This is a genomic window from Flavobacterium sp. LC2016-12, assembly GCF_015351595.1.
Lineage (GTDB): Bacteria > Bacteroidota > Bacteroidia > Flavobacteriales > Flavobacteriaceae > Flavobacterium.
Window position 1 is genome coordinate 57,672 of sequence record NZ_JADKPT010000008.1, and the last position, 57,671, is coordinate 115,342.

Here is a 57,671-nt window from a genome sequence, read left to right on the forward strand (position 1 = left end):
CAGGAGTAGTATTTTTTAACGACTCATCTAATGAGTTGTATAAGCTTTCAATTTTCTTAGTATCTGCTGTAGGATCTTCAGACATTCCCTTAACGATCAATACAGAGATAAAAGATTTTGGGTGACTTTCAGCGTAAGCAACATATTTCTTTTTAGAATCTGCCTGAACTTCAGTTTGAATAGTCATGTATTGTTTCATCAAACCATTGATAGTTGCTGTATCTTGAGCTTGTTGAGCTTGTTGCATTTTCTGAGTGTTATTTTTCTGAAAATCGATTAATCTCTTTTGAGTTTTTTGTAGCTCATCATTAAATTTTACATACTCATCATTGCTGTAAGTACCTGCAATTTTAGTTTTGTGAATACTGTCTTTATCAATTGCAACTGTAATTTCACCAGTTTCTAAGATGAAAGGAATTGGTCCATTTGCATCCTGAAGAATTAAAGTATGAAAAGCTGGTTCAGTTACTTTTCCTTTTATTTCAAATTTTTCGTTTTCAACTTTTACTGTATCAAGAGCAACATTCATTTTTGTTGTTGGATCCTGTCCTTGAAGAATGATTGTTTTTCCGTTTGCGATTCCTTTTGCAGTTCCTGTAATAAGGTATTCTCCGTCTTTAACTTTGCTGCATGACATTATCGCAACTGAAGCGGTAAGTAAAAAAAATATTTTTTTCATTATAAAATTAATTAGTTAATTGATTTGTGCAACAAAAGTATCTAAAAATATAAAACATAAAGAATTTTGTAACCTAAAATTTTGTTATAGTTTTTTTAGCTTCAACTGTCATGTTTTCAGGATGTTTACTGGATTTAATTGATTTAAAACTCTTAATTTTATGCTTATTTAAACTCAAACTAAGCAATTTTCTGATTTTTAAGCATAAAAAAAGCACTCTGTAGACAGAGTGCTTTTAGGTGTATTTTAGCGTAAAACTATTCTTGATTTGTTTTCTTTCTCCATGTGAAAGAGTTCAAAATGTGTCTTTTTGCGAATCTTCCAGGAGAATCAGCGTTAACCATTTTCACGTAAGTTGCTTTAGGAACACTAATGTATTCGTAAACACTTCCATTAGAGAAATCGATAATTAAACGACCTTCAACAAATTTATAATCTGTAATTGAACAAGTTGAAATCGTTTCAGTATATTCTGGTAAATTTGCTTTAATCGTTTCAGGATTAATACTTACCAAAAAGTGATAAGCCTCAATAATCGCTTTACTTTTTTCTTCGGCTGCTTTTAAACCAGCATCATCACCTTGAAATTTATCAGGATGAGCTTCTTTCATCGCATTACGATAAATGGTTTTCAAATCTTTTAACTCAGCAGTTTTGTCTACGTTTAGTAACTTGCGGTATTCAACTATTTTTTTCATAAATAAAAGGTAACTTATTGTCTATTAGTTTGAAATGAGTGTTTTTTACTTCAAAACGACAAATTTTTTGCAAAGGTACACTTTTTTTTAACTTTTTAGTTTTAAGGCAAAAAATATTATGAAAATATGTAAAATGTTAGAAGTTAGATGTTAAACGTTAGAATGTTATGGTGAATTGATAAAGGATAATTCCGCAAGTGCGCAAAGTTTTTTTAATCATACAGTCTTTAGTAAACCGCAAAGTTCGCAAAGCTATGGCTATAAGCTTTGCGAACTTTGTGTAAACCTTCGGGAACTTTGCGGTAAAATGTCAAAGCTGCTCTATTCTTATTTCAAACCTGAAACCTGAAACCTGAAACAATTTTTATTTATTCTCCGATTTATGATTTGCCTTATCAAAGTTTTTAGATTTCTTTGGATATTTATCATAACTAATATCGCTTGGGTTCTCGATTACAGATTTAATGGTAACCCAGTCTCCAAGATTAAAATTTGAATGTGCTATTTTGTAATCTAAAAGATATTCCCCACAAAAATAATTGTTGTTTTCATCTTTTTCGATGATACCGGTATAAACTCCTTTTTGGGGCATTTTTTCTTGTGAATCCTTAGACATAACTTTTAAATTTAAAATTGATGCAGCAAAGTTAAGCATTTAATGTTTGTTTTAGGGAGTTCGCGACAATCTGAGTATATTTGCATATGCAAAAAAACTTTAAGCCACATCCAAATTCATTTAAAAATACTTTTTGTGTTTTTCATGAAGTGCTTCCAGATGCAATTGAAGGCTTAAAAAAACAATTCGAAAGTAAAGCTGGAAGTACCTATTATTATAGTGAAGCGGGAATGTACAGAGTTTCGAATCATTGGGGAAGATTAGCCAATAGTAAATGGCGTTTGATTGCAAGGGAACCGGAAACGCCTTCGAAAACAAAAATTGGTTTTGCCGCCTGGAGCGAATTCCATCCGGATAATGCCGAAGAAAAACTATATTATATTGAAGCTGATTTTGAAAAGAACACAGTACTCTATCAGCATAAAAATAATTTGGACTATGATAAAAAAGCGATTCTGAGAACGAGTTTTGAAACAACAAAGCGGATCAAACAAATCAGAAACCTGCAGCAGCTGACTTCCTGGGCAAAACATTTTGATGAAGATATTGATATTTTGAGAGAAAGGATTATAACAGAATTGATTTATACCGAGAAAACTTTAGAAGAAATTAAAAGAGAAATATAATGGGACGCAACAACGAAAAGAACATCAAAGCACACAATGACAAATTGCACAAAGCCCAGAATAAAAAGAAACAGGCTGAAGTTGCACGCAAGGAAAAGCTGAAAGAAATTGTAAAAAAGTTTAACGAAGATAATAAGAGTAAAGAGTTTAAGTTGTAAACAAACTAAAAAAAAACTTAAAACTTTAAACCTGAAACAAACAAAATATGAATAGTAAATTCGACGATTTAAAAGTAAGTGTGCAGGAAATAATTGATTTGATCGCTGCAAAACAAGACAGAGAAGCCAACAACAAATTACTTGATGTAAGTGATGTTTTAGATGAAATGCTGGATCATGCTGAAGAAGATGAAGAATTAAGAGAAATCAGCAGATATCAGGTTTTATTGAATCAGTTGCATGTGAAGATAAATGGAGAAGAAGCAGTTGATGGAGAATAAAAAGTGTTTTTGCGATACTGGTTTATGGTTTGATGATTGTTGTGGATTATATCTTCAAAAAAATCAGAAAGCATCAACTGCATTGGCTTTAATGCGTTCAAGATATTCGGCTTATGCAACTCATAATGCCGATTATCTTATGCAAACAACTCATATTTCAGAAAGAGCTTATTATTCAAAAGCTGAAATTTTAAAATGGGCGACTTCAAATAAATGGCAAAAATTAGAGATTTTAAGTTCTTCAGATGAAACAGTGGAGTTTAAAGCCTATTTTATGGATTTAAATAGTAAACCTCAAATTCATTATGAATTTTCTACATTCAAATTTGAAAAGGGTTCCTGGTATTATGTTGACGGAAAGTTTGAATAATTGACAGAATTTGTCTCGATTTCAACTGCTTTCACCTCGATATTTTAACTAAAAATTAATAAACGTTTCTTTTTTCGTAATTCTAAAAAGCTGTAATTTTAGAACTATGAAAAACGAATTTAAAAAAGGTTTTTATTTTAAGTCGTACGAAGCCCCATTTCAGTCTCCGTTTGAAAAACTTTTTGGTATTTTCAAAGAGCTTATCACCCATACTTCGGGCGATTTTGATGAAGCTGTAGACTGGCTTCGGGAACTAGATAAGGAATATAAACTGACGGACGAGAACTACACGATCGATGATTTTATTGAAGATTTAAAAAAGAAAGGTTACATAAAAGACGAAGCTAAACCTGATGGCACAGCTGGTTTTGGAATTACTGCTAAAACAGAACGCGCCATCAGACAACAAGCCTTAGATCAGATTTTTGGTAACTTAAAGCGCTCCGGAAACGGAAATCATAAAACGAAACATGCCGGAAACGGAGATGAACATACTGGCGAATTCCGTGAATTTAATTTTGGAGATGGTTTAGAGCGAATCGCTTTAACTGAAAGTTTGCGTAACGCACAAATCAATAATGGTGTAGAAAGTTTCATGCTGACCGAAAATGATTTGGTTGTCGAAGAAACGCAATACAAAGCTCAAATGAGTACGGTTTTGATGATTGACATCAGTCACAGTATGATTTTGTACGGTGAAGACCGAATTACGCCTGCGAAAAAAGTGGCAATGGCGTTGGCGGAATTAATCACAACACGTTATCCTAAAGACACGCTTGATATTTTAGTTTTCGGAAATGATGCCTGGACGATTCCTATTAAGGATTTGCCTTATTTGCAAGTTGGGCCATATCACACCAATACGGTTGCTGGGCTTCAATTGGCAATGGATATTTTGCGAAGAAAACGAAATACCAACAAACAGATTTTTATGATTACCGATGGAAAACCAAGCTGCGTTCGTGAACGCGACGGGTCCTATTATATGAACAGTAACGGACTTGACGAATACATCGTGGACAAATGTTATACCCAGGCACAGCAAGCCAGAAAATTACACATTCCGATTACGACTTTTATGATTGCAAATGATCCGTATTTACAGCGTTTTGTGAATCATTTTACAGAAGCCAATCAGGGAAAAGCATTTTATACCGGATTGAAAGGTTTGGGCGAAATGATTTTTGAAGATTATGAAACGAATAGGAAAAAACGCGTTCGCTAATTTTAGGTTCTAAGATACTAAGATTTTAAGGTGCTAAGATTTACATACAACGAATATCGTAGAGACGCACAGCTATGCATTTTTACAAAATACTAAAAAACAATAACTGATATTTCATAAAATGGAAATAAATACTATAAAAACACTCGGTCAATTAAAGGCTGCAGGATATAAGAGCATTAGCATTAAAGATGAATTGCGAAATAATCTTCGTGAGAAAATCAAATCGGGAACACCTGTTTTTGAAGGTGTTCATGGTTTTGAAAATACGGTGATTCCGGAATTGGAACGCGCTATTTTATCGCGTCACAACATCAATTTATTAGGACTTCGAGGTCAGGCTAAAACCAGATTGGCTCGTAAAATGATCGAATTACTAGATGAATATATTCCGTTTGTTACAGGGTCTGAAATTAATGACGATCCGTTAAACCCAATTTCGCGTTTTGCAAAAGATTTAATTACTGAAAAAGGAGATGAAACTCCAGTTTCATGGTTACACAGAAGCGAACGTTTCTTCGAAAAATTGGCTACACCAGATGTAACAGTTGCCGATTTAATTGGAGACGTTGATCCGATAAAAGCAGCAAATTTGAAATTATCTTATGCAGATGATCGCGTAATTCACTTTGGAATGATTCCGAGAGCGAATCGTTCTATTTTTGTAATCAACGAATTACCCGATTTACAAGCTAGAATTCAGGTAGCATTATTTAATATTTTGCAGGAAGGCGATATTCAAATTAGAGGTTTTAAATTGAGAATGCCGTTGGATATGCAGTTTGTGTTTACAGCAAATCCGGAAGATTATACCAATAGAGGAAGTATTGTAACGCCTCTTAAAGACAGAATCGGTTCTCAAATCTTGACACATTATCCGGAGAGCGTTGCCATCGCCAGAACAATCACAGAACAAGAAGCTAAATTAGACGACACACAAAGTGAAATCGTTTATGTACCAAGTTTGGCGAAAGATATTTTAGAGCAAATTAGTTTTGAAGCGCGTGATAGCGAATACATTGATAATAAGAGCGGTGTAAGTGCGAGGATGAGTATTACGGCTTACGAGAATTTAATCAGTACAGCAGAACGCCGTGCCTTAAAAGCCGGAGTTGATCACACCATTTTACGTCTGTCTGATTTCATCGGAATTATCCCGGCAATTACTGGAAAAGTAGAATTAGTTTATGAAGGAGAGCAGGAGGGAGCAGCTGCGGTGGCCCAGAATTTAATAGGATCTGCTATCCGAACTTTGTTTTCTGATTTTTTTCCGAAAATTGAAAAATTAGAAAAACCAGGCGAAAAAACACCATACTCAGATTTAATAGAATGGTTTTTTGCAGAAAGTGGTTTTGAATTATTAGACGATGCTTCAGATGCTGAATATAAAAGTATCTTGGATGAAGTAACACCGTTAGAGACTTTATTGAAGAAATATCAGCCTCAGTTAGATAAAAAAGACCAATATTTCATGAAAGAATTTATATTATGGGCTTTGGTTGAATATAAAAAACTAAGCAAAGATCGTTTTGCGCAAGGACATCAGTTTAAAGATATGTACGGAAGTTATATAAGTAAATTATAAGTTGTGAATTGTTAATTATGAATTATAACTTTGCGTAGAAATAAACCCGATAGCTTTTGAAAAGCTGTCGGGTTTTTTATTTATTGAAAATAAACCCGTTACCAGTTTTATTTCTTCTACCTTGCTCCGTTGACTGTATTTGCAGTCTTTCCCAAAAACAAAATGGAAGAAGGTTTTGAAGATTTGATTGCAAGTTATATCGAAAATAAAGTAGGTATTTCGGAGCATTTTTTAAGCAGGGAATTAGCAGATAATCTTAAACAAAATCTACTCGATTTAAACCAGAGAAGTTTGTTGTCTGAAGCTGGGATAGGTAATTCTGAGAAGCTGTCATACGACGGCGCCATTAGAAGTGATTCGATTTATTGGTTAGATAAAAAACATAATAATGTTTTCGAAAATGAATTCTTTGCACAAATTGATGCTTTCATTATTTATTTGAATGAAAGCTGTTACGCCGGAATCACGGGTTATGAATTTCATTATTCATTATATGAAAAAGGTGATTTTTACCTAAAACATTTAGATCAATTCAAAAATAATCCTAGTCGGAAATATTCTATGATCAGTTATCTCAATAGTAATTGGCTGGAAAGCGATGGCGGAGAATTGATGATTCATCAGGAAAATAATAATCAAAAAATTTCGCCTACTCAGGGCAAAACCGTTTTCTTTAAAAGTAATGAATTGGTTCATGAAGTTTTGGTTACTCAAAATACCCGAATGAGTATTACAGGTTGGCTGAAAAGTGATTAATTTGGAAATTATAAGCTAGAGAAGTGCTATTTTTGCATTCAAAATTTAGTCTATGTTATTCCTTATTCTTAGTATTCTTTGCAGTGTAATTGTTGGGGTTATTTTTAAAATGAGCCGAAAGTTTGATACTAATCCAGTTCAGATTGTAGCATTCAATTACGTGACAGCATTGGCACTTTGCTATTTTACTTTCAGTCCCAAATTAAACGAAGTTGATGTAACAGCACCATGGAACATTTACATAGCCATTGGAATATTATTACCAGTCGTTTTTCTGTTTTTAATAGCTTCTATAAAACATATGGGAATCGTAAAAACAGATGCAGCACAGCGTTTATCTCTTTTTATTCCAATACTTGCAGCTTGGTTTATTTTTAAAGAAGAATTTAATTCCTATAAAGTAATCGGACTTGTGATTGGCTTTTTGGCACTTTTGTTTATCCTAAGAAAACAATCTGAAAATGCAGAAAATAAGTGGATTTATCCAGCCGCAGTTTTAATAGGTTTTGGAATAATAGACATTCTTTTCAAACAAATTGCACTATACACGACATTACCTTATCCGACATCCTTATTTGTTGTTTTTGCGATCTCCTTAATAATCGCTATTGGAATTGTACTTTTTGGAGTGATCGTCAAAAAAGAAAAACTCACCCTAAGAAACATTCTTTTCGGAGGTTTTGTAGGACTGTTTAATTTCGGAAATATATTATTTTACCTAAAAGCACATAAAGCATTTTCAGAAAATCCGTCAACTGTTTTTGCCGGAATGAATATGGGTGTTATTATTTTAGGGAGCCTAGTTGGTCTGTTTTTTTTCAGGGAAAAATTATCTAAAATTAACTTCATTGGTATCTTTTTAGCCTTAATTGCGATAATTTTTATCGTTATTTCGCAATTTTAGTAAATTTTTTCTGTAGCCTAATTCCTTTATTTACAGCTCTTTTAAAATTAAGTTTCAATTTATTCAAAATAAACTCTACTAATTCTATAGAATTTAAGAAATATATTTATAAATTTGTCCCAACAATGAAATACTCTAGTCAAAATATCATTCAGGTCATGTGTAGCATCACGTTGTGTTGCATGAAAACCTATGCAATGAAATGGCGTTAATAGAAAATCACTTGTTAGTTATTTTTTTTTTTAGCCTTTCATGCACCAATGAAAGGCTTTTTTTAGAACTATTAAAAAATAAAGAAATGAGACCAAATAGAAATACGAATATTATGATGCAGTGTTGTCTGATAAAAATTCCATGTTGTCGAATGCGATGTTGGAGATAAAATTGACGTTTTTCTTGCTGTAAGTAAGAGCGTCTTGAAAAACAGAAAAATACAAATCAAATATTCAAATTTAAAAGATATACACTATGAGCACAGAAATAATTAAACAGAACCCCTTTCAATCGATGATTGATCGTTTTAATATCGCAGCCGATATTCTTAAGCTGGACGAATCAATCAGGCAAAAACTGCAACGTCCGGAAAAACAAATCGTGGTTAATTTCTCGATTGTGTTAGATAACGGAAACGTTCAAAATTTTGAAGGATATCGTGTTATTCACAATACAGCTTTAGGGCCATCAAAAGGCGGAATTCGTTATGATACTGGTGTAAATCTGGATGAAGTAAAAGCATTGGCAGCCTGGATGACCTGGAAATCGGCTGTTACCGGAATTCCTTTTGGCGGAGCAAAAGGCGGAATTATCTGTGATCCCAGAAAACATTCTAAAGCAGAATTAGAGAAAATTACAAGAGGATATACGAAAGCATTAGCTGATATTTTTGGCCCTGAAAAAGATGTTCCTGCGCCAGATATGGGAACTGGTCCAGACGAAATGGGCTGGTTAATGGATGAATTTTCATTAGTTCATGGCAAACCAATTCATGCTGTAGTAACTGGTAAACATTTACATTCCGGAGGATCATTAGGAAGGGTAGAAGCAACAGGTAGAGGTGTGAGTATTATTACATTATTAGCCCTTCAAAAATTAAAATTAAGACCGGCAAGATCTACTGTCGCTATTCAGGGCTTTGGAAACGTAGGATTGCATTCGGCTTTGTTTTTATACGAAAAAGGATTGAAAATTGTTGCGGTTAGTGATGTTTCAGAAGCTTTTTATAATCCAGAAGGACTTAATATTCCAGAGTTAATTTTGTATTACAATCTAAACAATAAGAATATTAAAGGTTATCCGAATTCGGTTGCCATTAAACATGAAGATTTGTTATTATTAGATGTTGATGTATTAATTCCGGCAGCGAAAGAAGATGTTATTACACAGAAAAACGCCGCTGATATTAAAGCTAAAATCATTGTTGAAGGAGCGAACGGACCTGTTTCCTCTGATGCAGATAAAATATTGCATGATAATAACGTTTTGGTTGTTCCTGATATTTTAGCGAATGCCGGTGGAGTTACGGTTTCTTACTTTGAATGGCTTCAGAATTCACTTTTAGAATCGTGGAGAATTCATCAGATTAATACCCGCTTAGAAGATATTTTGGAAAAAGGTTTTGAAACAGTTTTTAGAATCGCTTTAAAACATAATGTGACGCCAAGAATTGCAGCATACATTATTGCTTTGCAAAAAGTGGCAGATACACAATCCGTGAAAGAGGTAGCATTAGATGCTCCGAAATTCAAGCAGAATTAAATATTGGTTTGGGAGAAAGATTTTTTATGTATTGAGATCGTTTTTGGTTAGTAAACGAAATTAATTAAGTAAAAATATCTTTTTCTCTTGGTTTATAAATGACTTTCTTCTTTATTAAAAAGTACTTTTTAAAAATGAAACATATTAATTTTCTTGCCTTTGCAATGCCTGCTTTTTTCCTTTTTTTGTTTTTGGAATATAAGCTGGCACAACGAAAAAAGAGACCTGAGATTTTCAATTATGAAAGTTCTGTTTCAAATATTAGTATTGGTATAGCCGAGAGGTTAATTAATCTTTTTATCTCCGCCAGTTTTTATCAGTTGTATTATCTGATTTATGATAATTACAGACTTTTAGATATTCCGGCTAACATTTTTGTTTGGTTTGCCTTAATTCTCGCTACCGATTTTGTTTGGTATTGGTACCATAGATTAGGTCATGAAGTCAATTTTTTCTGGGCCGCACATATTGTGCATCATCATAGCGAAGAATTTAATTTTACGGCTGCAGCCAGAATTACCACTTTTCAGGCTGTTATCCGAACGGGATTTTGGTGTGTTTTGCCTTTTGTTGGTTTTCATCCAACAATGGTAATTACGATGTTGATTGTTCACGGAGCGTATTCTTTTTTTACGCACACGCAGCTTATTGGCAGCATAAAATGGCTGGAGTATGTTTTTGTAACTCCTTCTGTCCATGGTATTCATCATGCTTCTGACGAAAAATATCTGGATAAAAATTACGGAGATATGTTTACTTTTTGGGATCGTCTTTTTGGAACTTTCCAGGAAGAAGAAGAAAAGCCAAAATACGGATTGACGCATCCGTTAAAGAGTTATAGCTTTTTATGGCAGCACTTTCATTATTATTTCGAAATTTATGAATTATGGAAACGTTCCAAAGGTTTTAAAGCCAGATGGAAAGCCGTTTTTGGAAGTCCCGCACATATGGATCAGGATATTCGGCCAGCGTTGGAAAAGCGTTTTTTACAAGACAAAGAGAATCCGCACCAACGATTGAAATTTCGAAATTATCTCTATATTCAATTAGGAGTTTGTACTTTGTTTTTAACTGTTTTTACTTATTATTTCGAGTATTTAAATGGCTTCGATAAAGCTTTTGTATTGTTATTTATTCTTATTACACTGGTTAATTGCGGTGCTTTATTAGAACAACGAAAATGGATATATTATCTGGAATATGCACGTCTTTTTATGATTTCAACTTACTTTTTATATGAGGAAAATTTAACGGCATTTTTCTTTGTTCCGTTAGCAATTATGATTTTTGCTGAGCAGTTGTTTTCGTTAAGTAAACGCTATCAAAATATAATTTTGCAGTTAGAAACTTCGGAATAAATTATTAGCCACGAATTCACGAATTAAAATATATTGAATTAGGTTTTGGCTACTAAGAATTGCACAAATTTTTACTAATTGTTTATTAGTGAAATAAAAAAATAGCCACGAATTCATGAATTTATATTTAAATAATTAGTGAATTCGTGGCTATTTTTTTTCGGATTTTAAATCGTCTTAATCGCCATAATCTTCTCCTCAAAAGTATCTTTAAAATCTGATTTACTTTTGATTCTTGTTTTATAGGTGTAAATGGTAGCTACAGAAAGTTCCAGGAATTCTGCCATTTGATTGCTGTCCTGAATTCCCAATCGATACAAGGCAAAAATTCTGAGCTCTGTATTTAAAAGTTCTCCTTTTTTAACGATGCATTTGTGATCATTTGGAAATAAATTATTAAAATCGGTCACGAAAGTAGGGAACAATTTCAGGAAGATTTCATCAAATTGATGAAACAGATTTTCGCGTTCTTCCTTTACATTGTAGCGTTTCAAACTCGCAATAACTTCATCTGTTTTTTTGGTAATGATTTTATGAAGCGTACTTTTCTGAATATGATCTATTTTATTAATGAACGCCGATGTTGCCTTAATAAAATAGGTAATATATTCTTCTTTGATAGCATTGGCTTCACTCAGGCTAATATTCATTTCCTGAAGTTGTGCATACGACGAAGCCATTATTTTTCGGGCTTTATTTCTTTCCTTTAATTGTTTAAAAATGATAATCAGAAACAAAACAATAATTAAGGTAAGAATCGTCAATAAAATAATGATTCTCTCGAGTTTATCATTTTTATCTTTTACGTTATTCAATTGTGCTTTCTCAATAATCGGTAAAATCGTGGAAATCTCAATTTTTCGATGTCTGGCATTATAGAAAGTAGCATCATCCATCGCGATATTGATGTATTCGTTGGCTTTATCCAGATAACCCATTTTAAAGAGTTCATTGGCTAAATTCCGAAGTGCAACCGTTTCTTTGGTCGCATTTTTAACATCAGCAATAGCGGCAAGTGCCAGATAATAAATGGCTTTTTTAGTATAACCTCTTTCCGAATAAATATAGCCGAGGCTTGAAGTTGCAATTCCGTAATAATCAGATGGTAATTTGTAATTGTTGATCCAGTAGCTAAAGGCAAATTCTGCACCACGCCAATCCTGTTGTTTTAATCTTTTTAAACTTTCGGCAGCCCAATATTCATTGGTATTGGTTCCTATAAGTTCTAAAGCCTTTTTCAGGAAATGATTTCCTTGTTGTACATAATGAATATTAAAACGCTGATCTTTATTATAATCGGCTAGATCATAATAGGCGCGGGCTTTTATAGAATAATATTCGAATTTATTTTTTTGATCAAGTTTCTGGTCATCAATTACGTTCAGAGTATCAATGGCTTCTTTAAAAAGTCCAGAAGAGAGTAATACGAAACCTTCCTTAATTCGGCTTTTAGCCAAATATTTAGGATCTTTTAAAACAATAGCCTTGACTTTTGCTTCTTCTAAATAATAATAAGCTGAGTCATATTTGAATGATTTATACTCGTCAAACAATGACATATAGGTATTATAAAGCTGCTCATTGTTTTGACTTACAATAAATTTTGAGACGTCTTTTTTTAGAGCTTCAATTTTACGGTACTTCTGTTTTAAGTAAATATCTTTTTTAAGAAGCACTTTATCTAATTCTTCCAGAACGGGATTTGTCTCTTTCGCAGTTAGAGAAAAACCGGCAATGAAAAAAAATAGAATGAATATTCTTTGCATAGTTAGTTTTGGTTAAGGGTAAAATTCTTTTTGGTTTGTTGAGTTAATTCGTTTTTTAATTCAGGATAAATAATTGACAGTTGATGATCTAATAGCTTTTAGAAGATGGTAATTCTCTTAATAACAAAGCTATAAAATTTAGATCATTGAACAAAAATAAGATCTAAATGTTAAAAGTAGTCTAATAATTTGCAATTATACAATAAAAAGCAATAATATATATGTATAGTGAAAAAAATATAGACTTTAATTTGCATATTGTCATAAATACCATTATTTATATGCTATTTTTTATCTCAACAGCATCTTGATTTTTGTAAATACAAAAATATTTTAAAATATTGATTTATAATGAATTAGGTTGAAATTTATTTCAATTCCATCTTGATTTTTATCAGATATTTTTTTTTAGGTTTTTTTAACATCTAGCTTCGTTGTGTCCTTTTAAGGGATAAAAAAACTAACAAACAAACCACAAATTTATGAGATGTAAAAGTATTTATTGGTTAGCTGTTATAATGTGTCTATTTGCCATTGGCTGTGACAGTATTGATGACGGAAGCTATGTTGATCCGATTACCATTTATGAGAAAGTAAACGGAGATTGGGGATTAACAAATTTGAAAATGGTTGATGAATCTGCGAAAGCAAATGCCATCGAGCCAAGTGAAGAAAACTTGAGTACGTACTTTAACTACGAGGATTTTAAAATCAGATTCAGCGTAGACGAAAAGAACCACCCAACAAGTTACGAGGTTATGGGCAATGTACCTTCTTTATTTGCACCAAAAGGATATTGGAGATTAAGCTCTGATTTTCAACAGACAAATGCCAGTGCAGTAAGAATTTACCTGTACAGCGATGCTCAAAAAACACAAAAAACAGATGAACTTAGATTAACATCAGTTCCGGGAAGCAACGACGAAATGGAATTTCAGTTGGTGCATTCTTCTAGCGGAACTCCTTTTGTGTCTTATGTATTTAAATTAAATGCTATTAATTAAAAGTAATATGAAAAAGTTTATATATACAATTTTACTTGCCCTTTTGATGGCGCCTAATTTTATTCAGGCACAAGAAGCCGCCGGAGCTGTAGGGCCTATATCATCATTTCCGGTAGTTTATAAATACGATGAACAGGTGACGTGGTATTTTGATATGTCAGGATCCACTTTTGCAGAAAACGAAGATCTATATCTATGGATGTGGTCTCCATCAGAACCGGATGCAGGAAACTGGGAAAATTCATCAGATTTTGCAAAACTGAAATATGAAGGAGATAAAATATGGAGTTTTACATTAACGCCAACTGTTTATTTTTCTCAAACCCCAGATCAAATTGCGGCAAGCGCGGGATTTTGGTTTCGTTTAAAAAACAAAAACGGATCAAAGCAAAGTGATGTTGCTAATGTAGCTTATACTGATTTTTCGTCATTTTATACGGCTAATGAGTTAATTAGATCTTATCCAACAAAACCAACCATTGACAAACCAGTTAGTATTTTATTTAATTCAAACTTAAAAGACGGTTTTAGCGGAGTACCCAGTGTGCATTTTCATAGTGGTTTAAATAATTGGGCCGTTTTGCAGGAATATCAGGCATGGATTCCGGAAGTATCTGAAAAAACAAAATTGAAAGATCTTGGAAATGGTTTTTACAGAATGGATTTGATTCCACAGGAATATTATAATACTGAACCAGGTTTTGTTATGGAAAACATTACTTTTCTGTTCGTGGCAAAAGACTGGACTACTAATTCTGGCGATCAGATAATTTACGCTGGAGAATATACTCCGCCACCGCCACCAGTATTTAGATTCTTTCCTTTACAAATCAGTCAAAAAGATTTCCTTGGAATGTCACGTAAAAATAACGAGTCGGGCGTAAACAAATTAATTTACACGATTAACGCAGGCAGTAAAGTAATTTCAGGTGAATTTTCCGGAGGAACTGCCGAGATAAAAGGATTTGTCAATTTGGTTTCTGAGCTTAACGGAATTCCTGGCCTAACTGAAATTCATGTTTTGGTAAAAGACAATAAGGACAAAACAATTTCGGATACCACGATTCCTCTTAAAACTTTAGACAAATAATTCACTATCAAATTAAAACATCATTATAATGAATAGTAAAAATAAAAAAATAGTCCTGCAGCATCTGTGGACTACTAAAACTGTGGTATTCATGATTTTCATGCTTTTTCTTTCGGCAGGAATGTTTGCTCAGGAAAAAAAGCAGGTTTCAGGTACCGTTTATGACAATACAGGAACTGTATTGCCGGGCGCTTCTATAATCGAGGTGGGCACTAAAAATGCCACCACAACAGATTTTGACGGAAGATTTACTTTGTCTGTAGCCGTAGGAGGTTCGATTGAAGTTTCGTTTATAGGAACAACAACTCAGAAAGTACAAATTACATCGGCAACAAAGGCTAATATTGATGTTCGTTTACCAAACGATGGTTATCAGTTGGCAGAAGTACAGGTTGTTTCTGTTGGATATGGAACACAAAAGAAATCAGATTTAACGGGAGCTATTTCAACCGTTAAAGCAGACGATTTAGTAAAAGGAACAATTTCTTCTACAGAGCAGGTTTTGCAAGGAAAAGTAGCAGGTTTAAATGTTATTCGTCCTTCGGGAGATCCTGCAGCTGGTTCTACTTTACGTTTACGTGGAGGAACTTCCTTAACAGCTAGTAACAGTCCGTTAATCGTTGTTGATGGAATTGCAGGCGTTGATATCAATGTGGTACAGCCTTCTGATATTAAATCGGTAGACGTTTTAAAAGATGCTTCGGCGACAGCCATATATGGATCAAGAGGAGCAAATGGAGTTATCATTATTACAACAAAATCGGGTACAAAAGGAGTTTCGGTTACCTACAGCGGATTATCAAGTTTTGGTTATGTGAATGATAACTTAGATCTTTTATCAGCAAACCAATGGAGAGGTTATGTACGTCAAACCGGAAATCAGGATGCAATTGATTACGGAGGAAATACAGATTGGCAAAAAGCAATCGAACAAACGGCTATTTCACAATCGCACACTTTAAGTATAAATTCTGGTAAAGCAGACAGTGGTTTCAGAATGTCACTTTCATACTTAAATAATGAAGGTGTTATTAAAACGACAGGTTTAGAAAGATTAAGCGGAAACGTTAGTGGATACCAATATCTTGGAGATAATAAAGATGTAAAGTTTGATATGGGCTTATTTGCCAATATCGACAAATGGCATCCATTAGATTACAGAATTTTTGAGCGTGCTTATAATTTAAATCCAACGATTCCGGTTTATGATGCCAATGGCGAATTTACATCGGTGGGAGGAACAATTTATGAAAATCCGGTTGAAATTTTAACCAACAGAACTGTTGATAATGAAAGACACAGGCTTTTAGGATATTTTAAAACTGAAGTTAAGTTTTTAAATGATTTCACGGCTGTTGCTAATATTTCATTAGAACATAATGCAGTTCAGGGAAGCCAATACAAGCCAACTTATGCTGTTATGGAAGGAAGAACTGAAGATGGTTACGCTCAAAAAACGTATGCAGAATATACTAACGCACAAGGAGAATTGTATGTGAATTACAATAAAACTTTTGGAAAACATACCGTTAGTGCTTTAGGCGGATATTCTTATTTGGAGAATATTTATGAAGGTTTTGGAGCGCAAAGAAGTGGTTTTGTTTCAGATGCTTTTAGTTATAACAATTTAGGAGCAGGATATAATTATCGTTTGGGCGATGTGTATTCTTATAAAGGAAAATCGAATCTGGTATCTTTTTATGCTCGTGCTAATTATAGTTTTGACAGCAAATATTTGTTTACTGCAACAGTAAGAAGAGATGGTTCCAGCCGTTTTGGAGAAAACAATAAATGGGGAACTTTTCCATCAGCTTCTGCAGCATGGAGAATTTCTAACGAAGAATTTATGAGTTCTACAAAAGAGTGGTTGGGCAATTTAAAATTAAGAGTAGGTTACGGAGTTACAGGAAATCAGGATGGAATTGGTGAATATAAATCGCTTTCAATCTTAGGAGTTGGAAATGATAGTTATTACGATCCGGTTACGCAAACCTGGAGTTTAGCTTATTCTCCAAAACAAAACCCGAATCCTGACTTAAAATGGGAATCTACTAAACAATTAAATATTGGTGTTGATTTTACCTTATTTGACCGAGTAACAGGATCATTCGAGTATTATTCAAAAACAACAGACGATTTGTTATACACTTATGAAGTGCCTCAGCCTCCTTATTTAGTAGGAACAATGTTGGCAAACGTTGGTGAAATGTCAAATAAAGGAGTTGAGCTTACACTGAATGCAGACATCATTAAAGGAGATAAATTTTCATGGAACGCCAATCTAACTTTAGGGCATAACGTTCAGAAAATTGAAAAACTATCGAATACAACTTATGAAACTGATGTTATTTACAGCGGATCTTTACACGGATTATCTGGTATGTCAGGACAATATTCTCAAATTATTGCTGAAGGATATCCAGTTGGAACTTTCTGGGGATTCAAAAATGCAGGACTTGATGCTGATGGTAAAATTCAGTACTACAATGCAGCCGGAGCTGTAGTGGCAGAAAGTGCTTTAACAGATGATGATAAAACAGATTTAGGAAATATTCAGCCAGATTTGAGTTTAGGAATTGGAATGAATTTTACTTATGGAAATTTTGATTTGGGTGTTTCGGGTTATGGAATGTTTGGCCAAAAAGCATTAAATGCAACCAATATGATGTTGAATGATCCTAACAGATTACCAGCGTACAATGTTCCGGATGATTTCTTAAACAGCGGTCTTACTTCATCTCCAAAATATTCAGATTATTGGATAGAAGATGCGTCTTTCTTCAGACTTCAAACACTTTCAGTGGGTTATACTTTGCCTTTGAAATCGAAATCATCAAAGTTCAGAGTTTATGCTATGGGAGAGAATCTGTTTGTAATTACAGGTTATAAAGGTGTAGATCCGGAGATTGGTTTAAATGCACAAGATGGTCAAGATCAAACAGGATTGGCAGCACCTGGAATCGATAAGTACAATAATTACCCGCGACCAACTACGATTTCTGTTGGTTTAAATTTTACGTTTAATAATTAAGCGATTAACTCAAAAATAGAACAAATGAAAATCAAAATAACAGCAGCATTATTAATAAGCATGCTCTTTACGATATCATCATGTACCGATTTAGATGAACAACTATATGATAGAGTAGAAGATGGGAATTTTGGAAATACTCCCAAAGAAATTGATGCATTAGTTGGAGGTGCGTATTCTTCATTAAGAGGATTTGCAGATGGGATATCAAATAATTATCCAACGTGCGAGTATGTATTCTTTTTAAATGAAACGGTTTCTGATGAAGCTACTATTCCTACCAGAGGAACAAACTGGTACGATGGCGGACAATATCAGGATGCACAAAGACACACCTGGAAAGCAGACAATCGTATGATTCTTTCAGCTTGGCGTTATAATTATACGGGAATTGCAAAAATCAATTCAATCATTTATCAAATAGATAAATCATCATTGACAGATGCAGCAAAAGCTCCCATTTATGCTGAATTAAAAGCCTTAAGAGCATATTACTATTATAATCTTTTAGATTTATTCGGAAATGTGCCAATTGTAACCAATTTTGAAGATACAGCTTTACCATCAAATTCTACCCGTAAACAAGTGTATGATTTTGTGGAAAAAGAATTGTTGGATGCTATTCCGCATTTAACGGCAAACGTGGTCTATTCTAAATTTACAAAAAATGTTGCCTATTCTCTTTTGGCGAGATTGTATTTAAATTCAGAAGCTTTTATTGGAACGGCTCGTTGGCAGGATTGTATCGATATGTGTCAGAAAGTTACAGGATATACTTTGGCACCTGATTTCTTTGCGAATTTTGCAACTGAAAATCAAAAGTCACCTGAAATTATTTTTGCTATTCCTTATGATTCAAAAGCAGGAACAGTTGGAAACTATATGTCATCAATGTCTTGTCATTACTTGCATAAACTGACACTTTCTCCAATTGGAGATTATCCTTGGAGCGCGAACGGAATGTGTGCACAGCCAGGAGTGTATTCTGCTTTTGCTGACACAGACAAAAGAAAAAAATGTATGGTTGCCGGAGATCAGATCAATTTAGCAAACGGGCAGGTTATCGTTATGGATAACGGAGAACCTTTAACGTATACAGAAGAAGTAACAAGTGTTGCTGATGCTAAAGAAAATGAAGGTGTTCGTTTGGGTAAATACGAAATGAAAGCGGGAGAACAATGGGAACGTGATCATGATTTAGTTGTAATTCGTTATGCCGAAATCTTGATGATGCAGGCAGAATGTTACGTTCGTTTAGGATCTGCTGATTTGGCAAAACCATTTCTACAACAAGTTACAGCGCGTGCCGGAGAAGAAATGCCAGCAACAATAGATCTTCATTTTATTGATCAGGAATTGCTTAAGGAATTTACTTTTGAAGGAAGAAGAAGAACGGATAATATTCGTTTTGGAACATTCTTTCTGGAATGGTGGGAAAAAGGGACAACAGAAAAATACAGAGCAATTTTCCCTATTCCAAGCACTGTTTTAACTACAAATAAAAACCTGAAACAGAATCCTGGTTATCCTCTGAATTAGGTTATTAAATGTCAGTCTTCCATGTTGGTTAGTCGTGGAAGGCTGACATATTTTTAATGTTTTTTTAAACACATAGAAAACATAGATTTTGTATTTAAAAATTAATAAAAAAGAGAATAGAAAGAAACTAGTTTCTAACACATAGCTATGTGTTTTGATGCAAGTGAAACGCCTTCTTTAAGCTATGAAAACTATGTTTCTATGTGTTTAAATAATTGCACAAAGTGAATTGGTAAGCATTCCATATTCTATAAAAAAATAAATAAATCTATATGAAAAGATATATCACATTATTGTTTTTTGGTGTCATGAACATTTTAGTCGCCGCCGGATGCAGCAGCGATGACAAAGGTTCGGATAAACCGACAGAACCAGAAACAATTCAGCCTGTTGCGATTGAAAAAACAAATAGTACCAAAATTTATGTGCATTACATGCCCTGGTTTGAAACCAATGAAAGTAGTGCCGATAAAAAATGGGGATATCACTGGACAATGGCAAACAAAAATCCGAATACGATAGGAGCAAACAATCGTCGGGAAATTGCATCTTATTATTATCCTTTAATTGGCCCGTATCATTCAGGTGATAAAAATGTGATTGAAAATCATTTATTATTGATGAAATATTCAGGAATTGATGGTGTTTTGATCGATTGGTATGGCACTTATGATGTTAATGATTACAGAATGGTAAAAGAAAATACAGAACAGCTAATTGCCATTTTAGACAAAGTAGGGCTGGAATATGCAATTGTTTACGAAGACAGAGTAACTACAAATGTTGTTAATGCCGGAAAAGCAATTTCTGTTACGAGCGCAGCCAAAACCGATTTAGCTTATATGGAGAAAAATTATTTTTCTGATGCCAATTACATCAAAGTAAACGGGAAGCCATTGTTATTGAACTTTGGACCAATTGTATTGCAAACGCCTGCAGAATGGACCAATATTTTTGGTACACTGACTACAAAACCTACTTTTTTAACGCTGTGGGATCAATCTGTTGAAGCTGGTGCGAATGCATCCGGTGAATATGCCTGGGTATATAAAAATAGTACCTATTTGACTAATTTTTATACCAACACAAAACCAAAACTTTCTGTGGCGATGGGAGGAGCTTATCCTGGTTTTAAAGATTTTTACGCCGAAGGTGGGGGGGGTGCTGCTATCGGTTGGACAATTGAACACAATAATGGAGCTACTTTGGACGAGACGCTTGCATTAGCTAAAAATGCCAATTTAAATTACCTGCAACTGATCACATGGAATGACTTTGGAGAAGGAACGATGTTCGAACCGACAGTAGAATTTGGATATACTTACATTGAAAAAGTGAAAACCTTCGCAGGTGTCAAAAATACCGAATCTGTTTTTCCGGATATTAGCAAAATGTACAATCTGCGAGTAGAAAAGAAAGGCAATACCGATGTCCAGAAAAAACTAGATCGGGCCTTTAATTATTTTGTTTCGATGCAGCCTGCAAAAGCGAAACAATTAATTAGTGAAATAAAATAAGAGTTGTAATTAATACAATTAAATAATGAAAAACATAAAATATAGCTACTGTCTGATCCTTTTTGCGTCAATATTGATTTACGCCTGCAGTGCCAGTACTAAAAAAACATACAAAATCAGCTCTCCGGGGAAAAATACCGATTTAGTTTTTGAATTAACTGCTTCAGGTCAGCCTCAATACAGTTTTACGGCTAATGGTAAATCGATTATTGAGCCTTCTTTAATGGGATTTGAATTTCAGGGAATCCAAAAAATGACAGAAGGTTTTGAAGTAGTTTCCACCGAAGAAAAAACTTCAGATGAAACTTGGGAACAGCCTTGGGGAGAATTCAAAAAAGTGAGAGATCATCACAATGAATTGATTGTTCATTTAAAAGAATCAAAAGGGGAAGAGCGTTTGGTTGATATCATTTTCAGGGTTTTTGATGATGGAGTAGGTTTCAGATATTTTTTTCCGAAACAGCCTCATTTAGGAAAAGTGAAAATTTCGAATGAAGTTACTGAGTTCACTTTTAAGTCTGATAATGATGTTTGGTGGATTCCGGTGCATCGCGAAAATAGCTATTACGAAAGCACGTATCGCAAAACGCCAATAAGTAAAACGGATACAATTAATACTCCGGCTACTTTTGAAACCAAAGAGAAATTGTATGTAGCGATTCATGAAGCCAATTTGACTGATTTTGCATCAATGACACTTTTAAAAACAAGCGACAAACAATACAAAAGTGATTTGGTGCCGTGGGCAGATGGCGTAAAAGTATATGCTGAAACGCCTTTTCAAACGCCTTGGAGAACTATTGTAGTTGGAAACACACCAGGTGATGTTGCAACATCAACCATTATGCTGAATCTGAATGAACCTTCAAAAATTGAAGATCTTTCCTGGATTACGCCTTCAAAATACATTGGAATTTGGTGGGGAATGCATTTGGAAAAATTCACTTGGGGACAAGGGCCAAAACACGGAGCCACAACTAAGAATACAAAAGAATATATTGATTTTGCTGCGAAAAACGATTTTGACGGCGTTCTGGTAGAAGGCTGGAACGAGGGCTGGGATGGCGACTGGACAGCCGATGGTTCTGCCTTTAGTTTTGTAAAAGCGTATCCTGATTTTAATTTGGAAGAAATAACTAAATATGCTGCTATCAAAAATGTTCGTTTAATCGGGCATCACGAAACGGCAGGAGCTACCAAAAACTATGAAAGTCAATTGGAAGATGCTTTTAAATTGTATCAGAAAATGGGTGTGAATTCGGTTAAAACAGGTTATGTCAACAAATATTTAGATAAAAAAGAATGGCACGATAGCCAATACGGAGCGCGCCATTACAGAAAAGTAATCGAAACGGCGGCGAAGTATCATATTATGATTGACAACCACGAGCCAATGAAAGGAACCGGAATTCAACGTACGTATCCAAATTTTATGTCTCAGGAGGGCGGAAGAGGTCAGGAATACAACGCATGGTCTGTAGATGGCGGAAATACGCCGGAACATTTAACGACTTTACCTTTTACAAGAATGTTATCAGGACCGTTTGATTATACACCTGGGAATTTCAATTTTGATTATAAAACGCCATCTGGAGCAAGAGTACAAACGACTTTGGCAAATCAATTGGCATTGTATGTTATTATTTTCAGTCCGTTACAAATGGCTTCAGATTTACCTGAAAATTATGTTGGAAAACCGGAATTTCAATTCATAAAAGACGTTCCGTGTACCTGGTCGTATACTAAAGTTTTAGATTCTAAAATTGGAGAATACACAACCATTGCTCGTAAAGACTGGGATGAGAAAAACTGGTATTTAGGATCGATTACAAACAAAGATGCAAGAGAGCTTAAAGTGCAATTGTCATTTTTAGATGCAGGTAAAGAATACGAAGCTGAAATTTATGCCGATGGAGCGGGAGCGAATTACAAAACCAATCCGTATCCGGTGACGATTTCTAAGCAAAAAGTAAATAGTAAAACAGTATTAGATATTAAACTCGCAGCTGGCGGAGGAACAGCTATAAAATTCTCTCCAATACAGAAATAATTGAGTTAGTTTAAGTTAAGTTTAAGTTTGGCAATGAACCCGATATCTTTTTAGAAGATGTCGGGTTTGTTATTTGTTTCAAGTTTCAAGTTTCAAGTTTCAAGTTTCAAGTTTCAGGTTTCAGGTTTCAGGTTTCAGGTTTCAGGTTGCAGGCTAGACGGGTGATTATACCGCAAAGTTCGCTAAGTTTTTTATCAACAGTATGCTCAGAAAACAAAAAGTTCGCAAAGCTAGATCAACTCAACGCTTTGCGAACTTTTCGCTTTTATAAAATCACACAGTAAAAAAAACTTAGCGAACTTTGCGGTAAAATTTATGCTCAAAGTCAAGCAACCTGAAACTTGAAACCTGAAACTTGAAACAAAAAAATTAGTGTTTATAAAGTTTAACATGATTTCCAAAAGAGTAGGTAGCGGTTAAAGTTGGACCGTTGTATCCCCATTTAAAGTATCCGTTAAGTCTTTCTTTTTCGACATCAACTCTAATATTTAAACCAGTATAACCGGCAGTCAAACTAAAATTTTTGTAGACATTATATAAAACAGATATGTTATAACTTAATATTCTACCGTCGATATCGTTAATTTTTAGGGCGAAATAATTTGTATTTACATAAAGTCCCCATTTTTTTGCTAAAACAACTTCTGCCCAAAGTCCAAGGTCAGGCAGTGGTGCTGTAAAGTCAAAATTATCTTTATATTCAGCTTGTAAATTTTCTCCTTCAACTTTTAAACCAACATCGCCAAATAAAACATGCGCTCCAATAAGGGCTCCAATTTCATATTTTGGCTTTGATATAAAGGCATATCCATAATATATACGAGCGATTTGACTGTCCTGAAATGCAGAAATAGTTGTGTTTACATTGTATGTATTATCACCAAATTGGATATCTCTTTCCAGTTTCTTAGTTGAGGTTCTTTTTAGATAGAAAAACTCACTTCCAAGTCGTGATCTTCTGGAGATTCTCCACTCAAAACTACCAGCAAATGATGTAGTAGTTTTATTAAATCCCAAATCTTTTTCAAAATCAATAAGGCTTCCAGAGTTACCATTGTTTGTACCTACTTGTACCTCTGCACTATTTGTGGGAAAAAAAACACCAGCGTTAAATTTAAAACGTCTTGCATGCCATGGCAGATCTTCAGGATCGTAATCCTGAGGTTTGTCAGAATCATTTTGTACGGCAGATAAAGTATTCTCGGTAGCGATTTCAGCAGTAGTTTGAGCATTTGCTGAAAACCAAAAAAGGGAAATAATCAATAAAGAAAATAATTTTTTCATGAGATTTATTTTTAAGTTTTGGTGGATAGTTTTAACAATTAAAGTTAACAAAAAAAATCATGCAATTCGTTTTTTTGCTTTTATTATTTGATTAATTCCTTTGATAGTCAGTTAACTATAGGTTTTGTTAAAATTAGTTGACATGTCACTCTTTTTTGTAATTTTGCATCATGATAGACAAAAATTCAAATTCAGAACCATTTGGTAAAGCTTTTAGTGCTGAAATTGCGGACAGTTTTTTATTTCAGATTCACCGAATAAAAAAGGCTCTTTTTCGTCGTACAAATGCTTTAATGAGCGAAGCCGGAATTACGTTGCAGTTAGAACAATTGCCGCTAATCATGATTTTACAGCATAAAGATTTGTCTCAAAGAGAACTTTCAGATAAGACTATGCGTGATAAATCCTCGATTTTAAGAAGTATTAATGCTTTAGAAAAAAAGAGTTTGCTGGAGGTGCGAAAAGATAAAACTGACAAACGAAAAAATGTAGTAAGCCTTACAGAAGAAGGAATTGTACTGGCTAAAACTATTCGAACATTAATGAAAAAATCAGAAGATGAGGTACTTTCTGTCTTTACAGCAAAAGAAAGAGTTGAAGCTTTGGAAACCATTAGAAATTATGCGGATAGATTAGATCAGACTTAATTTTTTTTGAAGAATAAAGGTTGATATGTCAACTTTTGGTGAGTATAGAATAAAGAGTAAAGAAGAAAGAAAAGGATGTCGTTTATTCTATAGATTTTTAGAGATTTCTTAAATAAAAAATCTTTTTGATCTGTGTAATCAGTGGCAGAGAAAACAAATTATAAAATAGAAAATGAATAAAAAAGAATTATTAGAAGGACCGATATTGTCTTCATTATTAAAATTAGCGGTGCCTATTATGATTGCCAATCTTTTACAGGCTGCTTATCAATTGGTTGATGCTTTTTGGGTGGGGCGTTTGGGTGGAGATGCTGTTGCGGCGGTGTCGGTAAGTACGCCGGTTATATTTTTAACGATTGCTTTAGGAACAGGTCTTGCCATTGCAGGTTCGATTTTGATTGCGCAATATTTTGGAGCTGGACAACAGGAAATGGTCAATCATGTGGCCGCGCAAACCTTGCTGATGGTTATTACAGTTTCGGTTGTTTTATCGATTGTTGGCTATTGGCTGAGTCCTTACTTTTTGAAGGTACTGAATGTTACACCGCAAGTTTATAGTGACGCATTAGGTTTTATGCGTGTCGCTTTTATTGGCTTGGTTTTTAGTTTTAGTTTTATGATTTTTCAATCGGTGATGCGTGGGGTTGGTCGTGTAACTTTACCGGTTTATATTGTTTTGGGAACTGTTATTCTGAATTTTGCACTGGATCCGTTGTTTATTTTTGGATGGAATTTTATTCCGGCAATGGGTGTAAAAGGTGCTGCTTTAGCAACTTTATCAACTCAAAGTTTAGCAATTGTCATTGGTTTTTTCATTTTATTTAGAGGAAAACATGGAATTCACTTGCAACTAAAAGACTTTAAACCGGATTATAAACACATCAAAAAAGCTTTTAAAATAGGTTTTCCATCTTCAATAGAGCAATCTATGCGTGCTATTGGTATGATGGCAATTACTTTTTTGATTGTACATTTTGGTACAACAACGGTTGCTTCGTACGGAGCAGGTTCTAATTTAATTCAGCTGATTTTGATTCCGGCGTTAGGACTTTCTATGGCTATCGCAACCTTGGTAGGTCAAAATATTGGTGCTGGAAATATTGCCCGCGCTGCTCAAATTGGAAAATTAGGTGGTTATCTAGGTTTTGGTTTGCTTAGCGGACTTGGGGTTATAGCCTACGCTTTTGCTCCCTATTTAATTGCCTTTTTTGTTCCAAATGATTCCGCAGTGATCGAAGGAGGAACTCAATTATTAAGAATTACGTGTCTTTCATGGGGATTTCTTGGTTTGCAGCTTTGTTTAATGGGCGTTTTCAGAGCGGTTGGAAATACAACGCTGCCAATGATTTTGACTCTGGTTTCGCAGTGGGTGATTCAGTTTCCGTTAGCTTATATTTTATCGCATAATACTTCACTTGGTAAAGTCGGAATTTGGTGGGCTTTTCCTATTTCATCTGTTGTTACGGGATTAATCACGTTAGTTATTTATGCTAAAGGAGATTGGAAAAAAGAACGCTTAACCGGAAAAACGAATAAGTTGATTGATAAGGTGGAGAAAGAGATTGTGAAGGAAGGATTTGAGAGTGTGAAGTGAAAAAGGTTCTAAGATGCTAAGATTCTGAGGTTTTTTTTGAGAGGTTCAAAGGAACAAAGGGGCATAGGTTCAGAGGTTTTTTTGTGAAGGTTCTGAGGTTCTGAGCTGCTGAGGTTCTAAGTTTTTTGAATAGGCTCCAGCTTTAGCTGGAGTTTGTAATAGATGGTAGTGAAGGGCTTTAGCCAAATTAATTATAAGATATTAACGTAGAGGCGCACAGCAGTGCGTCTCTTATTTATTATTTAAAAATGCCTCGAAATTTATAAATCTATAATTGTTCTTATTAAAACCGGATTGCGTGAGGGATAGGAGGAAGCTACCGAAGTAGCGTGGATAGCCCGACAGCTTTTAAGAAAAGGCCCAATGAACGCAAAGTTGATTGGGCCTTTTCTTAAAAGGTGGCACGTCAAAAATATCAATATCAATATCAATGTCAATATCAATGTCAATATCAAATTTCAATATCAAATTTCAATTAGGAAAATTAATAATGACAATAGCTAATATTCAAATTACTCCTGAGTTACTTTTTATTGAAATTGATTTTTGCAATTGTCATTGATTTTTGCAATTGTTTAAACTCTATTATAATCGGCTTTCCAGTGTACTATGGCTTTTTTTATGGAGTCTCCTGGAAGGCTGTTTTTTATGGCATCTTCCAGAAGGGGAAGGAATTCATCATCGGGTGCGAATCTTAGGGCGAATAATTGATCGTCGGTTAATTTGTATTCGAATTCTTCTAGTCTTTTTCCGGTTAAGGTGAAATAACGATAGCGAAGCTCTAGTCTTACGATTCGGTTTTGCAAAATTAAGGCGTAATGTTGTCGCAACATAAAGGCAAGACAAAACAGGAATATAAAACCGACGCTTATAAAGGACCAAATTAACGCCTGATCTGTCGTGCATGCAAAGTAAATGCTAGCAATGAGAAAGATTGTTAAAATGGGATAATAAACAAAATGATGGGGAGTGTAAAAACGTATGTGGTTGTAATAGGTTTGAATCTTCATAGTTTTTTGGATTTAGGTTTAAAGTTAAAAAAAGAAAAGCTATCCTATGAATAGAATAGCTTTTTTTTCAAAATAAACTAACATAACCAATGTTTCTTATATTTAAACCCGAAAGATTTGCTTTGGGGTTTTCTTAGTGTTATCTGTATTTCTCAAAAAGCCGCAATTTCATGTAAATCAGTTTCAATGGCTTTATTTCGTTGAGGTAAAATTAGGTTAATTGTAAACGTTTCTTGTTATATTTTAAGAGGATATTGTTATATGATTTCAACTTAATGGTTAATTGTGAATTTTTAAAAAGAAGCAAGAAGCAAGAAGGAAGATGCAAGACTTTGTGGTTACTGCTTAAAGCTTAAAGCTTATTGCTTAATGCTTAATGCTTTTTCCCATTCTTCTAGTTTTGAATTGAATGATTTTCCTGCGTTGGCGGGGCTTGTTGAGGGTAATGTAATTAAGTGATAGTCTTTTTTTAGGTGGACGTATTTTTTGAAAAATGCTGCAGCTTTTTGGCCGTTGAAGAGGATCGTTTTGATGTTTGGATGTTCTGCCAGGAATGTTTCGAAATCATTGGCTATTTCATTTTTTATGGCGCTGTCGAGACTCCCTATGCGATCACAGAATTGCAGTACATCCCATAAGGCAATGTTGTTTTTTTGTAAAAGTGCTTTTCTGGTTTGATAGTCGTTTGAGAAATCTTCTTTTAGAATATTAAACATAAACTTCCAGAAATTATTCTGATTATGTCCGTAATACTGATTCAGTTCTAACGATTTTGTTCCGGGCATTGTGCCTAAAATCAAAATGTTAGCGTCTTGCGAAGTGATGGGGGCGAATGAAAAACTTTTCATGTTCTTATTTAGATGTTATCGGAAATTATAAATGTTAAAATAATCATTTATAAGTAATTATAAAACAATTTAGAAAAATTATATAACAAGTTTAGGGGTTTGGTAAACGAACTTTGGCGTTATAGATTTCCTGGTATTCAGCCACTTTATGAATTCCTTCTTTATTGAAAGCTATAATGTTGAATCTCAATTTTAATTACACGCAAAATGAAAACAGTTACTATTAATACAGAAAAAATTGACGCTATTTTTGAACAGTTACACTCTAATTTTGGAGGAAAGGTAACGTCTGATTTAGATGAATTTACTTTAGAAGTTAATAATAGTACTGCAAGAGGATCTATTATTGGGGCTTCTTTCAATGACAATATTTCATATGTACAATTTGACATGAATTTTGCTGTTGATGTTCGAATCGATATTACGAATGTACAAACATCACCAATATATTTTGCCTATTGCTCGCAAGGAAGTTTATCGCATAGTTTTGGCGTTTCGGGAGAGGAGAGAAGATTTAAAACTTTTCAAACCGCCATTGCTACCTCAAAAGTAAGCCAGGATAATGTTTTGTTTTTTGAGAAAGAAAAGAACACGAAGTTTACCTTGATTATTGTAGGAACTGAAGCTGATAATCAACTTTATGCTTTGGACAATTCTTTGAGTGATAAAGTAAAAGAAACGTTTTTCGAAAGTAGTAACGATGAAGATTTCTTTTATCTGGGTTCTTACAACCTTCAGATTGCTGAAAAAATTGAACAGCTAAATGCCGTAACTCAAACCGGAATTGTTAGAAAATTACTGAAAGAAGGTATCTTGAGAATTATTTTGGCAATGGAAATTCAACAACATACAGACGATTTGAATGCTTTCTCTAAAGATACAAATTGCTTGACTTTAAGAGAAATGGAAGAAATAAAAGAACTTTCAGAATTCATAAAAAATTCTCCTGAAGAGCCTTTTACCATTAAATCATTGAGCAAGAAATCAGGTTTGTCTCCAAATAAATTACAGGAAGGTTTCAAAATGATTCACAACCGCACGGTTAACGATTATATCACGCATATGAGAGTTCTAAAAGCTGAGCTTTTAATTAGAACTTCAGACCTAAATATCTCAGAAATAGTATACTGCATTGGTTTTACAAGCAGAAGTTACTTTTCAAAAATCTTTAAACAAAAATTTAATTGTAGTCCTAAGGAATATAAATTTAATTTGAATCCTTTAGCTATTACTGCGTAATTGCAGGTTCAAAGTTGCAGAGGTTTTGTTTATAGGTTTTTAGTTTTATTTAGGAGCTATTTCCTGCTGTCCTTCCAAATCTTTTGTGCCGAACCCCGGCACAAAAGGATTTTCCCTCCCATCAGGGCTAGGCACTCATTTTCATAAGAATGAGCAAAGCGAAAAAAAGACCTTTGTTCCTTTGAACCTCTGCCACTTTGAACCTAATTCACCTCCCAAACCTGTAATACTCCAAATCCTTATTTTTCTTATTATTAATTGAATCCAAAATAGAGTTCATTCCTAAAACACTAAAGGTGATTCCGTTGCCACCAAAGCCTAAAACATAATGTTCGTTTTTATCCGGATTTGGTTTTCCGAAATAAGGAAGCCCGTCCTTTGTTTCTCCAAAAGTTCCAGCCCAGGAATAATCAATTTTGAAATTAATATCGGGAAATTTTTTCTGGAATTGTCTTAAAAGCATTTGCTCTTTTTTCGGCAATAATTTATCTCTTCTTTTTGGATCCTTAAATTCCTCGTCGCCGCCTCCCATAATAATGCGGTTATCTTCGGTAATACGAAAATAAAAATAAGGTTCAGCTGTATCCCAGAAAATAACGTTTTTAAAAGAGTTTGGTACTTCAGGCAAAGCTTCGGAAGCAATGACGTATGTACTTTTAAGATCTACCACCTTTTCGGTAAGCGTTTCGGTACTTTCATAACCGCTGCAATGTATAATGTGATTTGCGGTAATAAGATGTCTGTTTTCTGTATGGGCAATTAGCTTTCTCTTTTGATTTTGTATAGAAGTAATATTCGTTCGGTCAAAAATCTGCATGCCTTTTTGAACACAATAATGAAGCAAATCATTTGCCAAACGGTACGGATCCATAACGGCAGCGGTATTGGATTCTATCGCGGCCATGGCGTTTAACCCCATTTTTTTTAAATCTGATTTTTCGAGCCAGTTAACATTAAAGCCGTGCTGTTTTCTGGTTTTGAATTCATGCTTTAAAAAGGGAATATCTTTTTTGAAGGAGCAATAATAAATGCTCTTTTTGAATTCAAATTGGCAATCGCTTTTTATTGTTTCTATGATAGTTCTCAAATCAAAAATAGCTTGTTTACCATTTTTATAACTGTCAACAGCGCAATCTAAACCTCTTAATTTGATAAGTTCATGCAACGAAACATCGATTTCGTATTGTAATAATGCGGTACTCGCAGCCGTACTTCCGTTACAGATGTCACGACGATCTACAAGGATAACTTTTTTACCTTCATTTATTAATTTATAGGCAATAAGGGCGCCTGTTATTCCGCCACCAATAATTAAAATTTCAGTATTTAAATCATCATCAATCGACGGATAACTGTATCTCATAGCGCTTTTTAAAGGCCAGAACGTTTCTGTTGATCGAAGTTTCATTTCTTAGAGGTTTTTTTTGCAGCTTTAGCAGATTTTGTAGGTGAAACAGTTTTTCTGGTGGATTTTTGTTGGCTTCTGTTTTTGTCTTTACGCTCGTGTTGTTCATGTGCCTCTGCGATAGAATGTGAAGTTCTGATACTCTCATCTTTCTTAGCCAATTCGCTTAGTCTTTGATAATATTTCTGAACGATAATCATTTCTTCTTCGGTCATACTTTCTATATCAACTAAACTATTGCTTGAATATTCATTTGAAGCAATCAATTCATTTAATTTTAATTGAATGGCAAGCGAATCTTTATTTTGCGCTTTCTGAATTAAAAAAACCATAAGAAAGGTAATAATCGTTGTTCCGGTATTAATTACCAATTGCCAGGTTTCAGAATAATCGAAAATTGGACCTGATACTGCCCAGACAACAACTATTATAAAGGCACCTATAAATGCTGGAGTACTTCCCGCTGCTTTTGAAACACGGGTTGCAAATTTTTCGAAGGCACTATTGCCCTTAGGTTTTTTATTTTCCATTTTGGTTTAACTTTTTCGTTTGCTTACTTTTTCTTCCCGAACGACTTTATTATTTTTTTCGTCGTAAATAGCATCGTATATTTTTTGACCGGTTTTACTGAAAATTTTTATTTTAGGATCTTCATGTGTTCCGGTAATAACTATCGGAAAACCAATAAGGCCACCCGGTGGTAATCCTAATCGCATTCTCAAATCTAATAGTCCGTCAAAACTTGTTGTACCTTTTATAGTCGGTCTAAAACTCGATACGCTAAAGGTAAAAGGCTCAATATGAATTAAATTATTATCGATGGTCGACTTGATTTCAATTCCTTTCATATCCGGATTATTTAAACCTTTTTGTCCTGTTTGCGAACTAATTCCGTCAAATAATTTTAATCCCTTAACCTGAACATCACGCAAATTTATAGTTCCGCCTCCTTCGAGCGATGCATAAATCGGGCTCATATTTCCGTCTAAATCTCCTTTAACAGTATAATCAACAGAAATAATTCCCTCCGCTTTTTCGGCAGCCGTTACCATATCATGAAACATCGGAATTTCTTTGTAGGCTCTTTGTACGCTAAAATCTTTGGCTGTGAAATGTGCATCAAAGTGCGCCGAAGTTGGTGTTTCGTCTTTATAAGTAGCGTCAACTCCTAAAATGCAATCGATAATATTAAAAGTGGTATTTTCTAAAAAGAAACCTCCTTTTGCAATTCCAACTTTACCTGAAAGCTTATTTAAAACCAATCCGTTATATTCGACCTTATCTGCATTTGCAGTAAGTGCCACATTCAAGTTTTTCGGAATAATAACAACTCCGCTCATTTTTGGATGATCTTCCTTGGCATATTCCACTTCAAGATTTCGGTCTGTATTTTCGCCTTTTTCAAGCGCCATAAATTCATCAACATTAATCAGTTTTGATCTCATGTTGAAATTCCCGTTTAAAGTTCCATGCGATTCTAAAAAGTAATTTATGGTATTCAGAAGATATCCGTTAATATCAAAATCAGATTTTCCATAAGAAGCATAGAATTTTTCAAACCACATTTTCTCGTTCTGAAAACGGAAATTTCCTTGTTTGATAAAGAAAGCTTTTGGAAATAATTCTGACGTTGCTTTGATATTTCTCAACAAGAGAGTTCCTCGATTATCAAGTTTATCGTATTGCCCCGTAGTTGCATAACTTTGTCTTCCTTTCAAGGAAAGATCTGCTTTTGCATAACCCGTTACATCGAGACCTTTCTGAGAAAATACCTGATAGATTCGGCCAACATTCAATTCGCCTTTTATTTTGGCATTATAAGCAAGATCACCATAATCAGAAAGAGTAGCATTTACATACATCGGATTGCCTTCAAAAACAAAAGATGCTGGCGCCACGGCTACAATTAAATCCTGAAAAGTTCCGGCTTTGTTTAGTACATTCGCGACAAACGTAATATCAGTAATAGGGTTAGGATAGGAGTCGGTTTTTAGCCAGCCCTCACGCAAAGAAATTCCTCCGATTGTTTTTGGAAATAATTTTTTTGACATACTAAAAAGGCCTCTGGCTTTAATGTCTGTTTTTAAAATCCCTCTTAAATCAATTGTGTTTAAACCAATTGCAGCATCAACAACTGCTAAATCTAATGCTCCTTTTACGCTGGCGTCGACCGTCATTTCACTAAGTCCTTTGCTGCGTAAATAAGCATTGAAATAATCTTTTTCGCCCACTTTAAATTTTAAAGTTCTCAAATTGATTATCAATTTTTCAGGATCAAGCTCTGGCAACAGCGCATTCAAATCCATATTAAAATCCGTCAACGGAACCGGTGCATTTTGGTAATTGATGGCACCTTGATCAATTTTAAGATTGAAGGCTAAATTTGGTTTTTGTTTCCTAGCGACATTATAATTTCCTTTAAAAGTAAAAAGTAAATCGCTTCGGCCTGAAATCTCTGTTTCGTCTAACCAGGTCAAATATTCCGGTGGCATAACAGACAGCAAATCTTTTACGGTAGTATTTTCCGAAGCGGCTTTGATATTAATTTTATAACCATCTCTCAAAATGGTAAATAAACCGGTAAATTTTAAAGGTAATTTGTTGATTTGCAATTCGTTTTTTTGAAGAATAAACGAAAGCGCATTGGTATTAATTCTGGTAATTAAATCGGCGTGGACTTTTTTTCTTCTCACATAACCGGTTCGGTCGTAATAAAAATCTAGTTTATCAATGTCAGCATCGGTGCTTAAGTCGAAAATATCTTCGCTCAGATTTCCTTTTCCGACATAATTGAAACCATTGGCATCTACCAGAATTTTAGCCGAACGATCATTGTATTTTACGTGGCAATCTTTAAGATCAATTCGTTCTAATCGAATTGCAGTTCCTTCTTCCGGTTGATCTTCTTTTTTTATGTTTTTAGGATCAGAAATATAAATGTTATAGTTGGCTTGTCCTTTTTGATTGACCATCACATTAATCATCGCTTTAGAAACGTACAGTTTATTGATTTTTACTTCATTGTCAAAAATCAATCTTTTCAAATTAATACCAAATGCAACTTGTTCTGCTTTAATTAAAGTATCATTTCTAAAGGGCGCTGAGCCTGTCATCGACAAATCATCCAGTGAAACAGTTAATGACGGAAAATGCGTAAAAAATGACAATCTGGATTTCGAAAAATCCATTTTAGTATCCAGACGTTCGTTGGCAATTTTCTTTACTTCGGCTGCGACTTGTCCTGGAAATAGTAACGGAATTAAAAACAATAATAGCAAGATACTTGCTATTACTATTCCCGTTATTTTCAGGATTTTCAGGCTTATATTTTTATAGGAGGCTTTCATGACATTTTATTCAAAGTTTATGATTTAGCTTTTTCGGCCGCTTTTTTAGCGTCTTCTTCTTTTTGCTTTTCTTCTTTAGCTTTTTCTTCCTTAGCTTTTTCCTCTTTTTCTTTTGCTTCTTTCTCTTTTGCTTCTTTTTCTTTAGCGGCTTTTTCAGCTTGCTCTTCTTTTTTTTCTTTCGCTTCTTCGGCTTGTTTTTCTTTTTGTTTCTCTTTTTTCTTGAAGTAGCCTTTAAATAAGAAATTGCTTTTTGCCGCTTCCATATTTTCACTAAATCCTTTTGTACCGGATTCTAAGTTAGACAGCGTATTTGAAACACTGGCTGCCATTTTATCGTCACGGACCAATCTTGCCAAAGCACCGTTTCCGTTATTCATACTGTGACTGAAAATGGCTAACTCTTCAGAAATAACGCCTACGTTATCCATACTTTTTTTAACACTTTTCATAATGTCATTCATCTCGATACCCTGCATAGAAGCCAACTGCCCTCCATTTTCAACCTCTTTTGTAGATTTTACTCCGGGAGAAATGGTTAAGACTTTATCGCCCATTAATCCATCAGAACCAATACTGGTACGGGCATCTGTTTTGATAAATTCGCGGACTTCATCTTTTATGACCATTGAAACGACAACGGATGAATCGTTTATCAACCTGATTTCTTCGACCGTTCCGATATTAATTCCTGAAAAACGTACATTGTTTCCAACCTCCAGACCACTCACGTTTTTAAATTGTGAGGTAATGTTGAATGTTGAACCAAAAAGGTTTTTTTGTTTTCCAATAAAGTAAACTGCCAATATAAAAAGCAGCGAGCCTATTGTTACAAACATTCCTAATTTCCAAGTATATCCAGATTGCTTCTCCATGATTTCTAATAGTTTATTTTTTTGGTTATTCGAAAAAAGAACGAACCCATTCGTCCTCGTCTTTTTCTAGTTCTTCGTATGTTCCTTCAGCGTGTATCTTTCCGTCTTTCAAAACCATAATGCGGTCGGCGGTAAGTTTTGCACAAGCCATATCGTGTGTAATAATGATAGATGTCGTTTTTTGCTTGTGTTTGATGTCTAATATTAATTCGCTGATTTCTCTTGATGTAATCGTATCCAGACCTGTTGTAGGCTCATCGTATAAGATAATTTCAGGCTTTAAGATTAAGGTTCTGGCAAGGCCAATCCTTTTCTGCATTCCTCCTGATAATTCTGATGGCATTTTATCTATGGCATCGGCCAATCCTACATTATCCAAAGCTTCTATTACTTCACTTTCGATTTCTTCAGCAGTCAATTCACTTTTGTGTTTTCTTAAAGTAAAGGCCAGATTTTCCCTAACCGACATCGAATCGTATAAAGCGCCGCTTTGGAATAAAAACCCAATGCGGACTCTGATTTCATTTAAATCTTTTTTACTCAGGTTTAATACATTTTCATTAAAGACTTTAATTTCCCCTTTATCAGGCTCAATCAAACCTACGATACATTTGATCGTAACTGATTTTCCTGAACCGGAACGTCCCAGAATCACTAAATCCTCACCTTTGTTTACGGTCAGATTCACGCCTTGCAGGACCTTATTGTCTTTACCAAAAGTCTTATGCAAATCCTTGATTTCAATCATAGGGGTTTTGCTTTTTTCTTTTGTTGCCTTGGTTTTTGGTTCTATATTTTCTTTCTCTTTAATCATTGTACAAAAAATAAATCGGTTATTTGAACTGCGACCATATCTAAAATAAAAATGGCTAAAGATGCCGTAACTACTGCTGAATTTGCGGCTCTACCAACACTTTCTGTTCCGTTTGCAGCATTAAATCCTTTATAACATCCAATCATTCCGATAAAAAATCCGAAGAAAAATGTTTTGATTGTGGCTGGAAATAAATCTAAAAACTCAAGTGACTGAAAGATTTGCGTCATATAACGGTAAAGATTTACATCACCATGAATATTAACACCAATATAACCGCCCAGAATTCCGATTGCATCAGCAAAAAAAACTAATAACGGAACCATTAACGTACAGGCTAATATTCTTGTTACTACCAAATAATTGTATGGATTAATTGCCGAAACTTCCATCGCATCGATTTGCTCTGTTACCTTCATTGAACCTAATTCGGCTCCAATTCCAGACGAGATTTTCCCCGCGCAGATCAATGCAGTAATTACCGGCGCAATTTCTCTTATCAGCGAAAGCGCAACCATTCCCGGTAACCAGGATTCAGCTCCAAATTTGACTAATGTTGGTCTAGATTGCAGTGTTAGTACCAATCCCATTATAAATCCTGTTATGGCAACCAAGGGTAGTGATTTATAACCAATGATATAACATTGTTTCAAGAGCTCTTTGGCCTCATAAGGAGGGACAAAAACTTCCTTAAAAAACTGCTTTGCAAACAAGGTTGCATTTCCTATTTCGGTGAATGTATTTCGTAAAGTGAGAATCATAAATGTTCTAGTTTTTGTTTGAAACCCTTTATAAATCAGCTTTTTGTAAAATTGACTATGTCTTGATTTTCAAGTAATAAAGTTATTTTATAACCAAACAAAATACATTACACAACTTTGTAGGAACTTTATATAATTAACATTGAGCAGCACAATAATTAAAAAGAAACGACGTTAGCGGATCATTATAAAAACAAAAAATCCCTCTTTCGAAAAAAAGGGATTTCCTGGGTTATAGCGTTTTGGCCAGTTTTATTATCGCTATTATAGTTAAGAGTTAATTGCTACACCTGAATTTGATTTCATTAATGGAATAACTTTAGTGTCAGATGATTTAAGGTTTTCCATTATTAAGCGGGATGTTAAGTAACACACTGTTGATTCTGCACCCTGATTTAGATTTACGTTTTCTTTTTCCAATCCGTCATAACCTCCGCCACTTACCGGATTATACATAATTTGATTCAGGTGATTTTTTCCTAAGAACCAGTTAAAGGCCATCTTCATTTTATGTTTGTATTCTGGTGTTCCAAAAGCATCGTAAAACGAATTAAGCGTATGAATTGTATAAGCAACATCAATAGGTTGTTCTCCATATTCTTTTGGTTCTTCACCTCTGTGCAGCCATCCATTGTTAGATATTACTTTGAAATTTTTATCTACGAACATTTTCGACATTAAGAAATCCAGTGAATCCATGGCTACTTTTTTGTAGATTGGTTTGTTGGTTACCAGATAAGCAAACAACATAGATTCTGGTAAAATACCATTTCCGTACGTCATATAATTTTCAAACCATTTCCAATCACTTGAAGCGTGAATTTCGTAGTTAGAAAGTAATTTTGCATTCAGTTTATTGATAATTGCTGCAACATATAAATTTGGAACAGCGGTATGATATAAATAAAGTCCTTTTGTTGCAAAACCAATAGAACGTGGTGACTGAATAGTTTCTGCCCATTTTAAAGAATTCAATAAAACTTTTGATGCTTTTTTAGAAATTGATTCTGGTAAAATATCACTCATTGAAACCACAGTTCCTAATGCCCATAAACCTCTTGCATTTGAATCTTCCAGGTTAACTTCGGCATTTTGCTCAATATGTTCTCTGTTTTCCTGATCGACATAATTGATAAAATTCCCTTTTGGTTTTTGACAACGCTCAATGAAATCCAAATAAATTAAAATATAGGGTAAATCATCTTTGTCTTTTGTCAATTTGTAATGCATACAAAAAGCAATAAGCGCACGTGCATTATCATCTAATGTATAACCTGATTCAAGATCCGGAATCGAGATTTTACTGAATTGTATAATTCCTAAATCAGTAGTCAGTTTTTTAATGTGTCTTAACTGAATTGAAGGATAAGTGAATTTAATTTCATCTGTATTATCCATTAGGGTTTTATAGGTGTTCATGTGCGTGATCGCTACATTTTCCCAAGATGAGGCACGCATTTTTGTAAACGCATTAATTCCCATCTCTTCTCTTAATTTATCGTCAGCAAGTAACTTTATTGTTTGCTCGGCAAATTGATTCACATCTCCGATATCAACCAGAATTCCACAGTCAGAAGTTAAAACTTCTAAAGTATGCGGGATTTTGGAAGCCACCATAGGACAAGCACAACTCATTGCGTAAGAGAAAGTGCCACTTACTGCCTGATTAGGGTCTTTTGAAGTAAACAAATAAACATCAGTTGCTTTCAGATAATCCAACAGTTCATTAGTATCAAGATATTGATTTATAAAACGTACATTATCTTTTAAATTTAAATCTTCAACAATACCTTCCAATTTATCGCGGTATGCATCAACGCCATCCTTAATTAAATTTGGATGTGTTTTTCCAATAATTAAATATAGAACGTTTGGTTCTTTTTCTATAATTTTTGGCAAAGCCTGAAGTCCGGTTTCAATGTTTTTTCCTTCACCCAATAGTCCAAAAGTAGAAAGCACTTTTCTGTCTTGAAATCCAAATTTCTCTTTTGCCTGATGCGGTGCTTCATATATCACAATGTGCGTTCCGTGTGGTACCAAACTAATTATTTCGTCAGCTATATCGTAATCTCTCATCAAAATTTCTTTTGATTGATTGGTCATTACGAAAACTGAGTTGCTGTAACTCAACAATAATTTTACAAAGGTTTTCAATTCGTTATTCGGATTTTGAATAACAGAATGAAAAGTATAAGTAAGCGGTTTTTTAATTACGTTTAAAAAGTCTAGCAAATAATCGCCATAATTTCCTCCAAACAAGCCAAATTCATGTTGAATATGAACCAATTTTACCGATTTGTCATTATTGATTTGTTCGGCAACTTTAGCATATTCGGCTTTATCTTTTGTGTTTAAGGTAAAAGCCTGTGTTGGTTTTGCTTTTGGCTCATTGACCAATTCGCAAATTTCACAAGTTACTGATTTGCCAAAAACATCTGTAATTCCTTTAATGGTATCCTGCGTGTAAGTAGCTATTCCACATTGCGTTGGTGGAAATGTTGATAGGAAGACTATTTTCGATTTATTTGATATCGTTTTCATGGAGATTCTGTTTTAGTTCCGTTAATAAGTCGTTTAGGTTCAAAGAAGCCACCGCAATCTTGTCATCGGCGGCACCGTAATAAATATATAAAAGGTCATCAAAAATGGCTGTTCCTGTTGGGAAAACCACATAATTTACATAACCATGTCGTTCGTAATGTTCTGCAGGCGTAATAATTGGTTTTGACAATCTGCCTATAACTTTCTGTGGATTTTCAAGGTCTAATAATGCTGCAGAAGCATGATAAACCAATCCTTTTTCTCTTTTTTCTGCTGAATGATAAATCAATAACCATCCGTCTTTGGTTTCGATAGGTGGTGCACCCGGCCCAATATGACTTGTTTCATGATCGTATTCTGGTTCCATCACAATATGGTCAGGCAGGTTTTTTAAATAATCTTTCCAATATTCCGGAGTCAAGTCTCGTTTTTTCTCATAAGCGAAAATTTGAATCGATGGAAATAAGCGATGTAAACCCACAAATTTTCCATTTATTTTCTTTGGAAACAGCACTACATTTTTATCCCAAACCAATAAATGTTCTTTCATTGTTACTGTTAACGGATAATTTCTAGCAGTATTAACAGCCAATATTTTTGCAATACTTGGATTTTGTAAATGATTTTTTATCAGATTACTGAAATCATGCAAAATGAACTTAGGCGTAATAATTCCTTTCTTTTTAAATTTTGTCAAATCCTTTGAAGTCGCCAGAGCCCCACTAGTATTGATACCATCATAGGTAACATATGTCATATAAAATTTATCATCAATTTTAGTAATTCGCGGATCTTCGACACCGTGAATTTCATAAATATATTCAGGTTCAAAAATGGGCTCTTTATGTCTTTCTGCTAAAGTTGTAGGACCTTCAAAACGACAATACCCAATAGTTGAAAAATTACCTTTCTTAGCAGCTCTGTAAAACATGTGAACGGTATTTCCATCCTGATAAATAGCAGGATTTAAAACCCCTAATTCTTCAAAAGCACGATCTGTCTTTTCTAAGATCACGCCGTGTTTTGTAGCCATTAAAGTTTCCGTTGCTGCTAATTCCATATGTTTCCATTTATTTGATAAAATTACTTTACGAATAGAGGCATAATTAATCCAATCGATCAAAAAATTGACTCAAAAGGATTGATGTGGGAATTATGTAATAAGAAGAGGGGGATTATAAAATTAATGTAAAAAACTGGTTTATAAGGTGTTGACGTGATAAATTAACGTTAACGTTGAATCATTTTATGCTATTAACAAAAAAGCGAAACCAGATTATTAGTTTCGCTTTTTTTAGGCATTAAAAGTTCTATTTATGTAAGTTTTAAGTTTCAGGTTTGAAAGTTTCAGGTTTTCAAGTTTCAAGTTGAATCTGTTAATCCGACTGAAAACTTCTAACGATGGTAAGAGTAATGTTTTTTAGTAATAAAGGCAATCGGAATTCCGATGAAGAATATTAAAATCAGAATGGATAAAATCAAAGGGAAATCCAGATGTTTTTCCGGAAGGACTGGAAATACTGTTGGCAAAACCACGAGATTCATTATGATCCAGACAAAAATTCCATAGAAAATACCCGATAATAAAGTATTCTTTTTAATAAAAGTGAAATAGGGATAAATGGTGAAATAAAACCAGGCAAAAGTCAAGGCTATAAAATAATGTAATAATAAACCATATAAGGCCATTTGTGAACCACCGGAATAAGCATCTTTTTTAAATATTCCCGAAGCAATAGATTGCAGGATTTTAATGGCAGTTGTTTTTTGCAGGACAACGGCATAAACTATAATAGCTGCAAGCATGTCTAGAGTGCCGGCAATTAAACCAGATAAAAATATTGTTCCGCTTTTTGATCTCATATAATAATTTTGTGGTTTGGTTTGGAAAGTTTTGGTTTTAAGCTTTGTTCAATATTTTATAAATTTCATTCAATTGATGAGTATGTCTTTGTGTATGAATTAGCGCAAAGGAAATCCATTCCAGAATAGTAAAATATTCATAACCTGGAAGTTTAGAATCAAGACAAGTCAATGTTAAATCATGGATTGCTGATAATGTCAATAAATCAGCTTCTCTATTGAGCAGTGCTAAAGTTTGCTCCTTTTTATCATAATCGATGATTTCAGGTAGTAGAAAATCCGGAGATTCCATTTTTATATCATAGTTCAAAAATAGTGCTTTCAAATCTTTGATGTATAAATCAGGTTCTCTATTCGTTTTTTCTGTTTTCCCTAAAAATAAGGCGGCATAACCAGAACTGGCCTTTAGAATATGTTGCGTGGTTTGTCCGGCTGTCCAGCTTCCTTCATATGGAACCTTATTTAGGTCGGTTTCAGAAAACTTAGAATGGATTTCGCTTAAATTTTTGAATGTTTCGACAATGTTGGTTTGAAGAGTTGTTTTCATCTTTTTGATTTAAATTGTGAATTCATTTACTGATGTGATCCACCAGACATTTCCGAAAGGATCTGTTACGCCACAAGTTCGGCCATATTCCTGATCACTTAATCCCATCAATTCTGTTGCGCCTTCTTCAAGTGCTTTTTTGAAACTTTCATCAGCATTAGGTACATAAACAAATAAATTTGCCGTTTGTGGTTTCCAGTCACTAGTGGTGTCCGCAAACATAATAGTACTACCGTGAATGCTAATTTCAGCATGCAATGCAGTTCCGTCGTCACGTAATTGAGGAGCGTGTAAAACAGTAGCATTAAAAACGTTTTTTGTGAAGTCGATAAACTTTAATGCGCCAGCTAAAATTAAATACGGCATTACGGTTTGATGATTTTTAGGAATATTCATTTGGTATGATTTGATGATTAGTGATTACCCAAATTTACAATTTTAAATTAAATAATTAAAAACCAAATGATTATGTTTTTATTACAAAAGCACTTCACAGTGATAACCGTACGAATCAAGAAGTTCGATGATTTTTTTATGTGAAATGGAAGCACCATGAATACGCAGGATTTTATCACAATCTTCCAGATCAAAATTGATAGCACTGTTTGGAAAATCCTCAAGAAGTTTCCCCACAATCAAAATAGATTGCTCGACTTCATGAACATTTGTTTTGAAAACTTCTATCATTGCTTAAAAGTTTATAACGCAATATTTTTATAGCGCTCGATTTTATGATAATAATGATATGAAATAGCCAAAATCACTAAAAAGATTAGCGGGAAGAAAGACTGAAAATTAACTCCGTCTACAGCGAAATGGCTTATAGAAGCAAATATAAAGTCAAAACCAAATCCGGCATAAGCCCATTCTTTTACATTCTTAGGAATTGAAGGAATCACCAAAATTAAAACTCCTAGTATTTTAAATACAACTAAAGCATTTCCAAAATATTCAGGATAGCCTAAATGTCTGATTCCTTCTTTAGCCAATTCAGTCTGAGAAGTTAGTGCAGGCATAACACCTTCAAACAAGAAAATAATAGTTGTAGTAATCCAGAAAATAATCTTTGCTTTTTTCATGTTGTTTTTGTTTTAAATAGTTATCAGTTAATTATTTATACAAATCTACTAATGTTATTTTTCTTACGGAATAGTTATTTACGACTATTTTAGGGGCATTTGGGACAGAATTTGGGATTTTAGATTTTAGAGTGTTGATTTTAGATTTTGAGAAGGAGAGGATAGAGGAAAGAAGCAAGAGAATCGAACATAGAACATAGAAAATAGAATATAGAGGAAAGAAGCAAGAAATCTGCTAAATCTGCAGAATCTGCGAGAGGTTTTTTAAATAAAGTAACCACAAAGATTTGTCACCCTGAGGAACGAAGGGTCACAAAAGAAACTCCACAATCAAAATCGCCAATCTTTGTCGAGCTACTCGCGGGGATCCCTCGTACCTCGGGATGACAAAAATGAGCATAATGAAATATATAAAAAAAATCCGCAACAATCCGTGTTTTCGCTTGCGAATCCGCGTCATCTGCGTTCAAAAAGCTTCGTGCCTTAGTGCCTTCGTGGCAAAAAAAAACGCTGCAAAACCTAAGTCTCACAGCGTCATCTCAAATAAATAATTAAAACGGGTATTATCTCCAACCACCGCCCAATGCACGATATAACTCGGTATTGGCAGAAAGTTGTGCTCTTTTTATATCAGCTAATTCCAATTCGCTTTGCAATAAACTTGCTTGCGCAGAAAGTACTTCAAGGTATTCGGCCATTCCGTTTTTGAATAACAAATTGGCATTTTTAATCGCTTGTTGCAACGTTTTTACACGTTCTTGCAAGAAAGCTTCTTGTTGTTGTAATTTTTCAACAGCAACCAAAGCATCAGCAACTTCACTAACAGCTACCAAAACAGACTGTCTGAAATTAATCACAGCTTTTTCTCTTTCAACAACAGCGATATTATATTCTGTTTTTACTCTTTTATTGTTGAATAAAGGTTGTGTTAAACCTCCTGCAACAGTACCGAATAAAGAAGCCGGAATAGTAAACCAGTTACTCGTTTCGAATGAATTCACACCACCTTGCGCCGTAATTCTCAAGGCTGGATAGAAATCTGCTTTTGTGATTCCAACATTCGCGTTAGCTACTTTTAAAGCCAATTCGGCGCTTTTTACATCAGGTCTTCTACTTACTAATGAAGACGGAATTCCGACAGCAGCGTTGTTTTTTACAGCAATAGTACTCAAACGAATCGTTCTTTCTTTTGAATCCGGAAAAGATCCTGTCAGTACGCTCAAAGCATTTTCCTGGATCGCAATGTTTTGCTCCAATAACGGAATCAATTGCGCTGAGTTTAATTTCTGCGCTTCCGATTGCTGAATTGCTAATGAAGTTACCTGACCAGCATCATATTTTAGTTTGATGATACTAGTTGTACTGTCATTTAGTTTCAGGGTTTGTTTGGCAATTTCCAATTGTGCATCCAACATCAAAAGATTGTAATATCCTTTAGAGACATCGGCAACAATAGTGGTCTGCAACGCTTTTTTTACTTCTTCAGACTGAAGATATTCAGCATAAGCCCCTTTTTTCTGATTTTTGATTTTACCCCAAATATCAGCTTCCCATGAAAGTGTTGCTCCGGCTGTGAAATCATTAATATGGTTTTGACCCAAAGCCTGTCCAAGGTTTTTTCCTGTAAAACTATTGTCTGACGGATTGCTTGTGCTGGCATTAACACCCAAATTAATCTGAGGAACATTGTTCCATTTTGATTGTGTAAATCGGTATTGTGCAATTTCGATGTTTTTAGTAGCGATTTGTAAATCGTTATTTCTGATCACTGCTTCATCGATTAGCTTGATAATATCTTTTTCTGTAAAGAAGTTTTTCCACTCCAAATCGGCAATACTCGTCGTATCTTTTGAAACCGATGCATTCCTGAAATTCTCAGGAAGTGCATCTTTTGGAGTTTCAATATCCTTCGAAACAGAACAGGATATCAATGTGGTGATCAAAATAGCGACCATCACGATTTTGGTTATATACTTTTTCATTTTATATTTTGTCATTAAATTTCTGTACAAGTATCTTTTTTAGTTTCAAGATCTTTTGAGATTCTGTACGATATATAGCCGATGCCAAATATTATGGCCACCAGAATTGTCGTTATATAATTTTCCATATTTATTTTTCTTCTTCGTTATGAACTACGGCTACCGGTTTTCCGCTAACTTTTTCTTGTAAATGTTGGAATACGATGAATAATACCGGGATGATCAACAACCCTAGAATTACTCCTGAAATCATACCCCCGGCGGCACCAATACTAATCGAGTGGTTACCTTGTGCCGATGGTCCTTTGGCACTCATCATCGGAATTAATCCTACTACGAAAGCCAGTGACGTCATGATAATTGGACGTAAACGTAATTTGGCTGCATCTATAGAAGCTTTAACCAAGGCCTGTCCGGATTTTCGTTTTTGGACGGCGAACTCGACAATCAAAATCGCATTCTTGGCGAGCAATCCAATTAACATTACCAATGCAACTTGTACATAAATGTTATTTTCAATTCCTGTTAAACCAATGGCTACGAATACTCCAAAAATTCCTGCAGGTATAGATAGGATTACTGCTAAAGGCAAAATGTAACTTTCGTACTGTGCGGCAAGTAAGAAATAGATGAATATCAAACACAGTAAGAAAATAGTTGCCGATTGACCTCCGGAAGAAATTTCTTCACGAGTTTGTCCTGACCATTCATAACTATATCCTGCAGGTAATTGTTGAGCTGCTACTTCTTCAATTGCTTTAATCGCATCTCCGGAACTAAATCCTGGTTTCGGAATCGCATTAATCGAAATCGAATTAAACAAGTTGTATCTCGAAGCGGTTTCAGAACCATAAATACGGCTTAGTTTAACTAAAGTATTTATCGGAACCATTTCGCCATTTTTGTTTTTCACAAAAACTCTGTCAATAGCTGACGGATCTGCTCTGTCGGCAATATCGGCCTGAACTACAACTCTGTAATATTTACCAAATCTATTGAAGTCAGAGGCTTGTGCGCTACCAAAATAAGCCTGCATTGTTTGAAGGATATCTTTTACTTTAACACCTAACTGATCGGCTTTTTCATCGTTGATATCCAATTGTAATTGAGGATAATCTGCTTTGAAACTGGTAAAGGCTACAGCAATTTCAGGGCGTTTCATCACTTCTCCAATAAAGTTTTGTGAGATTCCACTAAACTTATCCAGTTTACCTCCGGTTTTATCCTGAAGCACTAAATCTAAAGCCTCAACGTTACTAAATCCGGGAACAGTTGGGAAACTAAATACGAAGAAGCTTCCTCCTGAAATCGCACCCAATTGGCCACGAACCTGATTCATGATTTCGTCAATATTTTTAACCTCGCCACGTTCTTCATTTGGTTTAAGCAATACGAAAACAACGGCTGATGATGGGCTTGTAGAATTCGTCAATAAGTTGAAACCAGAAATAGCAGTTACAAATCGTGATGCATCCAATTTTTTCAAAGTGTTTTCTGCTTCAGTCATTACTTTCTGAGTTCCATCTAATGATGTTCCGGAAGGCGTATTAACAGCAATAGCAATAAAACCTTGATCTTCTGTTGGGATAAATCCGGCAGGAGTAGTTTTCACCATTACAATCGTAGCGAAAGTAATTAAGGCCAATCCACCTAAACTAACCCATTTGTTACGAATTAAGAATTTTAATCCGCCAACATAACGGTTGGTCAATGCTTCAAAACTATTGTTGAATCCGGTAAAGAATTTCTCTTTAAATCCTTGTTTTTTGTATGGAGCATCTCCTTCGTGTGCAGCGTGATTATCTTTTAAGAATAAAGCAGCAAGGGCAGGGGATAATGTCAAAGCGTTTACGGCTGAAATTACAATTGCAATCGCCATTGTAAAGGCAAACTGACGATAGAAAACCCCGGTTGAACCTTCCATAAAACCGACCGGCAGGAATACAGCAGCCATTACCAGCGTAATCGAGATAATAGCACCCGTTATTTCGTGCATTGCTTCATGTGTGGCTACTTTTGGAGACAGATGTTTGTGCTCCATTTTCGCATGCACGGCTTCGACGACGACAATCGCATCATCCACCACAATACCAATCGCCAGAATTAAAGCGAAAAGCGTTAAAAGGTTGATCGAAAAGCCGAATAACTGCATGAAGAAGAACGTTCCTAAAATTGCTACAGGTACAGCAATAGCCGGAATTAATGTTGATCTGAAATCCTGCAAGAAGATGAAAACAACTATAAATACCAGTATAAAAGCTTCAATCAAAGTGTGTTCAACCTGTTCGATCGATTGGTCAAGAGATACTTTTGTACTGTAGAAAATATTGTGTTTTATTCCTTGTGGGAAATCTTTAGAGGCTTTCACCATCAATTTATTAATGGCAATCTGAATTTCATTTGAGTTAGAACCTGCTAACTGAATAACACCAATTACAACTCCTTTTTTACCGTTCAAACGAGTTAAACTGTTATAAGAGTAAGCACCAAGCTCCACTCTGGCAACATCTTTTAAGCGAAGGATTGAACCATCTGCATTCGAACGAATGGCAATGTTTTGATAATCCTCCGGTTTAGTAAGTTTCCCTTTGTATTTAATTACGTATTCAAAAACTTCTTTACTTCTTTCTCCAAATTTACCCGGAGCAGCTTCTAAACTTTTGTCCTGAATCGCTGCCATAACTTCATTTGGCGTAACATTGTAAGTCGACATTTGAGTTGGGTTTAACCAAACTCTCATCGAATAATCTTTAACTCCACCAAAAATACTGGCAGAACCTACACCCGGAATTCGTTTAATCTCCGGAATAATATTAATTTGAGCATAATTGGCAACAAAAGTCTGATCGTATTTCGATTCGTCTTCTGTGTACATACCAATCGCCATGATGAAACTGTTTTGTTGTTTCGCTGTGATTACACCTTGCTGAACAACCTCTGCAGGCAACTGACTTGTAGCCTGAGCAACTCTGTTCTGAACGTTAACTGCGGCCTGATCAGCATCTGTACCTAATTTAAAGAAAACAGTAATCGCAAGTGTACCATCGTTACTCGCTGTTGAACTCATGTATGTCATGTTTTCAACACCATTTATAGATTCTTCCAGAGATGGTGCAACCGAACGTAAAACCGTTTCGGCATTCGCTCCCGGATAAACCGCCGTAACCAAAACCGAGGGAGGCGCAATATCAGGAAACTGTTGTAAAGGCAATTTTGTAAGTCCAAGTACACCCAGGATCACCAATAAAATGGAGATTACGGTTGCCAGTACAGGTCTTTGTATAAATATTTTGAACATTGTCGTAAAAATTATTTTTTGTTAATTATTTGGGCAACTTCAGCAGTCGATTTTTGAGGTTGGATCACTTGTCCTTCCTGAAGTTTGTCGATTCCGCTTAAAACAATTTGGTCGCCAGATTTTACACCTTCACCAATAAGATAGTTAGTTCCGCTTTTACCGATAATCGTGATAGGCATTTTGTTTACTTTATTTCCTTTGTTCAGGGTATAAACAAACACCTTATCCTGCATCTCGATAGTAGCCGATTGTGGTACCAGAATCGCATCGTCGTGATTGATTCCTAAACGAATTTTTCCTGTGTTTCCAGAACGTAGCGTTCCGTTAGCATTTGGGAAAGTTGCTCTTAAAGTAATTGCACCGGTGTTTTTATCAAATTGACCATCTACCATATCAATTTTTCCTGATTGTGCATAAGCATTATTATCAGCCAAAATCAAAGTTACAGGAGGTAATTTTTTGATTTTATCACCCAATGTATTTCCTGCATATTGTGTTTTGAATTTGATGAAATCAGTTTCACCAAGAGAGAAGTAAACAAAAACTTCATGTACATCAGAAAGTTTGGTTAACGGTTCAATATCAGTAGCCGAAACTAAACTTCCTTGTTTTTTAGGCAATCTTCCTATGTAACCACTAACAGGGGCTGTCACATTAGTATATCCTAAATTAATTTTAGCCGATGCGACCATTGCTCTTGCCTGCTCGATATTAGCAGCAGCAATTTTTTGAGAAGCTTTAGCCGTTTTCAACTGATAATCAGAAACTACTTTGTTTTGAACTAAAGGCGTTAATTTGTCTACTTCTAACTGAGCGTTTATTAAAGCCGCTTCAGAAGCATGAAGGCTAGCCAAAGCATTGTTTAATTGCTCACGGAAAGGACGTTCGTTTATTTTGAATAAAGTTTGACCTTTATTTACATAAGCACCTTCATCTACTAAAACGCGATCAAGGTTTCCGCTTACTTGTGGGCGAATCTCCACGTCTACAGTTCCTTGTATTGAAGCTGGATATTCAGCATCCGTAACAGCATCAGAGTTTTGAATTGCTAAAACTGGCAGGAGTGGAGCTGCCGGAGCAGGAGCCTGCGCTTTATCTGCACAACTACTTAGTACAAGTGCCAGAATAAAACTGGTTATAATTACATTTTTCATTTTCATATTGGTTTTAATTTGTTGGACATTCATTTGAGTTAAAATCTTTTGTAATCTGGCATTCTGGGTATTCATGTTTAATTGAATTAAATTATCTAACGTTGTTAAGTTAAAAGGCGCAAAATTCCATATAGTGAGCCCATTACGATTCCTTGAGAAATCGGTATTAAATTATTTATCACTGTTAAGTAAATAGTAAAAAAAGGTTACTAAATTACTCTGGTTAAATTTCCTAACACTGTTAAGTGCAATGGAAAATTTTTTTACTGTATTGATTTGATGATACCACCAATCGCATCTTTCAGGATTTGATTGTTGATTGTTTCCATTACTTCGCTTTTGTTGATAATGTTAATCGCAATTAAACCGTGAATAACAGAAAAGAAAGTAAAATATTTTTGTTTGATAACTTCAGGGCCCGGATTACTGTTTTTCATAATTTCAGCAATCACCGCGGTGAATAATTTATAGGGTGCTTCTGCAGCCGAACATTGTTGGGAACAACAATTCATTTGCACACCAAACATTACCTGATACATTTCGGTATCTGTAAAGGCAAAATCCCAATACGCCATCCACATGGCTTCTAATTGGTCTTCTGGTTTATCAAATTTAGCTCTGGCGTTTTGTAACTCTTTCGATAATTTAATAAAACCTTTACCGGTTAATTCCGTTAAAATAGCTTCTTTATTCGAGAAGTATTCGTAGATAATGGGAGCAGTGTATTCAATTTTGTCAGCAATCTTTCGCATACTCAGACCTTGCCATCCTTCTTCTTTGACGATAGCATAAGCAGCTTCAAGAATGTTATTTCTTGTCTCTTCTTTTTGTCTTAATATACGATCTTTACTTGCCATTTTGATGAGTATTAAATAATCTAACACTGTTAGGCAAATGTAATACCGATTTTCTGATTATGAAATAATATTATCATAATATTTTCTTATCGTTGTATAGATAATTCAAGAAAGCCTTTAAAAACAAGTGTTTTAAAGGCTTTTTTAAAGTTGTTATTATTTTACGAAAACCATTTCGACATGCTCAATTCCCGCATCCAGGAAATAATTTTGAGTGGTTTCGAATCCATTTTTGATGTAAAAAGCGCTGGCATTTACCTGAGCGTACAAATAAATGTTGTTTTCGCTCTTCAAATCGCCAAGTATTTTTTTCAGAATAGCCTCTCCAACTTTCTTCCCACGATACGAATTCAGAACCGCAATGCGTTCGATTTTTGCTCCTTTCTCCATTAACCTGTAGCGAGCTGCTCCGGCAGGTAAACCGTTTACCGTTGCCAGATAATGAATCGCCTCGGCATCATCCATAGATTCTCGTTCCTGTGAGACATTTTGCTCTTCAACAAATACTTGTCTTCTAATAGCAAATGAGATCGATTCTAATTTTGCATCTTTAATTTTTTCCACTTTAATATCGTTTTCTACTTCTTTAAGAGGATTATGTAGATTCATTTCTTTAATAGTTGTCATTCGGTCAAAAAGATTTTTCGTTTTTAAGTTTTGATTTACTTCGTTTATGGCTTTGTACAAATTGTTTTCTGTATCAGTCAATTCCATTAGAGCCTGCGTCATAACAGCCCACAAAGGTTGTAGTTGTTGTATAAGTTCATTTGCTTTTTCAGTAAGCGTGATCAGACGTTTTCGTTCGTCTTTGGCATCTTTGGCAGAACCAATTAGTTCTTTCTTTTCTAATTCTTTCAAAAGAGAAATTGTAGTAGGATGCGAGTATCCAATTTCGTGGGAAAGCTCCACCACACTAATGGCCTTTTTCTGCGAAAGCACATAGATAACCGGAAACCATTTTGGTTCAAAATCAATATTCTGACTTCTGTAAAATAGCTGTGCCTCTTTTCGCAAGTTCTCCGTCAAACGCTGCAAAAGGTTGCCTAATACTAATGATTGTGATTTTTCTAATACCATAACAAATAATTTGTATGCGAATTTACGTAGTTAACTACATATATTCAAAATGGAAAAAGAAATTTTAAGTTTTATTTATAAAGTTTAGGATTTAATCTGGGTTTTAGCTTTTAGGAGCAGAGGAACTATGCTTTTAAGACGACTTGTCCCGCTATCCGCTATATTCCCGATTAACAAAAACTACGGCTAAAAAGCCTTGTTTTTCTAAATCGGGAGATACGGCTTCTATCGGGGCTAGGCTAGAGGTTTAGTTTTCATAAGATGCTATTAAAAAATGCAAATCATACGTTAGACTGGACTGAAGTCCAGCCCTACAATATTTGTCATTCCTTCGTAATTTTTAGAAATCAGAACGATTTCATTGATTATTTCATTCCCCGAACATTCATTTCCATCGTATAAACACTTTTACTGGCAGTAATAAACAATGTCTTACGTTTTTTTCCTCCAAAACAAACATTGGCTGTCCACGGTTCAGGAACATCAATATGAGCTATTTTTTCTCCCTTTGGATTAAATACGGTAACTCCTTTTCCGGTTAAGTAAATGTTGCCGGCCTCATCTCTTGTCATTCCATCTGAACCTGATTCAGTAAACAGCATTTTTTTGTCCAAAGAACCATCACTGTTGATGGTGTAAGAGTACGTTTTGTTTGCCCCTATATCCGCTACGAATAACGTTTTTCCATCCGAAGTTCCAATAATGCCATTGGGTTTTACAAGGTCATTGTCAACGTTGATAATTTTAGATTTATCCGGAGATAAATAGTAAACACATTCTTTTTCTATTTCTTTGGTGGTATGCATCCAGTAATCTCTTTTGTAAAAAGGATCTGTAAAATAGATACCGCCTTTTGCATCCACCCAAAGATCATTGGGACCATTCAGCCTTTTTCCTTCGAAATTGTTTACTAAAACAGTAGTATTTTTGTTTTGGTCTATTTTCCAAATTTCATTTTTTTCATCGGCACAAGCCAAAAGATTGCCTTCGTGATCAAAATACAAACCGTTAGCTCTTCCTGCATTTTCCATAAAAACAGAAAGTTCGCCATCAACCGACCATTTCATGATTCTGTTATTAGGCTGATCGGTAAAATAAATATCTCCTTTTTTATCTACGGCAGGTCCTTCTGTAAAACTGTATTGATCAGATAATTTTATCAGAACTGCGCCTTTTGCTATTAGGTTATGGTTGCTGTCTTCTGATTTCTGAGCGGATATAAAATTTGTAAAAGCAAAAGCAATAAAAAATAGAAGGTTTGATTTTATTTTAAGGCGAAGGAGGTTCATAATGAAAAGGAGTATAGATTACTTTGAAAAAAATGAAAGGCTAATATAGGATGTTTTGTACGATTCTCATGTTAATTTCTTTGTAGTCATAAATAAGATTCCATTGTTAGCATTGGGATATTCTTTTTTAGGAGCAGAAGAGTTATTTTTTTAAGACGACTTGTCCCGCTTTCCGTTTCAATCTTTTTGGCGAACCCCGCCACAAAAGGATTTACACTTCTATCGGGGCTAGACGAGAGGTTTAGTTTTTATAAGATTATTAAAAAACTGCAAACATACATTAGACCGGACTAAAGTCCGGCCCTACAATATTGGTAGCGCCTCTGGCTCTTTTAAACCTTTTAATGTGCCCATTAAAAGGCCTAGTTTCCATAAGATAAAAAAGCAGAAAAAAATTCCGAAGGAATGTCAAATATTGTAGAGCTGGACTTCAGTCCAGTTTGGATCCAACATTAATAATTCCAAACGATAAACATATACAAATTCATAACGAATTTGTACAATTCCCAAATCCTTCTTTGTGACTATCTTTGTGTTATTAGTTTAAATCAAAAGATAAAAAGATGAAAGCAATAGGATTTAAAACCTCATTACCAATAGATAAGGAAGATAGTTTCATAGAATTTGAGACACCAAAACCAGTTCCGGGAGCGCATGATTTGTTAGTTAAAATTCAAGTTGTTTCTGTTAATCCGGTAGATTTTAAAATTCGTCAGAATAGTGCCAAAGAAACGGTTTTAGAAAACCCAAAAATCATAGGCTGGGATGCTGTCGGAATTGTAGAAGCCGTTGGTGATCAGGTAAGTTTGTTTAAAGTGGGAGATGAAGTTTACTATGCGGGCGATCTTACCAAACAAGGCAGCAACGCCGAATATCAAGTTGTTGACGAACGTATAGTGGGTAGAAAACCAAAATCTCTTTCCATTGAACAAGCTGTAGCAATGCCGCTAACCGGTTTAACAGCCTGGGAAATATTATTCGACAGGATTAGAATCAATCCGGAAAAAGATAAAGGAAAAAGCATTTTAATCATTGGCGGAGCTGGTGGAGTAGGATCAGTTGCTATTCAATTGGCTAAAAAAGTGGCAGAATTAACCGTAATAGCGACAGCGTCGCGTCCTGAATCTATCGAATGGTGTAAACAACAAGGCGCCGACTTTGTAGTAAATCACAAAAATTTGATCGAAGAAGTTCGCCATGCAGGTTTTCAGCAAGTCGATTTTATTTTAGATTTTGTGGATGTGAACCAATATTGGAATGCATTCGTAGAACTTATAAAACCTCAGGGACATATTGGTTCAATCAGTGATCCTGTCGAAAATGTAAATCTTCGTCAATTAAAAGGAAAAAGTGCTAGTTTTCATTGGGAACTAATGTTTACACGTTCTATGTTCCAAACTGAAGATATGATCGAACAACATAATATCTTAAATGAATTATCCAATTTATTAGATAATGGTACGATTCAGTCTACTTTAAAAACGACATTAAATGGTTTAACCGTATCCAACTTCAAAAAAGCACACGAGTTATTAGAATCAGGGGCTACGATCGGAAAAATTGCAATTAAATTTTAAAGAAAATTATAAAACAAAAGCAAGTGAATACGCTTGCTTTTTGTTTTTAAGAGTTAGATATAAGCATTTTTTGTATTATTACAATAAAAAAGAAAATGAAACTAATTTCAGTCATAAGAATTATATTTCTTGTTTTATTTGCTCATCATACTGTACAGGCGCAAGAAGTAAAGAAAGAAACAACTTCAGCCGAGCCAAAATATACAATTGAAAACTGTGTCAATCACTTTGAGTTGGATAAAGCCACTAAAACAAAAGTGGGCTATCAATATTGGTTTGGCGATAAAAACTTCAATCAGGAAAACACGCTTAAAATGAGTATTGTTGAGCCCGGAAAATCAACACACGCACCCCATCACCACGTCGAAGAAGAATTCTTTTATATTCTTGAAGGCACAGCGCAATTCTACCTTGACGGAAAAACCATTACCGCTGGTCCAAATACGAGTTTTTATTGCCCATCCAATATGGAACACGGTATTAGCAATGTTGGAACAACAGATTTGAAATATTTGGTGATTAAGAAAGATTTGAAATAGTAAAAAAACATGGAATCATTTTATATAGGAATCGACATTGGAACTACGGCTACAAAAGCTATTTGTTTTGACATAAATGGGAATGTAATTAAACAGGTTTCAAATGCCTATCCGATGTATCATCCAAAACCGGATTGGAGTGTGCAAAATCCGCAAGAGATTTTACAGACCGTTATAGATTGTATTGCAGAAATTACAAAAAACACTCAACCGGAATTTATAAGTTTCAGCTCTGCCATGCAAAGTATTATTGCCATTGATGAAACCGGTAAACCCTTAACAGATGCCATTTTATGGGCTGATAACAGAGCTAATTCGATTGCAGAAGAACTTAAAAATTCTGAAAAAGGAAAACATTTTTATCAGAAAACCGGAATCCCAATTCATCCTTTTTCACCCATGACCAAAATTGCCTGGTTTAAAGAGTTTGATTCTGATACATTTTCTCAAACCTATAAATTTATAAGTATTAAAGAATATGTATGGCATCATCTTACGAATGAATATTGTACAGACACTTCGATGGCATCCGGAACGGGATTGCTAAACATTCATACTTTGCAATGGGATCATGAAATTTTAGAATTTTTAAACCTGAAACCGGAGCAATTTTCTACAATTTGTGAGGTAACACATCAGTGCAAAGGCGTTGCAGATGATTTTTTGTATGTAATTGGTGGTGGAGACGGCGCTTTGGCCAATCTGGGAACAGGGGCGATGAATAAAGGCTGTATTGCTCTAACCATTGGTACCAGTGGAGCGGTGCGCTTACCAATAGATAAACCGTATCTCGACGAGCAAATGCGTACCCAGTGTTACCATTTAATCGACGACCAATACCTGGTTTTAGGAGCTGTAAATAATGGCGCTATTATTTTGCAATGGCTCAGGGAAACCTTATTGAAAACCGATCAGTCTTTTGAAGTTCTTTTTGAAGAAGAAGAAAAAATACCGGCCGGTTCTGAAGGTTTGCTTTTTGTGCCTTATTTGCTAGGCGAAAGAGCGCCAATTTGGGATGCAGCGGCACAGGGATCCATTTTAGGAATGCAGATTACGCATACACAGGCACATTTGGTCAGAGCCACTTTAGAAGGCATTTTGTATGGATTATTTCAGATAACTGAAATTTTGCTTCCAGATCCTGAAAAAAGAAAGCAAACCAAAGTAATGGCTAGCGGTGGATTTGGTAAAAGTGACCTTTGGCTCCAAATGGTCGCCGATATTTTTCAGATGGAAGTAGAAACCTCCCAAACTATTGAAGGTTCTGCCTGGGGCGCTGTCCTCATAGGCATGAAGTCGATAGGCAAGGATATCACCTATCAAAACAAAACCGGAAAGACTTTTTATCCTAATAAAGCTCATAAAAGTGTTTATGACGCTGCTTTTAATAAGTTCAAAAAAGTGTATCCGGTATTGAAAGATTTATCGTAAAATTTTTTCCACCATATAAGTCAAGTAAGGAAATTTAAGCATTGTTGCGAATGCTGGAAGTTTAGGGCATGTAAGGTTTTTTAATTTCTTTGCGAAGAACGTACTTAAGACATAGCCAACGGTTTCAATCGTTGGGACGCAATATATTTTTACAATACATTTCGCAATCCGTATCCCACGGTTGAAACCGTGGGCTATGATTAAAATTAGAAAAAAACTTTACTCCCGATAGCTATCGGGATTGCGAGATTCTTTTTAACCTTTCGAATCAAAATCAACCATCCATTGCACGCCAAATTTATCCGTAAACATTCCAAAGTAATTACCCCACGGACCAAAGCTTATGGGCATTTCAATTTTACCGCCTGCTGAAAGTCCGTTAAAAAGTGTATCAGCTTCTTGCTGACTTTCTGCGGTGATCATAATGGTATTTCGGTTGTCGTTTTCGTTTACTTTTCCCATGACTTCCATAACGTCGCTGGCCATTAAAGTGCTGCCTTGGCTTATTGGCAATGCAATATGCATGATTTTGTTTAGCTCTTTTTCCGGTATTGGATATTGTTCACTTGAGATGTCTTTATAACGCTTAATCGTTGTAAATTCACCACCAAAAACCGATTTATAAAAGGTAAATACTTGTTCAGCATTGCCGTTGAAATGTATATATGGATTAATAGCTGCCATGATTTCTATTTCTTTAAAGATTCCAATAACTTTTCTAAGTTATCAACAGACATTTTAAAGCCTTCTGTAAAGCCCATTTCAATCATCATCTCTAAACGTTCCAGTGATTCGTTATAAATACTGATATTCACTTTTGTGATACCGTTTTCTTCGCTGAAATTATAATTCCAATCAGAACCGGGTAATACGCGGTTTTCATTTTCGTCTGAAAACGCGTTGTACATTTTAAAATTGGTTTTCGGACTAATAGCAGTAAATTCCTGAACCGCCCAGCGTTCCTGACCTTCTGGACTTACCATCGCGTAAAATCGTCGCCCGCCAACTTCAAAATTCATATATTTTGTTCTGGCTGACCACGGTTTTGGTGCAACCCATTGGTCTAAAAGTTCGGCTTTTGTAAAAGCATCCCAAACTATCGGCAATTCTGCATCAAATTCTCTGGTTATGTACACCGTTTTGGATGGTTTATCAACGGTAAAATCAAATAGCAAATCTGTTCTCATCTTTTTTGGTTTTTTAGTGTTACTAATAGTTCGTCTAGCTGATTAAACTTGGTTTCCCAAATGTCTCTGAATTGTTTGATCCATTTATCAATCTCTTTCATTTTTTCTATTTCAAGTGAATAGTAAATTTCCCTGCCCCGTTGTTCCTGTTTTACTAAATCACATTCCGTAAGGATGCGAAGATGTTTCGAAACAGACTGGCGTGTCGTATTAAAGTTCTCCGCAATAGCATTGGGTGTCATTGCCTGTAGTGCAATCAAGGTTAGAATAGACCTTCTTGTCGGATCGGCTATTGCCTGAAAAATGTCTCGTCTCATACTATTAAAATTTAATTAGGAAGCCAATCAGTTGCAAATATAAGTGCAACTATTCGGTTTCGCAAATTTTTAGTAACTTTTTTTTTTACCATATAATTGATATA

General features: G+C 34.8%; 51 protein-coding genes (1 of these 51 only partly in view). 22 read left to right on the top strand and 29 right to left on the bottom strand.

What is annotated here, in order from left to right; genetic code table 11:
- The 3 genes from IRZ99_RS13850 to IRZ99_RS13860 all read right to left on the bottom strand — a co-directional run.
- A protein-coding gene (locus tag IRZ99_RS13850) for a DUF4369 domain-containing protein (protein ID WP_194657830.1) crosses the window boundary here: on the bottom strand, positions 1–679 show its 5' portion. It extends 83 nt beyond the left edge of the window; 679 of the gene's 762 nt are visible here — the first part of the coding sequence; it begins with the start codon at positions 677–679; the stop codon falls past the left edge of the window.
- A gap of 257 nt (positions 680–936) precedes the next feature.
- Entirely contained in the window at positions 937–1,377 is a 441-nt protein-coding gene (locus tag IRZ99_RS13855; protein ID WP_072973585.1) for a KTSC domain-containing protein, read from the bottom strand.
- 364 nt (positions 1,378–1,741) lie between these two features.
- Positions 1,742–1,993: a hypothetical protein gene (locus IRZ99_RS13860; protein ID WP_194657831.1), complete on the bottom strand. Its 252-nt coding sequence runs from the start codon at positions 1,991–1,993 to the stop codon at positions 1,742–1,744.
- An 86-nt stretch (positions 1,994–2,079) separates the two neighbouring features.
- Between IRZ99_RS13860 and IRZ99_RS13865 the strand changes: the two genes are divergently transcribed.
- The 10 genes from IRZ99_RS13865 (at position 2,080) to IRZ99_RS13910 (ending at position 11,011) form a co-directional block, all read left to right on the top strand.
- On the top strand, positions 2,080–2,619 hold the full coding sequence (locus IRZ99_RS13865; protein WP_194657832.1) for a hypothetical protein: 540 nt from the start codon (positions 2,080–2,082) through the stop codon (positions 2,617–2,619).
- The gene (locus IRZ99_RS13870; protein WP_194657833.1) at positions 2,619–2,777 is read left to right on the top strand and encodes a hypothetical protein; all 159 of its coding nucleotides are present in this window, start codon (positions 2,619–2,621) and stop codon (positions 2,775–2,777) included. The genes IRZ99_RS13865 and IRZ99_RS13870 overlap by 1 nt, the downstream gene beginning before the upstream one ends.
- Before the next feature lie 47 nt (positions 2,778–2,824).
- The gene (locus IRZ99_RS13875) at positions 2,825–3,058 is read left to right on the top strand and encodes a hypothetical protein (protein ID WP_194657834.1); all 234 of its coding nucleotides are present in this window, start codon (positions 2,825–2,827) and stop codon (positions 3,056–3,058) included.
- Entirely contained in the window at positions 3,030–3,428 is a 399-nt protein-coding gene (locus IRZ99_RS13880) for a YchJ family protein (RefSeq protein WP_228519089.1), read from the top strand. The genes IRZ99_RS13875 and IRZ99_RS13880 overlap by 29 nt, the downstream gene beginning before the upstream one ends.
- A gap of 106 nt (positions 3,429–3,534) precedes the next feature.
- Complete coding sequence (locus IRZ99_RS13885; protein ID WP_194657835.1) at positions 3,535–4,653, top strand: VWA domain-containing protein; 1,119 nt, start codon at positions 3,535–3,537, stop codon at positions 4,651–4,653.
- 121 nt (positions 4,654–4,774) lie between these two features.
- The gene (locus IRZ99_RS13890) at positions 4,775–6,238 is read left to right on the top strand and encodes a sigma 54-interacting transcriptional regulator (protein ID WP_194657836.1); all 1,464 of its coding nucleotides are present in this window, start codon (positions 4,775–4,777) and stop codon (positions 6,236–6,238) included.
- A gap of 162 nt (positions 6,239–6,400) precedes the next feature.
- A complete protein-coding gene (locus IRZ99_RS13895; RefSeq protein WP_194657837.1) occupies positions 6,401–6,994 on the top strand; it encodes a 2OG-Fe(II) oxygenase family protein in 594 nt (197 codons plus the stop codon).
- Positions 6,995–7,046: 52 nt separating this feature from the next.
- Complete coding sequence (locus tag IRZ99_RS13900; protein WP_194657838.1) at positions 7,047–7,898, top strand: DMT family transporter; 852 nt, start codon at positions 7,047–7,049, stop codon at positions 7,896–7,898.
- A 468-nt stretch (positions 7,899–8,366) separates the two neighbouring features.
- Positions 8,367–9,653: a Glu/Leu/Phe/Val dehydrogenase gene (locus tag IRZ99_RS13905; RefSeq protein ID WP_194657839.1), complete on the top strand. Its 1,287-nt coding sequence runs from the start codon at positions 8,367–8,369 to the stop codon at positions 9,651–9,653.
- 134 nt (positions 9,654–9,787) lie between these two features.
- Entirely contained in the window at positions 9,788–11,011 is a 1,224-nt protein-coding gene (locus tag IRZ99_RS13910) for a sterol desaturase family protein (protein WP_194657840.1), read from the top strand.
- 167 nt (positions 11,012–11,178) lie between these two features.
- Here IRZ99_RS13910 and IRZ99_RS13915 read toward each other — a convergent pair whose 3' ends face one another.
- Positions 11,179–12,777, bottom strand: a complete 1,599-nt coding sequence (locus IRZ99_RS13915; RefSeq protein ID WP_194657841.1) for a DUF6377 domain-containing protein — start codon at positions 12,775–12,777, stop codon at positions 11,179–11,181.
- Positions 12,778–13,259: 482 nt separating this feature from the next.
- On the opposite strand from IRZ99_RS13915, the gene IRZ99_RS13920 reads away from it, so the two are divergent.
- From IRZ99_RS13920 to IRZ99_RS13945, 6 genes are all read left to right on the top strand, one after another.
- The gene (locus IRZ99_RS13920; protein WP_194657842.1) at positions 13,260–13,781 is read left to right on the top strand and encodes a DUF5004 domain-containing protein; all 522 of its coding nucleotides are present in this window, start codon (positions 13,260–13,262) and stop codon (positions 13,779–13,781) included.
- A 7-nt stretch (positions 13,782–13,788) separates the two neighbouring features.
- A complete protein-coding gene (locus IRZ99_RS13925; protein WP_194657843.1) occupies positions 13,789–14,871 on the top strand; it encodes a hypothetical protein in 1,083 nt (360 codons plus the stop codon).
- A 28-nt stretch (positions 14,872–14,899) separates the two neighbouring features.
- Complete coding sequence (locus IRZ99_RS13930) at positions 14,900–17,902, top strand: TonB-dependent receptor (RefSeq protein ID WP_194657844.1); 3,003 nt, start codon at positions 14,900–14,902, stop codon at positions 17,900–17,902.
- A 24-nt stretch (positions 17,903–17,926) separates the two neighbouring features.
- Positions 17,927–19,441 carry a RagB/SusD family nutrient uptake outer membrane protein gene (locus IRZ99_RS13935; protein ID WP_194657845.1) on the top strand — a complete coding sequence of 505 codons (1,515 nt, stop codon included), beginning with the start codon at positions 17,927–17,929 and terminating at the stop codon, positions 19,439–19,441.
- A 272-nt stretch (positions 19,442–19,713) separates the two neighbouring features.
- Positions 19,714–20,958 (top strand): glycoside hydrolase family 71/99-like protein, encoded by a 1,245-nt coding sequence (locus IRZ99_RS13940; protein ID WP_194657846.1) that lies wholly within the window; start codon positions 19,714–19,716, stop codon positions 20,956–20,958.
- Positions 20,959–20,983: 25 nt separating this feature from the next.
- Positions 20,984–23,008, top strand: a complete 2,025-nt coding sequence (locus tag IRZ99_RS13945) for a glycoside hydrolase family 97 protein (protein WP_194657847.1) — start codon at positions 20,984–20,986, stop codon at positions 23,006–23,008.
- A gap of 369 nt (positions 23,009–23,377) precedes the next feature.
- Here IRZ99_RS13945 and IRZ99_RS13950 read toward each other — a convergent pair whose 3' ends face one another.
- Entirely contained in the window at positions 23,378–24,292 is a 915-nt protein-coding gene (locus tag IRZ99_RS13950) for a hypothetical protein (RefSeq protein ID WP_194657848.1), read from the bottom strand.
- Positions 24,293–24,462: 170 nt separating this feature from the next.
- Here IRZ99_RS13950 and IRZ99_RS13955 point away from each other — a divergent pair, with 170 nt between their 5' ends.
- Together IRZ99_RS13955 and IRZ99_RS13960 are read left to right on the top strand one after the other, a co-directional pair.
- On the top strand, positions 24,463–24,939 hold the full coding sequence (locus IRZ99_RS13955) for a MarR family winged helix-turn-helix transcriptional regulator (RefSeq protein ID WP_194657849.1): 477 nt from the start codon (positions 24,463–24,465) through the stop codon (positions 24,937–24,939).
- A gap of 172 nt (positions 24,940–25,111) precedes the next feature.
- On the top strand, positions 25,112–26,533 hold the full coding sequence (locus IRZ99_RS13960) for an MATE family efflux transporter (protein ID WP_194657850.1): 1,422 nt from the start codon (positions 25,112–25,114) through the stop codon (positions 26,531–26,533).
- A 575-nt stretch (positions 26,534–27,108) separates the two neighbouring features.
- Here the strand turns inward: IRZ99_RS13960 and IRZ99_RS13965 are convergent.
- Together IRZ99_RS13965 and IRZ99_RS13970 are read right to left on the bottom strand one after the other, a co-directional pair.
- Entirely contained in the window at positions 27,109–27,543 is a 435-nt protein-coding gene (locus IRZ99_RS13965; RefSeq protein WP_194657851.1) for a DUF6526 family protein, read from the bottom strand.
- 359 nt (positions 27,544–27,902) lie between these two features.
- Positions 27,903–28,391 carry a DNA-deoxyinosine glycosylase gene (locus IRZ99_RS13970; RefSeq protein ID WP_194657852.1) on the bottom strand — a complete coding sequence of 163 codons (489 nt, stop codon included), beginning with the start codon at positions 28,389–28,391 and terminating at the stop codon, positions 27,903–27,905.
- A gap of 207 nt (positions 28,392–28,598) precedes the next feature.
- Between IRZ99_RS13970 and IRZ99_RS13975 the strand changes: the two genes are divergently transcribed.
- Positions 28,599–29,630 carry an AraC family transcriptional regulator gene (locus IRZ99_RS13975; RefSeq protein ID WP_194657853.1) on the top strand — a complete coding sequence of 344 codons (1,032 nt, stop codon included), beginning with the start codon at positions 28,599–28,601 and terminating at the stop codon, positions 29,628–29,630.
- 208 nt (positions 29,631–29,838) lie between these two features.
- On the opposite strand, the gene IRZ99_RS13980 is transcribed toward IRZ99_RS13975, so the two are convergent.
- The 19 genes from IRZ99_RS13980 to IRZ99_RS14070 form a co-directional block, all read right to left on the bottom strand.
- Positions 29,839–31,038: an FAD-binding oxidoreductase gene (locus tag IRZ99_RS13980; protein ID WP_194657854.1), complete on the bottom strand. Its 1,200-nt coding sequence runs from the start codon at positions 31,036–31,038 to the stop codon at positions 29,839–29,841.
- Positions 31,035–31,565, bottom strand: a complete 531-nt coding sequence (locus IRZ99_RS13985) for a low affinity iron permease family protein (protein WP_194657855.1) — start codon at positions 31,563–31,565, stop codon at positions 31,035–31,037. Before IRZ99_RS13985 ends, IRZ99_RS13980 begins: the two co-directional genes overlap by 4 nt.
- Before the next feature lie 6 nt (positions 31,566–31,571).
- Positions 31,572–34,382 (bottom strand): AsmA family protein, encoded by a 2,811-nt coding sequence (locus IRZ99_RS13990; protein ID WP_194657856.1) that lies wholly within the window; start codon positions 34,380–34,382, stop codon positions 31,572–31,574.
- A 17-nt stretch (positions 34,383–34,399) separates the two neighbouring features.
- Positions 34,400–35,254, bottom strand: coding sequence for an MlaD family protein (locus IRZ99_RS13995; RefSeq protein ID WP_194657857.1), 855 nt, complete (start codon positions 35,252–35,254; stop codon positions 34,400–34,402).
- A 25-nt stretch (positions 35,255–35,279) separates the two neighbouring features.
- On the bottom strand, positions 35,280–36,068 hold the full coding sequence (locus IRZ99_RS14000) for an ABC transporter ATP-binding protein (protein WP_194657858.1): 789 nt from the start codon (positions 36,066–36,068) through the stop codon (positions 35,280–35,282).
- Positions 36,065–36,829: an ABC transporter permease gene (locus tag IRZ99_RS14005; RefSeq protein WP_194657859.1), complete on the bottom strand. Its 765-nt coding sequence runs from the start codon at positions 36,827–36,829 to the stop codon at positions 36,065–36,067. The genes IRZ99_RS14000 and IRZ99_RS14005 overlap by 4 nt, the downstream gene beginning before the upstream one ends.
- A 270-nt stretch (positions 36,830–37,099) precedes the next feature.
- A complete protein-coding gene (locus IRZ99_RS14010; protein WP_194657860.1) occupies positions 37,100–39,370 on the bottom strand; it encodes a glycosyltransferase in 2,271 nt (756 codons plus the stop codon).
- Positions 39,351–40,430 carry a pesticidal protein Cry7Aa gene (locus tag IRZ99_RS14015; RefSeq protein WP_228519090.1) on the bottom strand — a complete coding sequence of 360 codons (1,080 nt, stop codon included), beginning with the start codon at positions 40,428–40,430 and terminating at the stop codon, positions 39,351–39,353. The genes IRZ99_RS14010 and IRZ99_RS14015 overlap by 20 nt, the downstream gene beginning before the upstream one ends.
- Positions 40,431–40,765: 335 nt before the next feature.
- Positions 40,766–41,233, bottom strand: coding sequence for a DUF1440 domain-containing protein (locus IRZ99_RS14020; protein ID WP_194657861.1), 468 nt, complete (start codon positions 41,231–41,233; stop codon positions 40,766–40,768).
- A 37-nt stretch (positions 41,234–41,270) separates the two neighbouring features.
- Positions 41,271–41,780, bottom strand: a complete 510-nt coding sequence (locus tag IRZ99_RS14025; RefSeq protein WP_194657862.1) for a DinB family protein — start codon at positions 41,778–41,780, stop codon at positions 41,271–41,273.
- Between the two features lie 9 nt (positions 41,781–41,789).
- Positions 41,790–42,176 (bottom strand): VOC family protein, encoded by a 387-nt coding sequence (locus IRZ99_RS14030; RefSeq protein WP_194657863.1) that lies wholly within the window; start codon positions 42,174–42,176, stop codon positions 41,790–41,792.
- 81 nt (positions 42,177–42,257) lie between these two features.
- A complete protein-coding gene (locus IRZ99_RS14035) occupies positions 42,258–42,467 on the bottom strand; it encodes a hypothetical protein (RefSeq protein WP_194657864.1) in 210 nt (69 codons plus the stop codon).
- 11 nt (positions 42,468–42,478) lie between these two features.
- Positions 42,479–42,859 (bottom strand): DoxX family protein, encoded by a 381-nt coding sequence (locus IRZ99_RS14040; RefSeq protein WP_194657865.1) that lies wholly within the window; start codon positions 42,857–42,859, stop codon positions 42,479–42,481.
- A gap of 563 nt (positions 42,860–43,422) precedes the next feature.
- Complete coding sequence (locus IRZ99_RS14045) at positions 43,423–44,841, bottom strand: TolC family protein (RefSeq protein ID WP_194657866.1); 1,419 nt, start codon at positions 44,839–44,841, stop codon at positions 43,423–43,425.
- Positions 44,842–44,971: 130 nt separating this feature from the next.
- Entirely contained in the window at positions 44,972–48,139 is a 3,168-nt protein-coding gene (locus IRZ99_RS14050; protein WP_194657867.1) for an efflux RND transporter permease subunit, read from the bottom strand.
- An 11-nt stretch (positions 48,140–48,150) separates the two neighbouring features.
- Positions 48,151–49,368, bottom strand: a complete 1,218-nt coding sequence (locus IRZ99_RS14055; RefSeq protein WP_194657868.1) for an efflux RND transporter periplasmic adaptor subunit — start codon at positions 49,366–49,368, stop codon at positions 48,151–48,153.
- A gap of 188 nt (positions 49,369–49,556) precedes the next feature.
- Positions 49,557–50,150, bottom strand: a complete 594-nt coding sequence (locus IRZ99_RS14060; protein ID WP_026983299.1) for a TetR/AcrR family transcriptional regulator — start codon at positions 50,148–50,150, stop codon at positions 49,557–49,559.
- A gap of 156 nt (positions 50,151–50,306) precedes the next feature.
- Positions 50,307–51,227, bottom strand: coding sequence for a bifunctional helix-turn-helix transcriptional regulator/GNAT family N-acetyltransferase (locus tag IRZ99_RS14065; protein WP_194657869.1), 921 nt, complete (start codon positions 51,225–51,227; stop codon positions 50,307–50,309).
- A gap of 365 nt (positions 51,228–51,592) precedes the next feature.
- Positions 51,593–52,516, bottom strand: coding sequence for an SMP-30/gluconolactonase/LRE family protein (locus IRZ99_RS14070; protein WP_194657870.1), 924 nt, complete (start codon positions 52,514–52,516; stop codon positions 51,593–51,595).
- 563 nt (positions 52,517–53,079) lie between these two features.
- On the opposite strand from IRZ99_RS14070, the gene IRZ99_RS14075 reads away from it, so the two are divergent.
- From IRZ99_RS14075 to IRZ99_RS14085, 3 genes are all read left to right on the top strand, one after another.
- Entirely contained in the window at positions 53,080–54,093 is a 1,014-nt protein-coding gene (locus IRZ99_RS14075; RefSeq protein WP_194657871.1) for a zinc-binding alcohol dehydrogenase family protein, read from the top strand.
- 95 nt (positions 54,094–54,188) lie between these two features.
- Positions 54,189–54,632 (top strand): cupin domain-containing protein, encoded by a 444-nt coding sequence (locus IRZ99_RS14080; RefSeq protein WP_194657872.1) that lies wholly within the window; start codon positions 54,189–54,191, stop codon positions 54,630–54,632.
- Positions 54,633–54,641: 9 nt separating this feature from the next.
- Positions 54,642–56,063 carry a gluconokinase gene (locus tag IRZ99_RS14085; protein ID WP_194657873.1) on the top strand — a complete coding sequence of 474 codons (1,422 nt, stop codon included), beginning with the start codon at positions 54,642–54,644 and terminating at the stop codon, positions 56,061–56,063.
- 255 nt (positions 56,064–56,318) lie between these two features.
- On the opposite strand, the gene IRZ99_RS14090 is transcribed toward IRZ99_RS14085, so the two are convergent.
- From IRZ99_RS14090 to IRZ99_RS14100, 3 genes are read right to left on the bottom strand one after another with little or no spacing between them, the layout of a single operon-like run.
- The gene (locus IRZ99_RS14090; protein WP_194657874.1) at positions 56,319–56,747 is read right to left on the bottom strand and encodes a VOC family protein; all 429 of its coding nucleotides are present in this window, start codon (positions 56,745–56,747) and stop codon (positions 56,319–56,321) included.
- A 5-nt stretch (positions 56,748–56,752) separates the two neighbouring features.
- On the bottom strand, positions 56,753–57,250 hold the full coding sequence (locus IRZ99_RS14095) for an SRPBCC domain-containing protein (protein ID WP_194657875.1): 498 nt from the start codon (positions 57,248–57,250) through the stop codon (positions 56,753–56,755).
- Positions 57,247–57,567, bottom strand: a complete 321-nt coding sequence (locus IRZ99_RS14100) for a helix-turn-helix transcriptional regulator (protein WP_194657876.1) — start codon at positions 57,565–57,567, stop codon at positions 57,247–57,249. The genes IRZ99_RS14095 and IRZ99_RS14100 overlap by 4 nt, the downstream gene beginning before the upstream one ends.
- Between the last annotated feature and the right edge of the window lie 104 nt (positions 57,568–57,671).

Bases quoted from the DNA above. Each gene is read 5' to 3' on its own strand.
- IRZ99_RS13855 (WP_072973585.1), bottom strand. From the start codon at position 1,377: ATGAAAAAAATAGTTGAATACCGCAAGTTACTAAACGTAGACAAAACT.
- IRZ99_RS13860 (WP_194657831.1), bottom strand. From the start codon at position 1,993: ATGTCTAAGGATTCACAAGAAAAAATGCCCCAAAAAGGAGTTTATACC.
- IRZ99_RS13865 (WP_194657832.1), top strand. From the start codon at position 2,080: ATGCAAAAAAACTTTAAGCCACATCCAAATTCATTTAAAAATACTTTT.
- IRZ99_RS13870 (WP_194657833.1), top strand. From the start codon at position 2,619: ATGGGACGCAACAACGAAAAGAACATCAAAGCACACAATGACAAATTG.
- IRZ99_RS13875 (WP_194657834.1), top strand. From the start codon at position 2,825: ATGAATAGTAAATTCGACGATTTAAAAGTAAGTGTGCAGGAAATAATT.
- IRZ99_RS13880 (WP_228519089.1), top strand. From the start codon at position 3,030: ATGGAGAAGAAGCAGTTGATGGAGAATAAAAAGTGTTTTTGCGATACT.
- IRZ99_RS13885 (WP_194657835.1), top strand. From the start codon at position 3,535: ATGAAAAACGAATTTAAAAAAGGTTTTTATTTTAAGTCGTACGAAGCC.
- IRZ99_RS13890 (WP_194657836.1), top strand. From the start codon at position 4,775: ATGGAAATAAATACTATAAAAACACTCGGTCAATTAAAGGCTGCAGGA.
- IRZ99_RS13895 (WP_194657837.1), top strand. From the start codon at position 6,401: ATGGAAGAAGGTTTTGAAGATTTGATTGCAAGTTATATCGAAAATAAA.
- IRZ99_RS13900 (WP_194657838.1), top strand. From the start codon at position 7,047: ATGTTATTCCTTATTCTTAGTATTCTTTGCAGTGTAATTGTTGGGGTT.
- IRZ99_RS13905 (WP_194657839.1), top strand. From the start codon at position 8,367: ATGAGCACAGAAATAATTAAACAGAACCCCTTTCAATCGATGATTGAT.
- IRZ99_RS13910 (WP_194657840.1), top strand. From the start codon at position 9,788: ATGAAACATATTAATTTTCTTGCCTTTGCAATGCCTGCTTTTTTCCTT.
- IRZ99_RS13915 (WP_194657841.1), bottom strand. From the start codon at position 12,777: ATGCAAAGAATATTCATTCTATTTTTTTTCATTGCCGGTTTTTCTCTA.
- IRZ99_RS13920 (WP_194657842.1), top strand. From the start codon at position 13,260: ATGAGATGTAAAAGTATTTATTGGTTAGCTGTTATAATGTGTCTATTT.
- IRZ99_RS13925 (WP_194657843.1), top strand. From the start codon at position 13,789: ATGAAAAAGTTTATATATACAATTTTACTTGCCCTTTTGATGGCGCCT.
- IRZ99_RS13930 (WP_194657844.1), top strand. From the start codon at position 14,900: ATGAATAGTAAAAATAAAAAAATAGTCCTGCAGCATCTGTGGACTACT.
- IRZ99_RS13935 (WP_194657845.1), top strand. From the start codon at position 17,927: ATGAAAATCAAAATAACAGCAGCATTATTAATAAGCATGCTCTTTACG.
- IRZ99_RS13940 (WP_194657846.1), top strand. From the start codon at position 19,714: ATGAAAAGATATATCACATTATTGTTTTTTGGTGTCATGAACATTTTA.
- IRZ99_RS13945 (WP_194657847.1), top strand. From the start codon at position 20,984: ATGAAAAACATAAAATATAGCTACTGTCTGATCCTTTTTGCGTCAATA.
- IRZ99_RS13950 (WP_194657848.1), bottom strand. From the start codon at position 24,292: ATGAAAAAATTATTTTCTTTATTGATTATTTCCCTTTTTTGGTTTTCA.
- IRZ99_RS13955 (WP_194657849.1), top strand. From the start codon at position 24,463: ATGATAGACAAAAATTCAAATTCAGAACCATTTGGTAAAGCTTTTAGT.
- IRZ99_RS13960 (WP_194657850.1), top strand. From the start codon at position 25,112: ATGAATAAAAAAGAATTATTAGAAGGACCGATATTGTCTTCATTATTA.
- IRZ99_RS13965 (WP_194657851.1), bottom strand. From the start codon at position 27,543: ATGAAGATTCAAACCTATTACAACCACATACGTTTTTACACTCCCCAT.
- IRZ99_RS13970 (WP_194657852.1), bottom strand. From the start codon at position 28,391: ATGAAAAGTTTTTCATTCGCCCCCATCACTTCGCAAGACGCTAACATT.
- IRZ99_RS13975 (WP_194657853.1), top strand. From the start codon at position 28,599: ATGAAAACAGTTACTATTAATACAGAAAAAATTGACGCTATTTTTGAA.
- IRZ99_RS13980 (WP_194657854.1), bottom strand. From the start codon at position 31,038: ATGAAACTTCGATCAACAGAAACGTTCTGGCCTTTAAAAAGCGCTATG.
- IRZ99_RS13985 (WP_194657855.1), bottom strand. From the start codon at position 31,565: ATGGAAAATAAAAAACCTAAGGGCAATAGTGCCTTCGAAAAATTTGCA.
- IRZ99_RS13990 (WP_194657856.1), bottom strand. From the start codon at position 34,382: ATGAAAGCCTCCTATAAAAATATAAGCCTGAAAATCCTGAAAATAACG.
- IRZ99_RS13995 (WP_194657857.1), bottom strand. From the start codon at position 35,254: ATGGAGAAGCAATCTGGATATACTTGGAAATTAGGAATGTTTGTAACA.
- IRZ99_RS14000 (WP_194657858.1), bottom strand. From the start codon at position 36,068: ATGATTAAAGAGAAAGAAAATATAGAACCAAAAACCAAGGCAACAAAA.
- IRZ99_RS14005 (WP_194657859.1), bottom strand. From the start codon at position 36,829: ATGATTCTCACTTTACGAAATACATTCACCGAAATAGGAAATGCAACC.
- IRZ99_RS14010 (WP_194657860.1), bottom strand. From the start codon at position 39,370: ATGAAAACGATATCAAATAAATCGAAAATAGTCTTCCTATCAACATTT.
- IRZ99_RS14015 (WP_228519090.1), bottom strand. From the start codon at position 40,430: ATGGAATTAGCAGCAACGGAAACTTTAATGGCTACAAAACACGGCGTG.
- IRZ99_RS14020 (WP_194657861.1), bottom strand. From the start codon at position 41,233: ATGAGATCAAAAAGCGGAACAATATTTTTATCTGGTTTAATTGCCGGC.
- IRZ99_RS14025 (WP_194657862.1), bottom strand. From the start codon at position 41,780: ATGAAAACAACTCTTCAAACCAACATTGTCGAAACATTCAAAAATTTA.
- IRZ99_RS14030 (WP_194657863.1), bottom strand. From the start codon at position 42,176: ATGAATATTCCTAAAAATCATCAAACCGTAATGCCGTATTTAATTTTA.
- IRZ99_RS14035 (WP_194657864.1), bottom strand. From the start codon at position 42,467: ATGATAGAAGTTTTCAAAACAAATGTTCATGAAGTCGAGCAATCTATT.
- IRZ99_RS14040 (WP_194657865.1), bottom strand. From the start codon at position 42,859: ATGAAAAAAGCAAAGATTATTTTCTGGATTACTACAACTATTATTTTC.
- IRZ99_RS14045 (WP_194657866.1), bottom strand. From the start codon at position 44,841: ATGAAAAAGTATATAACCAAAATCGTGATGGTCGCTATTTTGATCACC.
- IRZ99_RS14050 (WP_194657867.1), bottom strand. From the start codon at position 48,139: ATGTTCAAAATATTTATACAAAGACCTGTACTGGCAACCGTAATCTCC.
- IRZ99_RS14055 (WP_194657868.1), bottom strand. From the start codon at position 49,368: ATGAATACCCAGAATGCCAGATTACAAAAGATTTTAACTCAAATGAAT.
- IRZ99_RS14060 (WP_026983299.1), bottom strand. From the start codon at position 50,150: ATGGCAAGTAAAGATCGTATATTAAGACAAAAAGAAGAGACAAGAAAT.
- IRZ99_RS14065 (WP_194657869.1), bottom strand. From the start codon at position 51,227: ATGGTATTAGAAAAATCACAATCATTAGTATTAGGCAACCTTTTGCAG.
- IRZ99_RS14070 (WP_194657870.1), bottom strand. From the start codon at position 52,516: ATGAACCTCCTTCGCCTTAAAATAAAATCAAACCTTCTATTTTTTATT.
- IRZ99_RS14075 (WP_194657871.1), top strand. From the start codon at position 53,080: ATGAAAGCAATAGGATTTAAAACCTCATTACCAATAGATAAGGAAGAT.
- IRZ99_RS14080 (WP_194657872.1), top strand. From the start codon at position 54,189: ATGAAACTAATTTCAGTCATAAGAATTATATTTCTTGTTTTATTTGCT.
- IRZ99_RS14085 (WP_194657873.1), top strand. From the start codon at position 54,642: ATGGAATCATTTTATATAGGAATCGACATTGGAACTACGGCTACAAAA.
- IRZ99_RS14090 (WP_194657874.1), bottom strand. From the start codon at position 56,747: ATGGCAGCTATTAATCCATATATACATTTCAACGGCAATGCTGAACAA.
- IRZ99_RS14095 (WP_194657875.1), bottom strand. From the start codon at position 57,250: ATGAGAACAGATTTGCTATTTGATTTTACCGTTGATAAACCATCCAAA.
- IRZ99_RS14100 (WP_194657876.1), bottom strand. From the start codon at position 57,567: ATGAGACGAGACATTTTTCAGGCAATAGCCGATCCGACAAGAAGGTCT.